The sequence below is a fragment of the Pseudomonas sp. TWP3-1 genome (assembly GCF_049896625.1).
GTDB lineage: Bacteria > Pseudomonadota > Gammaproteobacteria > Pseudomonadales > Pseudomonadaceae > Aquipseudomonas.
Genome location: NZ_JAFCUQ010000011.1, coordinates 113,692 through 169,938 on the forward strand (window position 1 = coordinate 113,692; position 56,247 = coordinate 169,938).

Annotated in this window: 51 protein-coding genes (1 of these 51 only partly in view); 14 read left to right on the forward strand and 37 right to left on the reverse strand. The window is 60.0% G+C overall.

Features of this window, described 5'->3' with window-relative positions:
• The 3 genes from ACP7BN_RS16545 to ACP7BN_RS16555 form a co-directional block, all read right to left on the reverse strand.
• Positions 1-623, reverse strand: the 5' portion of a protein-coding gene (locus ACP7BN_RS16545; RefSeq protein WP_426205280.1) for a putative 2-aminoethylphosphonate ABC transporter ATP-binding protein. The gene continues 454 nt to the left of window position 1, outside the view; the window shows 623 of its 1,077 coding nt (coding positions 1-623); its start codon is at positions 621-623; the stop codon falls past the left edge of the window.
• Positions 624-894: 271 nt separating this feature from the next.
• Positions 895-1,758: a LysR family transcriptional regulator gene (locus ACP7BN_RS16550; RefSeq protein WP_426205281.1), complete on the reverse strand. Its 864-nt coding sequence runs from the start codon at positions 1,756-1,758 to the stop codon at positions 895-897.
• Between the two features lie 16 nt (positions 1,759-1,774).
• The gene (locus ACP7BN_RS16555) at positions 1,775-4,030 is read right to left on the reverse strand and encodes a heavy metal translocating P-type ATPase (RefSeq protein WP_426205282.1); all 2,256 of its coding nucleotides are present in this window, start codon (positions 4,028-4,030) and stop codon (positions 1,775-1,777) included.
• Positions 4,031-4,115: 85 nt separating this feature from the next.
• On the opposite strand from ACP7BN_RS16555, the gene cadR reads away from it, so the two are divergent.
• Positions 4,116-4,565 (forward strand): Cd(II)/Pb(II)-responsive transcriptional regulator, encoded by a 450-nt coding sequence (cadR, locus tag ACP7BN_RS16560; protein WP_420647397.1) that lies wholly within the window; start codon positions 4,116-4,118, stop codon positions 4,563-4,565.
• A gap of 124 nt (positions 4,566-4,689) precedes the next feature.
• Here the strand turns inward: cadR and ACP7BN_RS16565 are convergent, their stop codons facing one another.
• From ACP7BN_RS16565 to ACP7BN_RS16575, 3 genes are all read right to left on the reverse strand, one after another.
• A complete protein-coding gene (locus ACP7BN_RS16565) occupies positions 4,690-5,661 on the reverse strand; it encodes a thymidylate synthase (protein WP_420647398.1) in 972 nt (323 codons plus the stop codon).
• Between the two features lie 50 nt (positions 5,662-5,711).
• Positions 5,712-6,527 carry a prolipoprotein diacylglyceryl transferase gene (lgt, locus tag ACP7BN_RS16570; RefSeq protein ID WP_426205283.1) on the reverse strand — a complete coding sequence of 272 codons (816 nt, stop codon included), beginning with the start codon at positions 6,525-6,527 and terminating at the stop codon, positions 5,712-5,714.
• A gap of 79 nt (positions 6,528-6,606) precedes the next feature.
• Positions 6,607-7,389, reverse strand: a complete 783-nt coding sequence (locus ACP7BN_RS16575) for a sulfite exporter TauE/SafE family protein (RefSeq protein ID WP_420647400.1) — start codon at positions 7,387-7,389, stop codon at positions 6,607-6,609.
• A 129-nt stretch (positions 7,390-7,518) separates the two neighbouring features.
• Between ACP7BN_RS16575 and ACP7BN_RS16580 the strand changes: the two genes are divergently transcribed.
• Entirely contained in the window at positions 7,519-8,265 is a 747-nt protein-coding gene (locus ACP7BN_RS16580; protein ID WP_426205284.1) for an NRDE family protein, read from the forward strand.
• Between the two features lie 124 nt (positions 8,266-8,389).
• Here the strand turns inward: ACP7BN_RS16580 and ptsP are convergent, their stop codons facing one another.
• Together ptsP and ACP7BN_RS16590 are read right to left on the reverse strand one after the other, a co-directional pair.
• Positions 8,390-10,669 (reverse strand): phosphoenolpyruvate--protein phosphotransferase, encoded by a 2,280-nt coding sequence (gene ptsP / locus ACP7BN_RS16585; RefSeq protein WP_426205285.1) that lies wholly within the window; start codon positions 10,667-10,669, stop codon positions 8,390-8,392.
• Positions 10,670-10,691: 22 nt separating this feature from the next.
• Complete coding sequence (locus ACP7BN_RS16590) at positions 10,692-11,171, reverse strand: RNA pyrophosphohydrolase (protein WP_060543982.1); 480 nt, start codon at positions 11,169-11,171, stop codon at positions 10,692-10,694.
• Between the two features lie 143 nt (positions 11,172-11,314).
• On the opposite strand from ACP7BN_RS16590, the gene ACP7BN_RS16595 reads away from it, so the two are divergent.
• Complete coding sequence (locus ACP7BN_RS16595; protein WP_426205286.1) at positions 11,315-11,971, forward strand: HAD family hydrolase; 657 nt, start codon at positions 11,315-11,317, stop codon at positions 11,969-11,971.
• 111 nt (positions 11,972-12,082) lie between these two features.
• Here the strand turns inward: ACP7BN_RS16595 and ACP7BN_RS16600 are convergent, their stop codons facing one another.
• Together ACP7BN_RS16600 and ilvA are read right to left on the reverse strand one after the other, a co-directional pair.
• Complete coding sequence (locus tag ACP7BN_RS16600) at positions 12,083-12,508, reverse strand: DUF2269 domain-containing protein (RefSeq protein WP_426205287.1); 426 nt, start codon at positions 12,506-12,508, stop codon at positions 12,083-12,085.
• A gap of 39 nt (positions 12,509-12,547) precedes the next feature.
• On the reverse strand, positions 12,548-14,062 hold the full coding sequence (gene ilvA / locus ACP7BN_RS16605) for a threonine ammonia-lyase, biosynthetic (protein ID WP_420647405.1): 1,515 nt from the start codon (positions 14,060-14,062) through the stop codon (positions 12,548-12,550).
• A 148-nt stretch (positions 14,063-14,210) separates the two neighbouring features.
• Here ilvA and rpiA point away from each other — a divergent pair, with 148 nt between their 5' ends.
• Positions 14,211-14,885, forward strand: a complete 675-nt coding sequence (gene rpiA / locus ACP7BN_RS16610) for a ribose-5-phosphate isomerase RpiA (protein WP_426205288.1) — start codon at positions 14,211-14,213, stop codon at positions 14,883-14,885.
• 145 nt (positions 14,886-15,030) lie between these two features.
• Here the strand turns inward: rpiA and ACP7BN_RS16615 are convergent, their stop codons facing one another.
• The 4 genes from ACP7BN_RS16615 to ACP7BN_RS16630 all read right to left on the reverse strand — a co-directional run bounded on the left by ACP7BN_RS16615 (position 15,031) and on the right by ACP7BN_RS16630 (position 19,378).
• A complete protein-coding gene (locus ACP7BN_RS16615; protein ID WP_426205289.1) occupies positions 15,031-15,948 on the reverse strand; it encodes an SdiA-regulated domain-containing protein in 918 nt (305 codons plus the stop codon).
• A gap of 105 nt (positions 15,949-16,053) precedes the next feature.
• The gene (locus ACP7BN_RS16620) at positions 16,054-16,983 is read right to left on the reverse strand and encodes an SdiA-regulated domain-containing protein (protein ID WP_426205290.1); all 930 of its coding nucleotides are present in this window, start codon (positions 16,981-16,983) and stop codon (positions 16,054-16,056) included.
• Positions 16,984-17,280: 297 nt separating this feature from the next.
• Positions 17,281-17,946: a fumarylacetoacetate hydrolase family protein gene (locus ACP7BN_RS16625; protein ID WP_426205291.1), complete on the reverse strand. Its 666-nt coding sequence runs from the start codon at positions 17,944-17,946 to the stop codon at positions 17,281-17,283.
• A gap of 37 nt (positions 17,947-17,983) precedes the next feature.
• A complete protein-coding gene (locus tag ACP7BN_RS16630) occupies positions 17,984-19,378 on the reverse strand; it encodes an FAD-binding oxidoreductase (protein ID WP_426205292.1) in 1,395 nt (464 codons plus the stop codon).
• A gap of 204 nt (positions 19,379-19,582) precedes the next feature.
• Between ACP7BN_RS16630 and serA the strand changes: the two genes are divergently transcribed.
• Positions 19,583-20,812: a phosphoglycerate dehydrogenase gene (gene serA / locus ACP7BN_RS16635; protein WP_150602030.1), complete on the forward strand. Its 1,230-nt coding sequence runs from the start codon at positions 19,583-19,585 to the stop codon at positions 20,810-20,812.
• 62 nt (positions 20,813-20,874) lie between these two features.
• Here the strand turns inward: serA and ACP7BN_RS16640 are convergent, their stop codons facing one another.
• Entirely contained in the window at positions 20,875-21,300 is a 426-nt protein-coding gene (locus ACP7BN_RS16640; protein ID WP_420647411.1) for a DUF4399 domain-containing protein, read from the reverse strand.
• Between the two features lie 135 nt (positions 21,301-21,435).
• Here ACP7BN_RS16640 and ACP7BN_RS16645 point away from each other — a divergent pair, with 135 nt between their 5' ends.
• A complete protein-coding gene (locus ACP7BN_RS16645) occupies positions 21,436-22,020 on the forward strand; it encodes a transporter substrate-binding domain-containing protein (protein ID WP_426205293.1) in 585 nt (194 codons plus the stop codon).
• 118 nt (positions 22,021-22,138) lie between these two features.
• On the opposite strand, the gene ACP7BN_RS16650 is transcribed toward ACP7BN_RS16645, so the two are convergent.
• Positions 22,139-22,624, reverse strand: a complete 486-nt coding sequence (locus tag ACP7BN_RS16650; RefSeq protein ID WP_426205294.1) for a DUF523 domain-containing protein — start codon at positions 22,622-22,624, stop codon at positions 22,139-22,141.
• A gap of 1 nt (position 22,625) precedes the next feature.
• Complete coding sequence (locus ACP7BN_RS16655; protein ID WP_426205295.1) at positions 22,626-23,258, reverse strand: 2OG-Fe(II) oxygenase; 633 nt, start codon at positions 23,256-23,258, stop codon at positions 22,626-22,628.
• A gap of 108 nt (positions 23,259-23,366) precedes the next feature.
• Here ACP7BN_RS16655 and ACP7BN_RS16660 point away from each other — a divergent pair, with 108 nt between their 5' ends.
• Entirely contained in the window at positions 23,367-24,119 is a 753-nt protein-coding gene (locus tag ACP7BN_RS16660) for a hypothetical protein (protein ID WP_426205296.1), read from the forward strand.
• 564 nt (positions 24,120-24,683) lie between these two features.
• Here the strand turns inward: ACP7BN_RS16660 and ACP7BN_RS16665 are convergent.
• Positions 24,684-25,634 carry an alpha/beta hydrolase gene (locus ACP7BN_RS16665; RefSeq protein ID WP_426205297.1) on the reverse strand — a complete coding sequence of 317 codons (951 nt, stop codon included), beginning with the start codon at positions 25,632-25,634 and terminating at the stop codon, positions 24,684-24,686.
• 100 nt (positions 25,635-25,734) lie between these two features.
• Here ACP7BN_RS16665 and ACP7BN_RS16670 point away from each other — a divergent pair, with 100 nt between their 5' ends.
• Both ACP7BN_RS16670 and ACP7BN_RS16675 read left to right on the forward strand, forming a co-directional pair.
• A complete protein-coding gene (locus ACP7BN_RS16670; RefSeq protein ID WP_426205298.1) occupies positions 25,735-26,313 on the forward strand; it encodes a DUF6436 domain-containing protein in 579 nt (192 codons plus the stop codon).
• 103 nt (positions 26,314-26,416) lie between these two features.
• Positions 26,417-28,822, forward strand: a complete 2,406-nt coding sequence (locus ACP7BN_RS16675) for a penicillin acylase family protein (RefSeq protein WP_426205299.1) — start codon at positions 26,417-26,419, stop codon at positions 28,820-28,822.
• Between the two features lie 209 nt (positions 28,823-29,031).
• On the opposite strand, the gene ACP7BN_RS16680 is transcribed toward ACP7BN_RS16675, so the two are convergent.
• Positions 29,032-29,997: a GlxA family transcriptional regulator gene (locus tag ACP7BN_RS16680; RefSeq protein ID WP_426205300.1), complete on the reverse strand. Its 966-nt coding sequence runs from the start codon at positions 29,995-29,997 to the stop codon at positions 29,032-29,034.
• A 170-nt stretch (positions 29,998-30,167) separates the two neighbouring features.
• Here ACP7BN_RS16680 and ACP7BN_RS16685 point away from each other — a divergent pair, with 170 nt between their 5' ends.
• The gene (locus ACP7BN_RS16685) at positions 30,168-30,809 is read left to right on the forward strand and encodes an HD domain-containing protein (RefSeq protein WP_426205301.1); all 642 of its coding nucleotides are present in this window, start codon (positions 30,168-30,170) and stop codon (positions 30,807-30,809) included.
• Between the two features lie 147 nt (positions 30,810-30,956).
• Here ACP7BN_RS16685 and ACP7BN_RS16690 read toward each other — a convergent pair whose 3' ends face one another.
• The 7 genes from ACP7BN_RS16690 to ACP7BN_RS16720 all read right to left on the reverse strand — a co-directional run bounded on the left by ACP7BN_RS16690 (position 30,957) and on the right by ACP7BN_RS16720 (position 39,321).
• Entirely contained in the window at positions 30,957-31,847 is an 891-nt protein-coding gene (locus ACP7BN_RS16690; RefSeq protein WP_426205302.1) for an ABC transporter permease subunit, read from the reverse strand.
• Positions 31,844-32,725, reverse strand: coding sequence for an ABC transporter permease subunit (locus ACP7BN_RS16695; protein ID WP_420647527.1), 882 nt, complete (start codon positions 32,723-32,725; stop codon positions 31,844-31,846). The genes ACP7BN_RS16690 and ACP7BN_RS16695 overlap by 4 nt, the downstream gene beginning before the upstream one ends.
• A gap of 35 nt (positions 32,726-32,760) precedes the next feature.
• A complete protein-coding gene (locus tag ACP7BN_RS16700) occupies positions 32,761-33,903 on the reverse strand; it encodes an ABC transporter ATP-binding protein (protein ID WP_420647420.1) in 1,143 nt (380 codons plus the stop codon).
• 66 nt (positions 33,904-33,969) lie between these two features.
• Positions 33,970-35,067 (reverse strand): polyamine ABC transporter substrate-binding protein, encoded by a 1,098-nt coding sequence (locus ACP7BN_RS16705; RefSeq protein ID WP_420647421.1) that lies wholly within the window; start codon positions 35,065-35,067, stop codon positions 33,970-33,972.
• A 187-nt stretch (positions 35,068-35,254) separates the two neighbouring features.
• A complete protein-coding gene (locus ACP7BN_RS16710) occupies positions 35,255-36,367 on the reverse strand; it encodes a polyamine ABC transporter substrate-binding protein (protein ID WP_426205303.1) in 1,113 nt (370 codons plus the stop codon).
• Between the two features lie 173 nt (positions 36,368-36,540).
• Positions 36,541-37,905, reverse strand: coding sequence for an aspartate aminotransferase family protein (locus ACP7BN_RS16715; protein ID WP_426205304.1), 1,365 nt, complete (start codon positions 37,903-37,905; stop codon positions 36,541-36,543).
• 57 nt (positions 37,906-37,962) lie between these two features.
• A complete protein-coding gene (locus tag ACP7BN_RS16720; RefSeq protein ID WP_420647424.1) occupies positions 37,963-39,321 on the reverse strand; it encodes a glutamine synthetase family protein in 1,359 nt (452 codons plus the stop codon).
• A 727-nt stretch (positions 39,322-40,048) separates the two neighbouring features.
• Here ACP7BN_RS16720 and ACP7BN_RS16725 point away from each other — a divergent pair.
• Together ACP7BN_RS16725 and ACP7BN_RS16730 are read left to right on the forward strand one after the other, a co-directional pair.
• Positions 40,049-41,425, forward strand: a complete 1,377-nt coding sequence (locus ACP7BN_RS16725) for a glutamine synthetase family protein (RefSeq protein WP_426205305.1) — start codon at positions 40,049-40,051, stop codon at positions 41,423-41,425.
• Between the two features lie 228 nt (positions 41,426-41,653).
• Positions 41,654-42,295: a TetR/AcrR family transcriptional regulator gene (locus ACP7BN_RS16730; RefSeq protein ID WP_426205306.1), complete on the forward strand. Its 642-nt coding sequence runs from the start codon at positions 41,654-41,656 to the stop codon at positions 42,293-42,295.
• A gap of 3 nt (positions 42,296-42,298) precedes the next feature.
• On the opposite strand, the gene coaA is transcribed toward ACP7BN_RS16730, so the two are convergent.
• The 9 genes from coaA to ACP7BN_RS16775 form a co-directional block, all read right to left on the reverse strand.
• Positions 42,299-43,252, reverse strand: coding sequence for a type I pantothenate kinase (gene coaA / locus ACP7BN_RS16735; protein ID WP_426205307.1), 954 nt, complete (start codon positions 43,250-43,252; stop codon positions 42,299-42,301).
• A 112-nt stretch (positions 43,253-43,364) separates the two neighbouring features.
• Entirely contained in the window at positions 43,365-43,580 is a 216-nt protein-coding gene (locus ACP7BN_RS16740; RefSeq protein ID WP_003229256.1) for a TOBE domain-containing protein, read from the reverse strand.
• Between the two features lie 27 nt (positions 43,581-43,607).
• Complete coding sequence (ssuB, locus tag ACP7BN_RS16745) at positions 43,608-44,414, reverse strand: aliphatic sulfonates ABC transporter ATP-binding protein (RefSeq protein ID WP_426205308.1); 807 nt, start codon at positions 44,412-44,414, stop codon at positions 43,608-43,610.
• The gene (ssuC, locus tag ACP7BN_RS16750; RefSeq protein ID WP_426205309.1) at positions 44,411-45,193 is read right to left on the reverse strand and encodes an aliphatic sulfonate ABC transporter permease SsuC; all 783 of its coding nucleotides are present in this window, start codon (positions 45,191-45,193) and stop codon (positions 44,411-44,413) included. The genes ssuB and ssuC overlap by 4 nt, the downstream gene beginning before the upstream one ends.
• A gap of 9 nt (positions 45,194-45,202) precedes the next feature.
• Positions 45,203-46,351, reverse strand: coding sequence for an FMNH2-dependent alkanesulfonate monooxygenase (gene ssuD / locus ACP7BN_RS16755; RefSeq protein ID WP_426205310.1), 1,149 nt, complete (start codon positions 46,349-46,351; stop codon positions 45,203-45,205).
• Between the two features lie 25 nt (positions 46,352-46,376).
• Positions 46,377-47,342: a sulfonate ABC transporter substrate-binding protein gene (locus ACP7BN_RS16760; protein WP_426205311.1), complete on the reverse strand. Its 966-nt coding sequence runs from the start codon at positions 47,340-47,342 to the stop codon at positions 46,377-46,379.
• Positions 47,343-47,433: 91 nt separating this feature from the next.
• Positions 47,434-48,027 (reverse strand): NADPH-dependent FMN reductase, encoded by a 594-nt coding sequence (ssuE, locus tag ACP7BN_RS16765; RefSeq protein WP_420647433.1) that lies wholly within the window; start codon positions 48,025-48,027, stop codon positions 47,434-47,436.
• A 213-nt stretch (positions 48,028-48,240) separates the two neighbouring features.
• Positions 48,241-48,879: a peroxiredoxin gene (locus ACP7BN_RS16770; protein WP_426205312.1), complete on the reverse strand. Its 639-nt coding sequence runs from the start codon at positions 48,877-48,879 to the stop codon at positions 48,241-48,243.
• A gap of 294 nt (positions 48,880-49,173) precedes the next feature.
• Complete coding sequence (locus tag ACP7BN_RS16775; RefSeq protein ID WP_426205313.1) at positions 49,174-50,535, reverse strand: OprD family porin; 1,362 nt, start codon at positions 50,533-50,535, stop codon at positions 49,174-49,176.
• Positions 50,536-50,903: 368 nt separating this feature from the next.
• Between ACP7BN_RS16775 and tauA the strand changes: the two genes are divergently transcribed.
• Positions 50,904-51,890 carry a taurine ABC transporter substrate-binding protein gene (gene tauA, locus ACP7BN_RS16780; protein ID WP_426205341.1) on the forward strand — a complete coding sequence of 329 codons (987 nt, stop codon included), beginning with the start codon at positions 50,904-50,906 and terminating at the stop codon, positions 51,888-51,890.
• Positions 51,891-52,024: 134 nt separating this feature from the next.
• On the opposite strand, the gene argA is transcribed toward tauA, so the two are convergent.
• A complete protein-coding gene (gene argA / locus ACP7BN_RS16785; protein WP_420647436.1) occupies positions 52,025-53,323 on the reverse strand; it encodes an amino-acid N-acetyltransferase in 1,299 nt (432 codons plus the stop codon).
• 135 nt (positions 53,324-53,458) lie between these two features.
• Positions 53,459-54,616, reverse strand: coding sequence for an acetylornithine deacetylase (gene argE, locus ACP7BN_RS16790; protein ID WP_426205314.1), 1,158 nt, complete (start codon positions 54,614-54,616; stop codon positions 53,459-53,461).
• Between the two features lie 156 nt (positions 54,617-54,772).
• Here argE and ACP7BN_RS16795 point away from each other — a divergent pair, with 156 nt between their 5' ends.
• Positions 54,773-56,143 (forward strand): inorganic triphosphatase, encoded by a 1,371-nt coding sequence (locus ACP7BN_RS16795; RefSeq protein ID WP_426205315.1) that lies wholly within the window; start codon positions 54,773-54,775, stop codon positions 56,141-56,143.
• The last annotated feature ends 104 nt before the right edge of the window (positions 56,144-56,247 follow it).

The window sequence follows — 56,247 nt, forward strand, 5'->3', positions numbered from 1 at the left end:
ATCGCTTCATCCTGATTGTGCGTGACCATCAGGGTGGTGATGCCGAGGTTGCGTTGCAGTTGGCGCAGCTCGGTACACAGATGTTCGCGTACCCGGGCATCGAGGGCCGACATCGGCTCGTCGAGCAACAGCAGCGAAGGGGCCGGGGCCAAGGCGCGGGCCAGTGCGACCCGTTGTTGCTGGCCGCCGGACAATTGGCCCGGGTACTTTTTCTCACTGCCGATCAGCCCCACCAGTTCCAGCATCTGACCGACGCGATGGCGCACTTCGTCGCGACCGCTGCCGGCGAGGCCGTAGGCAATGTTCGCTTCAACAGTCAGATTGGGGAACAGCGCGTAGGACTGGAACAGAATTCCGTAGTCACGGGCCTGTGGTGCGAGATGGGAAACGTCGCGTTCGCCGAGGTACAACTCGCCGCTGTCCTGTTTTTCCAGACCGGCGATACAGCGCAGTAATGTGGTCTTGCCGCAACCCGACGGGCCGAGCAGACACACCAGCTCACCGGCCGCCACGTCGAGCGAGACGTTATCCAGTGCGGTAAAAGCGCCAAAACGCTTTTGCACATTGCGCACCTTCATCGGCGCACCGGGGTTGGTCAGGGCAGTAGCGATTGCAGGGTTCATGGACAGACCTCATCGAGCAGATGAAGGTCATCCTAGAGTTGTAATGCGTCCGTCATATGGCAGTGAGGCAAAAACGGCTGATAGTGGTATTCAGGGATTTTGGTTCACAAGATTCAGGGTGTGGTGCTTGATCGGGCCTCATCGCTGGCAAGCCAGCTCCCACAGGGATCTCCAGTGAGCGCAGATTTTGTGAACACCATTGAAACCTGTGGGAGCTGCGGTGCGACGATTCGACTTGCCAGCGATGAGGCCAATAAGGGCAATGAAGAGGTCAGGCCGGGGACATTTCCTGTGCCAGGCCGAGAAACGCCGCCGGCAGCCGGGCACCTTTCCTTTCCTTGAGGCAGTAAAGGTATTCAGGAATCTGCGGCGCATTTTCCAGCGTCAGCACGCGTAACTGCGGATCGTGCGGCACTTCCTGACGGGCAATGATGCTGATGCCTATATTGCGCAGCACCGCCTCACGAATCGATTCACGACTGCCAATCTCCAGCAACGGCCCGAAATTCACCCCGGCGCCGGCCAGCAACTCTTCGGTCAGGCGCCGAGTGGTCGAGCCGCACTCGCGCATCAACAAGGTATGCCCGGCCAAGGCACTCAGCGGCACATGCTCATGCACCGCCAGCGGATGATTGCGGTGCACCGCCAGCACCAGCGGATCAGTCCCGAGCACTCGGCGAATCAGCCGAGGATCTTCAAGCAACTGCGACGACGCTGCCACATCCACCCGGTAATCCTCCAGCGCTTCGAGCACTTGCTGCGAGTTGCCGATCTCTACCGAGACTTCCACTTGCGGCAGGCGCTCGCGGAAGGTCTTCACCAGATCGAGAATGTAATACGGCGCGGTGGCGGCGATGCGCAATGTGCCCTGAACCTGGCCGCTGTTGCGCAGGAAAAACTCGATGTCGGCCTCCTGCTGCAACAGCGCCTTGACCATCGGCAGCAGCCGCGCGCCTTCGTCACTGACACTCAGACGCCGGCCGCCACGGTAGAACAGCTCGACCGAATACTGACTTTCCAGATTACGAATCTGTGTGGTCACGGTCGGTTGGCTGAGGCCGAGTTTCTTCGCTGCCAGCGTGATGCTGCCCAGGCGGGCCACCATGTAAAACGCTTTCAGCTCGGCACTCAGCACAACCCTTCCTCATCGTCTATTTGCGCAGCAGGCGCAAACCGTTGAACACCACCAACAAGCTAACGCCCATGTCGGCGAATACCGCCATCCACATGGTGGCGAGTCCGGCGAAGGTTACCGCAAGAAAGATAGCCTTGATCACCAGCGCCAGCGCGATGTTCTGTTTCAGGATGCTGGCGGTGTTGCGCGACAGGCTGATGAATGCCGGGATCTTGCGCAGATCATCGTCCATCAGGGCGACATCGGCGGTTTCAATTGCCGTGTCGGTTCCCGCAGCGGCCATCGCAAAACCAATCTCGGCCCGGGCCAGTGCCGGCGCATCGTTGATGCCGTCGCCGACCATGCCGACCCGATGCCCCTGTTTGTAGAGGTCTTCGATGGCTTGCAGTTTGTCGGTCGGCAGCAAGTCGCCCCGCGCCTGATCGATGCCGACCTGCTGAGCAATCGCCTGCGCGGTGTGCACGTTGTCGCCAGTCAGCATCAGGGTTTTCACCCCCAGTGCGTGGAGCTGCCGGATCGCCTCGCGGCTGGTTTCCTTGACCGTGTCGGCCACAGCGAACAGCGCCAGCGGGCCGGAGTTGTCGAGCAGCAACACCACGGACTTGCCCTGTTTCTCCAGCGCAAAGAGTTTTTCCTCCAGCGCCGACGAGCACAGGCCCAGTTCTTCCACCAGTCGATGGTTGCCCAAGTGGTAGGTCTGACCGTTGATTTCGCCTTTTACCCCACGCCCGCCCAATGCTTCGAAGTTATCCACAGTCAACGGCGCGAAGTTTTTATCCACAGCGGCTTTGGCGATGGCCAGCGACACCGGGTGATCAGAACGCCCGGCCAATGCAGCGGCGATGGCCGGCGCTGTGGCATCGGCGGTCGGATCGAGGGACAGGTAATCGGTCTGCACCGGTTTGCCGTGGGTAATCGTCCCGGTCTTGTCCAGCGCCAGATAGTCGAGCTTGAAACCGCCCTCCAGATACACGCCGCCCTTGACCAGAATGCCTTTGCGCGCCGCTGCCGCGAGGCCGCTGACGATGGTCACCGGGGTGGAAATCACCAGCGCACATGGGCACGCGACCACCAGCAACACCAGCGCACGGTAGATCCAGTCGAACCACACCGCGCCCATGAACAGCGGCGGAATCACCGCCACCGCGATGGCGAACAGGAACACCACCGGGGTGTAGATTTTCGAGAATTGATCGACGAAACGCTGGGTCGGTGCGCGCGCGCCTTGTGCCTGTTCGACAGCGTGGATGATCCGCGCCAGCGTCGAGTTATTCGCCGCAGCGGTGACCGCGTATTCCAGCGAACCGGCCTGATTGATGGTGCCGGCGAACACTTTGTCGCCTACGGTTTTTTCCACCGGCAGGCTTTCACCGGTGATCGGCGCCTGATCGATGGTCGAGTTGCCGCTGAGCACTTCACCGTCCAGCGCAATGCGCTCGCCCGGTTTGACCCGCACGCGGGCGCCGAGATCGATGCTTTTCACCTCCAGTTCGAGCCAGGTGCCGTCAGCCTGCAACACGGTCGCCTTCTCGGGCGTCATCTGCATCAGGCCGCTGATCGCGTTGCGCGCACGATCAAGCGAGCGTGCTTCGATCAACTCGGCGACGGTGAACAGGAACATCACCATCGCCGCTTCCGGCCACTGCCCGATCAGGATCGCGCCAGTCACGGCGATGCTCATCAGTGCATTGATGTTGAGGTTGAAGTTCTTCAGGGCGATCCAGCCCTTTTTGTAAGTAGTCAGGCCGCCGCTGAGGATCGACACCAGCGCGATGATCGCCACTACCCAGTTCGGCGCCGCGCTGGTGAAGTGGATAACTTCAGCGGCCAGCGCGCCGACACCGGACAGCGCCAATGGCCACCAGTGTTTTTTCACCGCAGCAGGCGCCGGGGTTTCGACACCCGCCTCCAGCGGCTCGGCCTGCATGCCGATGGATTTGATTGCGTCGATGATCGGCGTGGTGTCCGCCAGCGTGTGGGTCACGCCGAGCACGCGGTTGATCAGGTTGAATTCCAGCGTCTGAATCCCGGTGAGTTTGCCGAGCTTGTTCTGGATCAGCGTCTGCTCGGTCGGGCAGTCCATCGCCTCGATGCGGAAACTGCTCAAACGCGCGTCGGCGCTCGGCGCATCGCTCAGTTGCACCAGCGATGGCGCGGCGGCTTTCGACGCGCAGCAAGAATCGCCGCCGTGGGAGTGCTTATGCACAGGCTGCAATTTATGACTGTGATCGTGCCCGTCGCCGGGCTTGTGGCTGTGCTGGGAATCGCTCATTGGTCGCGTCCATGAAGGTGCCTGTTGCCAAGTAAAGACCCTGTAGCCACTATAGGGTCAAGCACCCTTTTTGGAGATCGCCGTCATGAAGATCGGAGAACTGGCGAAACTCACCGATTGCGCCGTGGAAACCATCCGTTACTACGAGCGCGAAAACCTGCTGCCGGAGCCGGCCCGCAGCGACGGCAACTACCGCGTCTACACCCAGGCCCACGCCGAACGCCTGACTTTCATCCGCAACTGCCGCACCCTTGACATGACCCTCGAAGAAATCCGCAGCCTGCTCGCCTTGCGCGACAGCCCGCAGGATCAATGCGAAAGCGTCAATGCGCTGATCGACGAACACATCCAGCACGTCAAGGCGCGGATTGATGGGTTATTGGCCTTGCAGACACAACTGTTCGACCTGCGCCAACGCTGTGGCGAAGGGCCGGGGGCGGATCAATGCGGGATTTTGCAGCGGCTGGAAGTGAGTGGCGGGGTTGTCGCAACCGAGGTTGAGCATTCGCATGTGGGCCGTAGCCACGGCCATTGAATACACCACAAAACACTGTGGGAGCTAGCCTGCTAGCGATAGGGCCGTCAGATTCAACAGTAATGTTGACTGACAGTCCGCCATCGCTAGCAGGCTAGCTCCCACAGGGGTATTGCGTTGTTGCTTAGACCGCCATCGGCGCGGTCATTGGGGCATGGTGTTCATAGCCTTCCAGCGAGAAGTCGCTTGGCTCAACCAGCTCCAGCCATTCCGGCTGATAAACACCCGTCTTGGCAAACTCCGGCACCCGATCCGAAATCTTCAGCTTGGGCATGGCGAACGGCTCGCGTTTGAGCTGTTCGTTGAGCATGTCCAGGTGGTTTTCGTAGACGTGCGCATCGCCGATGAAATAGGTGAACCAGCGCGGCGTGTAGCCGGTCAGGCGACCGATCAGGCTCAGCAGCGCGGCGCCTTCGGTGAGGTTGAATGGCGTGCCCAGCCCCAGATCGTTGGAACGGATGTAGAGGGTCAGAGAAATCTCTTTGGTCTCGACGTTCGGGTGGAACTGATACAGCAGATGGCACGGCGGCAAGGCCATTTCATCGAGCTGGGCGCAGTTCCAGCCGTGGAACAGAATACGGCGGCTGCCTGGATCATTGATGATCGTGTCGACGCACTGACGCACCTGATCGATGGCTTTGTACAGCACCACGTAGGCCTGTCCGTCTTCTTCGCCCTGAGCGATCTGCTTGTAGCCGTTGCTCAAGGTTTGCTCGATGGCGGCAGTGTTGCTCAGCGGGATCTGCTTGTACGCCGGCCATTTGCGCCATTGCACGCCGTAGATTTCGCCGAGGTCGTCATCGCCCTGGCGGAACGGGTTGGCCAGCCACTGCGCGTTTTCGTTGGCGTTCTGATCCCAGACCTTGCAGCCCAGCGCGCGGAATTCGGCAGCGTTGTTCACGCCACGCAAAAAGCCGCACATCTCGCCGATGGCCGATTTGAAAGCCATCTTGCGCGTGGTGATCGCCGGAAAACCTTCCTGCAAATCAAAGCGCAGCATGGCGCCCGGAAAGCTGATGGTGTTCACGCCGGTACGGTTGGCTTGCTTGGTGCCGTTGTTGATGACGTGCGACACCAGATCGAGATATTGCTTCATGAGTTACCTGTGTCCTTGAGCCCCGGCATCACGTGCCGGGGTTCGAATATTTAAGCTGTCGGTGCAACCGGGGTCGCCGGGGCGCGGCGGTAGGCCAGCCAGATCAGGAACAGCCCGCCGAGGATCATCGGTACGCAGAGTACCTGACCCATGGTCAGCCAGTTCCAGGCCAGATAGCCGAGTTGCGCGTCGGGTACGCGGACGAATTCGACGATGAAACGGAAGATCCCGTAGAACAGCGCGAACATGCCGGAGACGGCCATGGTCGGACGCGGCTTGCGCGAGAAAATCCACAGGATCAGGAACAGCGCCACGCCTTCGAGCGCGAACTGATACAGCTGCGACGGGTGACGCGGCAGTTGCGCCGGATCGCTGAACGGCGGGAACACCATGGCCCACGGCACGTCGGTCGCCTTGCCCCACAACTCGGCGTTGATGAAGTTGCCAATGCGTCCGGCACCCAGACCGATCGGCACCATCGGCGCAACGAAGTCCATCAACTGGAAAAACGACTTGCCGTTACGCTTGCCGAACCACAACGCCGCGAGCATCACGCCGATGAAGCCGCCATGGAACGACATGCCGCCCTTCCACACTTCGAAAATCAGCATCGGGTTGGCGATGTAAGCGCTCAGATCGTAGAACAGCACATAGCCCAGACGTCCGCCGACAATCACGCCCATCGACAGCCAGAAGATCAGATCGGAGAGTTTCTCCTTGCTCCAGGTCGGGTCGAACCGGTTGAGCCGGCGCGACGCCAGCAGCCACGCACCGCCGATACCGACGAGGTACATCAGACCGTACCAGTGGATTTTCAGCGGACCGATGGCCAGAGCCACCGGGTCGATCTGCGGGTAAGGCAGCATTGCGACTCCTCGTTAGAGTTGAAACCAGAATTCCCGGGCGACGCTGCCACCACAGGATTAAGCCAGTATTGCGACGCGGTTAAAGCAAAAAGCTCAGACCGACGCAGAACAGCAAAGCGGCGAACAGCCGTTTCAGCAACCTGGCCGACAGCTTGTGCGCCAGCTTTGCGCCGATGCGGGCGAACACCATGCTGGTCAGGGCAATCCCCAGCAGCGCCGGCAAGTAGATAAAACCGAGACTATGGGCCGGCAGCAACGGATCGTGCCAGCCCAGAATCATGAAACTTAAAGCACTGGCTAGCGCGATCGGCAAGCCACAGGCCGACGAGGTCGCCACTGCCTGCTGCATCGGCACGCTGCGCCAGGTCAGAAACGGCACGGTCAGCGACCCGCCGCCAATTCCGAAAATCGCCGAGGCCCAGCCAATCACGCTACCTGCAGCCGCCAGACCGAGCTTGCCCGGCACGGTTCGGCTGGCCTTGGGTTTGAAGTCCAGCGCCAACTGCACAGCAATCACCAAGGCAAACACACCGATGATCTTTTGCAGGTTCGGACCGGAAATCGCCTCAGCCGTCAGCGCACCAAAACCGGCGCCGACCAGAATCCCCACCGCCATCCACACGAATATCGGCCAGCGTACCGCGCCTCGTCGATGATGCTCACGCACGGCGTTGACCGAGGTGAAGATGATCGTCGCCAGCGAAGTGCCGACCGCCAGATGCGTGAGGATCGACTGATCGAAACCCTGCAAGGTGAAACTGAACACCAGCACCGGGACGATGATGATCCCGCCACCCACCCCGAACAGCCCGGCCAACACGCCAGCACAGGCGCCCAGCGCCAGATAGAGCAGAAATTCCATGACCGTCTCCCAGACGCATCCCTAAACCGGAGCGGCATGGTAACGGATGCATGGCCCGACGAGGAACTGTCGATGGATGCACGGGCGATGTCTGCGTAAAGTGAGCAAAAAACACACAAGGACTGCCTTATGTGCCTGATCGTTTTTGCCTGGCGGCCGGGGCATGCCCAACCGCTGATCGTCGCGGCCAACCGTGACGAATTCTACGCCCGGCCGAGCCTGCCGCTGGCGCAATGGCCGGAGTCGCCGCACGTGCATGCCGGGCGTGATCTGGAGGCTGGTGGTACCTGGCTGGGGATCGGCGCCAATGGGCGCTTTGCGGCGCTGACCAACATTCGCGATCCGCACCAGCCGCCGGCGCGTAAATCGCGGGGGGAGCTGGTGGCCGGGTTTCTCACCGGGGAGCAGTCGCTTGAGGAGTATCTGGCCGGGGTTGTCAGCCGTTCATCTGACTACGCCGGATTCAATCTGCTGCTGGGCAATGCCCATGAGCTGTGGCATTTCAATGCGCGGTCCTCTGAGCCGGTGATGTTGCAGCCGGGGGTGTATGGGTTGTCCAACGCCGGGCTGGATACGCCGTGGCCCAAGTTGCTCAAGGCCAGGGCGGCGTTGAGCGCGGTGCTGGATGATCCGCAGCCGCAGCGTTTGCTGGAGATTTTGGCTGATGCACAGACCGCGCCGCATGCCGAGTTGCCGGATACCGGTGTGGGGTTGGCAACTGAGGCGCTTTTATCGAGTGTGTTTATTGCCAGCCAGAGTTACGGGACGCGGGCGAGTACGGCGCTGGTTGTGCGGGCGGATGGGGGGCGGTGGATGGTGGAGCGGAGTTTTGGGCCGTTTGGTGGGCGTTTGGGCGAGGTGGAGATCATCATTTAGCGGTGATTTCACTGACGCCATCGCTGGCAAGCCAGCTCCCACAATGATCTCCAGTAAACACAGAGTTGGTGAATACCCGAGAAACCTGTGGGAGCTGGCTTGCCAGCGATGAGTCCGGCAGCGTTTAGGAGACCTTGGCCGCAGTCGGACTAACCATCTTCGCCAACCCCAGATTCTTCAGCGCCAGTTGCAGCGAGCTGTGAATCACCTGCGGATTATCAATCGTCATCAACTCCGCCAGCAGCTCCTTGGCCATCCCCAGATTGACCTGACGCAGCATCCACTTCACCTTCGGCAAGTTGGTGGCGTTCATCGACAGGCTGTCGAAGCCCATCGCCATCAACAGCACTGCCGCCGCCGGATCACCGGCCATTTCGCCGCAGATACTCACCGGTTTGCCTTCGGCATGTGCATCGCGCACCACGTTTTGCAGGGCTTGCAGCACGGCCGGGTGCAGATAGTCGTAGAGATCCGCCACGCGCGGGTTGTTGCGATCCACGGCCAGCAGGTACTGCGTCAGGTCGTTGGAGCCGACCGACAGGAAGTCCACCTGCCGCGCCAGTTCCTTGGTCTGATACACCGCTGCCGGGATTTCGATCATCACGCCAATCGGCGGCATCGGCACGTCGGTGCCTTCGTCGCGCACTTCGCCCCACGCACGGTGGATCAGGTGCAGCGCTTCTTCGAGTTCGTGGGTGCCGGAGATCATCGGCAGCAGAATGCGCAGGTTGTTCAGACCTTCGCTGGCCTTGAGCATTGCACGGGTCTGCACCAGGAAGATTTCCGGGTGGTCGAGGGTCACGCGAATGCCGCGCCAGCCGAGGAACGGGTTGTCTTCCTTGATCGGGAAGTACGACAGCGACTTGTCACCGCCGATGTCCAGGCTGCGCATGGTCACCGGTTGCGGATGGAACGCGGCGAGCTGCTCGCGGTAGATCGCCAGTTGTTCCTTTTCGCTCGGGAAGCGCTGGTTGATCATGAACGGCACTTCGGTGCGGTACAGACCGACGCCTTCGGCACCGCGCTTCTGCGCACGCGCCACGTCCGCCAGCAGGCCGGTGTTGACCCACAGCGGCATGCGGTGCCCATCGAGGGTGATGCACGGCAGATCGCGCAGGGTATCGAGACCCAGCGCCAGTTGTTTCTCTTCTTCGACCACTTCGGCGAATTGCTTGATCAGCACCTCGCTCGGGTTGGTGTAGATCTCGCCCTTGGTGCCGTCGACAATCAACGGAATGCCATCGACTTTGGCGTAAGGCAGGTCGACCACACCCATTACCGTCGGTATGCCCATGGCGCGCGCCAGGATCGCGACGTGCGAGTTACCCGAACCGAGTACCGAAACCAGACCGACCAGCGTGCCTTCCGGCACCTCGCCGAGCATCGCCGGCGTCAGCTCTTCGCTGACCAGAATGGTTTTTTCCGGGTAGACCAGATTCTGCTGACGCTCTTCTTGCAGGTAAGCCAGCAGGCGTCGGCCGAGGTCCTTGACGTCCGACGCGCGCTCACGCAGGTAGGCGTCGTCCATCAGTTCGAAACGGTTGACGTGATCGGTCACGACCTGACGCAGCGCGCCTTGAGCCCACTGACCGGTCTTGATCACAGTGGTGACTTCGCTACCCAGCGCCTCGTCGGCGAGCATCATCAGGTAGACGTCAAACAGCGCACGCTCTTCGGGGCGCAACTGAGTGGCAAGCTTGGCCGACAACGCACGCATGTCGGCGCGTACGCCTTCGATGGCGGTCTTGAACAGGCCGAGTTCAGCCTCAATGTCGCGCACGGTTTTGTCCGGCACTACATCGAGATCAGCCGGCGGCAGCATGACTACCGCAGTACCGACTGCCGCACCCGGCGAACCCGGTACGCCGACGAACTTGGCTTCCTGAATGCCTTTGCCCTGCCGGCCCAGACCGCGGATCGAACCGGTGGCCTCGGCGTGGGCGATAACACCGGCGAGCTGCGCGCTCATGGTCACGAGGAAGGCTTCTTCACCTTCATCGAACTGGCGGCGTTCTTTCTGTTGGATGACCAGCACGCCGACGACGCGGCGGTGGTGAATGATCGGTGCGCCAAGGAACGAGGCGTAGCGCTCTTCTCCGGTTTCGGCGAAGTAGCGATAGCGCGGGTGATCCGCAGCGTTTTCGAGGTTCAGGGGTTCTTCACGCGTGCCGACCAGGCCAACCAGACCTTCGTTGGGCGCCATGCTGACCTTGCCGATCGAGCGCTTGTTCAAGCCCTCGGTGGCCATCAGCACGAAGCGGTTGGTTTCGGGGTCGAGCAGGTAGACCGAGCAGACCTGGCTGCCCATGGCCTCTTTGACGCGCAACACAATAATCCCCAACGCCGCCTTGAGATCCTTGGCGGAGTTAACTTCCTGGACGATCTTGCGCAGCGTATTGAGCATGGCTCGGGGTCGAACTCCGTCGTCAGTCGCGCGTTAAAAGGCGCGGGGCAAGCTCTTTGAGAGCGCGGCGATACACCTCGCGCTTGAATGTCACCACCTGGCCCAACGGATACCAATAGCTGACCCAGCGCCAGCCATCGAACTCCGGTTTACCGGTCAAATCCATCCGCACCCGCTGCTCGTTGGAGATCAGGCGCAGGAGAAACCACTTCTGTTTCTGGCCGATGCACAGCGGTTGGCTATGGGTACGCACCAGACGTTGCGGCAAACGATAGCGCAACCAGCCCCGGGTACAGGCGAGTATTTCAACATCTTCACGTTCCAGGCCAACTTCTTCGTTCAGCTCGCGATACAAGGCGTCTTCCGGCGTCTCTTCAGGGTTGATTCCCCCTTGCGGAAACTGCCAGGCATCTTGATTGATACGGCGAGCCCATAGCACCTGGCCGGCGTCATTCGTCAGAATGATCCCGACATTGGGACGGAAACCATCGGGGTCGATCACGGCAACAACCTCGCAAACGCATGTCGCCGCATTGTTCCACAAAGATTGTGAAGGCAGCAATGAAGCTTCCTACCTTATGTGCACTCTTGTGAAAAGACCGTATTCTGGGCGCCTTTTTACTGACTTATCAGCGGGTAACTGCAATGCGCCTGGCTTTATTCGATTTGGACAACACCCTTCTGGGCGGCGACAGCGATCACGCGTGGGGCGATTACCTGTGCGAGCGCGGCTTTCTCGACAAGGTCGCATACAAGGCGCGCAACGACGAGTTCTATCAGGATTACCTGGCGGGCAAACTGGATAACGCTGCCTATCTGAACTTCTGCCTGGAGATTCTCGGCCGCACCGAGATCGCCGTGCTCGATCAATGGCACCGCGATTACATGCGCGATTGCATCGAGCCGATCATTCTGCCCAAGGCCCTCGAACTGCTGCAAAAGCACCGCGACGCCGGCGACAAACTGGTGATCATCACCGCCACCAACCGCTTCGTCACCGCGCCGATTGCCGAGCGTCTGGGCGTCGAAACCCTGATTGCCACCGAGTGCGAGATGGTCGATGGCCGCTACACCGGGCGCAGCACCGACGTGCCGTGCTTCCGTGAAGGCAAGGTGACGCGGCTGAATCGCTGGCTGGAAGAGACCGGTTATTCGCTGGACGACAGCTATTTCTACAGCGACTCGATGAATGACTTGCCGTTGCTGGAGCAAGTGGCGAATCCGGTGGCGGTGGATGCTGATCCGAATTTGCGCGCTGAAGCCGAGAAGCGTGGCTGGCCGGTGATTAGCCTGCGCGGCTAAAGATCAAAAGATCGCAGCCTTCGGCAGCTCCTACAGGGTTTGTGTCAGCCCACAATATCGGGTTCGACACAAACCTGTGTAGGAGCTGCCGCAGGCTGCGAGCTGTTCGCCTTAAACAGGTTTGGCACCCATCAACCCGGCAATCGCCACAAAACACACCAGCCCAAACAACGCCAACCCCAGACTGAACTTGCCAATCCCGCCCGGCGCCTTGCGCAACCGATTCAAGCGCACCAGCAGCCAGAACCACGCCAACGCCGCCACGGTGTAAAGCACGCTCGACGCCAGAATCCACGTCTGTCCCAACGGCCAGCCCACCAGATGCACCATCCACCAGCCGGTGAAGGGCATGCTCAGCAGCGCCAGCACGATCAAAAGCCAGACGAACACCCGTGGTCGCTGCAACGTACGGCTACCGGCTGTTGCATCACCGTTGCGCCGCGCACGCCAGACCCAGATTCCAAGGCCCAACGCGCCGATCAGCAACACCGCAGTGGCGAGCATGTGCGCCGCTTTCAGGGCGGATAACGTTTCCATGGTTCGATTTCCTCAGTCCGTGCAAATCAGCGTAGCCCCTCAGCCAAGAAACAGCTTATAGGCCGGGTTGTCGCTTTCGTCCCAGTACGGGTAACCGATTTCCTCAAGGGCTGCGGGCACCAGATGACGTTCGTCGTGCGGTACTTGCAGGCCGGCGACCACGCGACCGTCCGCTGCGCCGTGGTTGCGGTAGTGGAACATCGAGATGTTCCAGCGCCCGCCGAGCTTATTGAGAAAGTTGAACAGCGCGCCCGGGCGTTCCGGGAACTCGAAGCGCAGCACCACTTCATCGACCACTTGCGCCGCACGCCCGCCGACCATGTGGCGGATGTGCAGTTTGGCCAGCTCGTTATCAGTCAGGTCGAGCACCGGGAAACCCTGCTCGGTCAGGCTCGCCAGCAGTGCGCTGCGCGGATCGGTGTCCGGATGCGTCTGCACGCCGACGAAGATGTGCGCTTCGCTGCCGGTGTTGTAGCGGTAGTTGAATTCGGTGATCTGGCGCTTGCCGATAGCTTCGCAGAAGGCCTTGAAGCTGCCGGCCTGCTCGGGGATGGTCACGGCGATGATCGCCTCGCGGCCTTCACCCAGCTCGGCGCGCTCGGCGACGTGGCGCAGGCGGTCGAAGTTGACGTTGGCCCCCGAGTCGATGGCGACGAAGGTCTGACCGCTGACGCCACGCTGCTCGACGTACTTCTTGATCCCGGCCACGCCCAGCGCACCGGCCGGCTCGGTGATCGAGCGGGTATCGTCGTAGATGTCCTTGATCGCCGCGCAGATCTCGTCGGTGCTGACGGTGATCACTTCGTCGACGTAATCCTTGCAGATGTCGAAGGTGTGCTGGCCGATCTGCGCCACGGCCACGCCGTCGGCGAAAATGCCCACGGTCGGCAGTACCACGCGCTCACCAGCGGCCATCGCCGCTTGCAGGCAATTGGAATCGTCGGGCTCGACGCCGATGACTTTGATGTCCGGGCGCAGGTACTTCACGTACGCCGCGATGCCGGCGATCAGCCCGCCGCCGCCGACCGGCACGAAGATCGCGTCCAGCGGTTGCGGGTGCTGACGCAGAATTTCCATCGCCACGGTGCCCTGCCCGGCAATCGTGTGCGGATCGTCGTACGGGTGGATGTACACGTAGCCTTTTTCATCGACCAGTTTCAGCGAGTAGGCCAGGGCTTCCGGGAACGAATCACCGTGCAGCACCACTTTGCCGCCGCGCGAACGCACGCCTTCGACTTTGATTTCCGGGGTGGTCTTGGGCATGACGATGGTGGCTTTCACGCCCAGGACTTTCGCCGCCAGCGCCAGACCTTGCGCGTGATTGCCCGCCGACGCAGTGACCACGCCGCGCGCACGTTCTTCGTCGCTCAGTTGAGTCAGCTTGTTGTAGGCGCCGCGAATCTTGAACGAGAACACCGGCTGCAAGTCTTCGCGCTTGAGCCAGATATCGTTGCCCAGCCGCTCGGAGAGCTGGCGAGCGTTCTGCAGCGGGGTTTCTACGGCAACGTCATAAACGCGCGAGGTGAGGATCTTTTTGACGTACTGTTCGAGCATCGGAAAGCATCACTGAGCGAGTTGGGCAGGGCCAAGGAGTCTAACCCGGCTTTTGTCCGGGCGACCACACGAATCCAGAGGTTTTAGCCGGTCTTGAGGCTATAATGCCGGCCTTTCCGTTTTCCCTCTGCCCGCTTCCGGAGCCCGCATGACCCAGGATCAACTCAAACAGGCCGTGGCCCAGGCTGCCGTCGACTTCATCCTGCCGAAACTCGACGACAAGAGCATCGTCGGCGTCGGCACCGGCTCCACCGCCAACTGCTTTATCGACGCACTGGCCAAGCACAAGGGCGCGTTCGATGGCGCGGTCGCCAGCTCCGAAGCCACCGCCGCGCGCCTCAAGGGCCACGGGATTCCGGTGTACGAGCTGAATACGGTCAGCGACCTGGAGTTCTACGTCGACGGCGCCGATGAAAGCGATGCGCACCTGAACCTGATCAAGGGCGGTGGCGCAGCCCTGACCCGCGAGAAGATCGTCGCGGCCGTGGCCAAGACCTTCATTTGCATCGCCGACGGCAGCAAACTGGTGTCGGTACTTGGTGAATTCCCGCTGCCGGTCGAAGTGATCCCGATGGCCCGCAGCCATGTGGCCCGCGAGCTGGTGAAGCTCGGTGGCGACCCGGTTTACCGTGAAGGCGTGCTGACCGACAACGGCAACATCATCCTCGACGTGTTCAACATGCAGATCACCAACCCGGTTGAGCTGGAAGCGCAGATCAATGCGATTGTCGGCGTGGTCACCAATGGCCTGTTCGCGGCGCGTCCGGCGGATTTGCTGTTGCTGGGGACTAGTGAAGGTGTGAAAACCCTGAAGGCTGAGTAAACCCAGATTGCCCACTATTTATGGGCAGACAAAAAACCTGTGGGAGCGAGCTTGCTCGCGAAAGCGCCAGTTCAGCCACCATCTTCATTGGCTAACCCGACGCCTTCGCGAGCAAGCTCGCTCCCACAGTGTTTTGTGGTGTGAGTTAAGGTTGTGTTGGTTTTTTGAAGACGTAGAACAGGTTCGGCTCGCTCACCAGATACAGCGTGCCGTCGTCGTCCATCGCAATGCCTTCCGCCTGCGGTACGGTTTTTTGCAAGCCTTGCCGGCCTTTGCTCAGCGACATCGTGCTGAGCGGACGCCCGTCCACATCCAGTTCCAGAATCAGCCGCGACTCATCTGACAGCGCCAGTAAATGGCCACTGCGCTCGTCGTATTGCAGGCTCGACAGATCGCGCACGAACATCCCGGCATCGCGCTTGGGGTTGTTGATTACGTGCACCGCGTAGGATTTTTCCGGATTGAAATGCGGGAAGCCGTGCACTTCGTAAATCAGCATCGGGTCGCGCTCCTTGGCCACGAACAGGCGTTTGCCCACCGAGTCGTAGGCCAGACCTTCAAATCCTTTATTGCCGCTCAAGTGCACGCCAAGAGTCATCTGCTCGGCGTCGGCCGCATCGAGGAAAGTCGTGTCTTGTTCCAGATGGATCTTGATCAGCCGCTGCTGACTCTCGTCAGTGATCACGTAGGTGTCGGCGCTGATGAACTCCACCGCCTCTGGATCGCCGAAGCCGATCAGCGCGATGCGGCGCAGGAGCTTGCCGTCCAGCGACAGCTCGATCAGTTCGGAGTCCTTGTTGGTGACGGTGAACAGGCTTTTGCGCACCGGATCGTAAGTCAGCGCCGAGACATCGTCATTCAGGCCTTCGATGACCTGTGACTCGATCTCCACCCGATATTGATCGAGGGCGATGGATTCAACGCTGTGCGGTTGCCAAAGGGTATGCAGATTGAACCAGGCACGCTCGAACAGACGCATGTATTGGCCGAGCGCAATTAATGCGATCAGGGCAATCATCGACAGGATCAGAATCAGTGGTTTGGGACGGGCAAGTCGACGCATGCGGGCGGGCTCGGAATCAAAACAGGCGGATGAAATATCACGCGCGTCTGAACTGAAGCTTAATGGCCACTTGCCTGCGACCACAAGCAAACCCCGTGGCTGCGGTTATTTTTGCTTTTCGAAGCGATAAAACAGATTTGGCTCGCTGACCATGTACAGCGTGCCGCTGTCGTCCATGGTCACGCCTTCAGCGCGCGGGATGGTGCTTTTCAGGCCGTTGAAACCGCCGAGCAGAGTCATGAAGCTGACCTGCTCGCCCTTCTCGTCCAGTTCCAGTAGCAAGTGCGAGTCAGCGGACAGCACCAGTGTGTGGCCGGTGCGCGAGTCGATGGCCAGAGCCGAGAGGTTACGGATGTCCAGTTCATCGCTGAACAGCTTCTGCTTGTCGCCCTTGAGGATCTGGCTGCCATCGCTTTTCCAGGTGAACAGCGCCGGCGGCCGTTCTTCGCCGAGCAACAGCTGCTCGTTGCGTGGGTCCCAGGCGATGGCTTCAAAGGCTTTGTTCTGGTCTTTCGACGGGCCGAGGTCGTATTTCGGGTAGTCGTCGCGCTTCAATTCGCGGGTATCGGCGTCGATTTTGATGATCGACAGCAGGTGCTCGCGCTCATCGACGATGGCCAGCAGGCCGTTTTCCATCACCGTCAGGCCTTCGGGATTGCTCCAGCCCACCAGCGGCATCTTGCGCAGCACATCACCTTGCAGACTCAGCTCAACCAGGAACGGGTTTTTGCCCATCACCGAAAACAGGGTTTTGGTCTGTGGGTTATAGGACAGGTCGGACGCCTCGTCCTTCTCCATCCCGGGCAGCTGTTTAGCGTCGATCACCACCCGGTAATCCGGCAGCCAGACACTTTCCTTTTTCTCGGTCGGACTCTCGAAACGCTCCAATACCCAGAGCACGCCGCGGTCGTCCCAATGCATGACGAACGCCAGACCATAGACGGCCGCAGCCACCAGCAATAGCCAGGAATACCAGCGCATCGCGAAGCGTGAGCGGCGGACAGTTTTCAGCTTGGGCAGCGGTTGAGAGGCCATCAAGGGACGCGTTCCAGAAATTCAGGCTAAAGGTAATAGCACAACAGGGGTGGCTCAGACGCCAGAATCCGCGGAATTATCCAGAGAGGATGTGAAAAAAACGGCAAATGGCGCGATTGCCTTATGGGTTTGCAGGAGCGATCACAGATCTAAATGTGCAATGGCACCTGTGGCGAGGGAGCTTGCTCCCGCTGGGGCGCGAAGCGGCCCTGCTTTTCACTGCAAAAAGCAGGGGGCCTGCTGCGCAGTCCAGCGGGAGCAAGCTCCCTCACCACAGTTCGGTGTCATCCCTGAAAGTTAGCGCACGGAGCTGGTAAAGCTGCTCGCGCCCGGCAGTTCCAGCACGATTTCGTCGCCGACATTCAGCGGGCCGACGCCCACCGGCGTGCCGGTCAGAATCACGTCACCGGCCTGCAGCGAGAAGCAGCCAGCCATGTGCTGGATCATTGGCACGATCGGGTTGAGCATCGCGCTGCTGTTACCGTCCTGGCGCACTTCGCCATTGATGGTCAGGCGGATGCCGATGTCGGTCAGGTCAGCGAAAGTGCTGCCGACCACAAATGGCGCGATCACGGCCGCTCCATCAAACGACTTGGCGATTTCCCACGGCAGACCTTTGGCTTTCAGCTCGCCCTGCTTGTCGCGCAGGGTCAGGTCCAGCGCCGGGGCGAAACCGGAGATCGCGTCCAGCACTTCTTCGCGGCTCGGCTTGGTCGACAACGGTTTGCCGATCAACACGGCAATCTCGGCTTCGTAATGCACCGAGCCACGCTCGGTCGGAATACTGAAACCGCCTTCCAGCGGCACTACGCAACTGCCCGGCTTGATGAACAGCAACGGTTCGGTTGGCACCGGATTGTCCAGTTCCTTGGCGTGTTCGGCGTAATTGCGTCCGATGCACACCACTTTCCCCAGCGGAAAATGGATACGCGTGCCGTCGACATACTGGTGCTGATAGCTCATTGACCGACTCCTGGTTCATAGCTGTTAAATGCGAAAGTCAAACAGCGAAGATCTTGCCCGGATTCATGATGCCATTCGGGTCGAACACCGCTTTTACCGCTTTCATGTACTCGATCTCAACCGGCGAACGGCTGTAGGTCAAGTAATCGCGTTTGGTCATGCCCACGCCGTGCTCGGCGGAGATCGATCCGTTGTACTTCTCGACGGTCTCGAACACCCACTTGTTGACGGTGGCGCACTTGGCGAAAAATTCGTCCTTGCTCAGATTGTCCGGCTTGAGGATGTTCAGGTGCAGGTTGCCGTCGCCGATGTGGCCGAACCAGACGATTTCGAAGTCCGGGTAGTATTCGCCGACAATCGCGTCGATTTCCTTCAGGAACGCCGGCACTTTCGAGACGGTGACCGAGATGTCGTTCTTGTACGGCGTCCAGTGCGAGATGGTTTCGGAGATGTACTCGCGCAGTTTCCACAGGTTTTGCAGCTGGGTTTCGCTCTGGCTCATCACGCCGTCCAGCACCCAGCCCTGCTCGACGCAATGTTCGAAGGTTTCCAGAGCGCTGTTGGCCACTTCTTCAGTGGTCGCTTCAAATTCCAGCAGCGCGTAGAACGGGCAGTCGGTGTCGAACGGCGCAGGGACGTCGCCACGAGCCATGACTTTGGCCAGCGCCTTGTCGGAGAAGAATTCGAAGGCAGTCAGGTCGAGCTTGCCCTGGAAGGCGTGCAGCACCGGCATGATCGAGTCGAAATCAGCGGTGCCGAGCACCATCGCCGTGAGGTTTTTCGGCGCGCGATCCAGACGCATGGTCGCTTCGACCACAAAACCCAAAGTGCCTTCAGCGCCGATGAACAATTGGCGCAGATCGTAGCCGGTGGCGTTCTTGATCAGGTCTTTGTTGAGTTCCAGCACATCGCCCTTGCCGGTGACGACTTTCATCCCCGCGACCCAGTTACGAGTCATGCCGTAGCGAATGACCTTGATCCCGCCGGCATTGGTGCCGATATTGCCGCCAATCTGACTTGAACCGGCGGAGGCGAAATCCACTGGATAGTAGAGGCCGTGTTCTTCGGCGCGGTTCTGCAATTGCTCGGTGACCACGCCGGGCTGACACACGGCAGTGCGATCAGTGAGGTTCACGTCGAGAATCTGGTTCATGTAATCGAACGACACTACTACTTCGCCATTTGCCGCCACGGCTGCGGCCGACAGCCCGGTGCGCCCGCCAGACGGCACCAGCGCAACCTTATGCTCGTTGGCCCAACGCACAATGGCCTGCACCTGTTCGATGGTCTTGGGGAAGACGATGGCGCTGGGTGCCGGGGCGAAGTGTTTGGTCCAATCCTTGCCGTAAGCATTCAGGGAGTCGGCATCGGTCAGGACTTTGCCAGGCTCAACCAGGGTCTTCAGTTCATCAATCAGGGCAGGATTGGTCATCGACAGAACTCTCGAACAATTCATGGTCATCCTGAAGACGCTTCACGTCGCAGGAATGAGTGTTTAGCGGGGTGGCTATGCTAGCATACCGACCCCGCAGGCCAGTGCCCAACGGCCTTTCTGCGGTGACGGCTTTCCTGCCGTCCGGGTCAGCGTCTGCTGGCTATTTCCTGCCATTTTTCTCCGGGATACAGGTTTACGCAGATGAGCAAGACTTCTCTCGATAAGAGCAAGATCAAGTTCCTTCTTCTCGAAGGCGTCCACCAATCGGCTGTCGACGTCCTCAAGGCGGCGGGCTACACCAGCATCGAGTACCTCACAGGTTCTCTGCCGGAAGCCCAGCTCAAGGAAAAGATCGCTGACGCGCACTTCATCGGCATTCGTTCGCGCACGCAACTGACCGAAGAAATCTTCGATCACGCGAAGAAGCTGGTGGCAGTCGGCTGTTTCTGCATCGGCACCAACCAGGTTGACCTCAGTGCAGCCCGCGAACGCGGTATCGCCGTGTTCAACGCGCCGTACTCCAACACCCGCTCCGTAGCCGAGCTGGTGCTGGCCGAAGCGATCCTGCTGCTGCGCGGCATCCCGGAGAAAAATGCTTCCTGCCACCGTGGTGGCTGGATCAAGTCCGCGGCCAACTCCTTCGAGATCCGTGGCAAGAAGCTCGGCATCGTCGGCTACGGCTCGATTGGTACGCAGCTGTCGGTTCTGGCTGAAGGCTTAGGGATGCAGGTGTATTTCTACGACACCGTGACCAAGCTGCCGCTGGGCAACGCGACGCAGGTCAACAACCTGCACGAGCTGCTGGGCATGTCGGACATCGTCACCCTGCACGTTCCAGAAACCGCTGCGACCCAGTGGATGATCGGCGAGAAGGAAATCCGCGCCATCAAGAAGGGCGGCATCCTGATCAACGCTGCTCGCGGCACCGTGGTCGAGCTGGACGCCCTGGCGGACGCGATCAAGGACAAGCACCTGATCGGCGCCGCCATCGACGTGTTCCCGGTCGAGCCGCGCTCCAACGACGAAGAGTTCGAAAGCCCGCTGCGTGGCCTCGACAACGTGATCCTGACCCCGCACATCGGTGGCTCGACTGCCGAAGCGCAAGCCAACATCGGTCTGGAAGTGGCAGAAAAACTGGTCAAGTACAGCGACAACGGTACTTCCGTTTCGTCGGTGAACTTCCCGGAAGTGGCCCTGCCGGCTCACCCTGGCAAGCACCGTCTGCTGCACATCCACGAGAACATTCCGGGTGTGATGATGGAGATCAACAAGGTCTTCGCCGAAAACGGCATCAACATCTCCGGTCAGTTCTTGCAGACCAACGAGAAGGTTGGCTACGTGGTGATCGACGTCGACGCCGAGTACTCGGAGCTGGCGCAAGAGAAGCTGCAACACGTTAACGGCACGATCCGTAGCCGCGTTTTGTTCTAAACGCGATCTACGCTGTAAAAAAAGGGAGCCTACGGGCTCCCTTTTTCATGCACGCGGAAACGTTATTCGACGTTGACGGTGATTTTCTTCGAAACGATCGGCGGATCGAACGGCATGTGACCGCTGTCGCCCAGTTCCAGCTGCAAGGTGTGCTTGCCCGGGGCCAGTTTGATCGTGGCTTCAGTCTGCGCCTTGCCGAAATGCATGTGGTTAGCATCGTTGGGAATCGGCGCACCGGCGGCCGGCAATTTGTCGACGTCGATCAGCAAATGATGGTGACCGGTGTTCTTGGTGACGTCACCGGCCGGCGCCAGCGCGACGTCCTTGGTGCCGAACTTGACCTTGAACTCCTGGGAAACCGTGGCCCCGTCCTCGGGAGAAACGATGAACACTTCGGCGCCCTTGGGGGCCGGGGTGGCCGCACTGGCCAGTACCGAAACACCCATCAGCACACCAGCCAACGCTGCACGTGACATAAAGCTTTTCATTTTCTTCTCCAGTTTTTCCGTAAAATCCGCACGGTCATGACAACTTCATGACCATTCGTTGTCGAAGGAACTCGACAACCATAGCAAAGCGAGCCTGAATCAGAGCATCGCGATAATGATTTCAAAGGAGTGACCATGCGTTTTCTGCCTGGCCTGATCTGCCTGCTACCCCTTCTGAGCCCTCTGGCTCACGCCGAACTGATTGATGACGTCAACGACCGTGGCGAGTTGCGCATCGCCATTGAGGCTAATACACCGCCCTTCAATTTCAAGGAAGGCGACACCCTCGCAGGATTCGAGGTCGAGCTTGGGCAACTGCTGGCCAACGAGCTGGATGTGCGCGCCGACTTCATCGTCACCGATGAAAGCGACATGCTCCAGGGCGTTGAAAGCGGCAAGTACGACGTTGCGCTCAACCACATAGCACTGACCCCGGAACTCAAGGATCGTTTCGACTTCAGCGAACCTTACGGCAAGGTGGATGGGCAGTTGCTGGCAAAAAAAGATGAGCAGCCACGGTCGATGTTGCTGGTACAGACGCTGACCGAGGAAAAGCCCAAAGTCGCGCCGCCGGTGGAATTGGCGATTCCGTTTCAGAAGGGCAATCCGGCGTTTCAAGCGAGCCTTGAGGGTGCGCTGGGGCGGATCAAGGCGGATGGGCGGTTGGAGGCGCTGTCGAAGAAGTGGCTTAGGGCGCAGGCCACCGAAAACCTTAAGTGAACTCCGAACCTGTGGGAGCTAGCCTGCTAGCGATAGCGGTGGATCAGTCAGGACTGATGGTGACTGACCCAATGCAATCGCTAGCAGGCTAGCTCCCACAGTGATTTGTGGCGCATGACTAGTCGAGTTGTGTCAGGGCTTTTGCAGCTTGTGGCAGTTCCAGCTCGCTGAAGACTTGCACACCATGGCGTTTGAGCAGCGCGGCGGTTACACCTTCGCCACTGACTTTTACCCCACTGAACGTCCCGTCATACGTCAGCAGATTCCCGCACGACGGACTGTTGGCCTTAAGCACCGCAACCCGAATCCTATGCTTTCGCACCAGCTCCAGCGCCTGCTGCGCGCCGTCGAGAAACTGCGCACTGACGTCCTCACCTTCAGTTGTGATAACTGACGCCAGTCCATCCAGAACCTCTGCCCCCTGCCCGCCCGGAATCTCCGCTGCCGCCCGTGGCGTTGGCAGCCCGCCAGCAACCTCGGGACACAACGGCACTACCCGGCCTTCGCTGATCCACTGTTCCAGCAGATCAAACGGCCCGCTCGCCCCACCGTCGTAACGCACGCGATGGCCCAACAGACAGCGGCTGACCAGAATCTTGTGCATATCAGAACGGCTCGTTGCCACGGCGACGGAACCAGCCCGTCAGCGACAAGCGCTCGCGATTGGCAGGCAACACTTCATGCGGCACTTCACCCGAAAGAAACACCACCAGACAACCGCCGGTAGGCTGTACGTCATGGACGCGGTCGTTTTTGAGATACATGCGCAACTGCCCGCCATCCTCCGGCAGCCAGCCGTCATTGAGGTAGATCACTGCCGAAACCATGCGCCGGTCATCATCGCGAAACCGGTCGACATGCTTGCGATAGAACGCGCCCGGCGGATACAGGGCGAAATGGCATTCGAAGTCCTCCAGCCCGAGGAACAGACCACGATTGAGCGCCTCGCGCAGGCTGTCCATCAATCCGAGGTAACGGTCGCTGGACTCGGCCTCACCCGGTTCGATCCACTGAATATGATCACCACGAATGCCCTCGCGAACCTCCGAAAACGGCCCGCGCCCGACGCCCGCCGGTGCCAGTTCGCCCTCGGCCTCACGTTTACGGCACTCAGCCGCCAGCGCGCGGGTCAGATCTGCGGGCAGGAAAATGTTCTGCTGCGACCAGCCATGTTCGGCCAGGTCGTCGACGATGCGTAACAGCAGCGGGTGTTCAGAGGATATTTGCATGGCGCGCATAGTATGCCTGCGGCGAAAAATCCGACAGAGCCACGCGGCGGCTCGCTACGAATTCTCGACAAGTACTGGCACCGCACGGAGAATAGTCCGCTGCTGACAGGAGTCCCTATGCGCCGTTTGCTTTTTTCACTGTTGATGTTCTGCGTGTTGCCCGCCTGGGCGGACGGCTACGACCAGCTCTACAAGGTCGCCGGCTGGCCAGAACAACGCGCGCATTTCAACGATGCCCTGAGCGCCGCGCAGCAGCGTTACCAGAACAGCCTGCCACCGGCGGTGTTTCAGGCGCTGGTAAACAACAGCAACCAGCGCTTCGCGCCGCAGCCGATGGATCAACGCGCCGAGGCGCAACTGCGCAAGAACCTCGCCGACCCGAAACCGGCGCTGGGGTTTTTCCAGTCGGTGCTGGGCAAGAAAGTCGTCGCTGCCGAGTTGCTGGCGACCCGGCGCGATCAACTGGCGAAAAATGCCAAAGGCCTGCCGAAGATGCCGGCCAGCGACAGCCGCCTGCTGATCATCGGCCACCTCGCCCAAGCGCTGCCGGCGCGTGAGGCTGGTGCTGAAGTCAGTCTGGCGATTGCCGGTGTGGCGGCGGACAGTTTGAGTTCGATGATTCCTGGCTTGCTTGGCGGCGGTCAGGCGCAAAACATGTTGAATGGTCAGCGCCAGCGTTTGATGGATCAGATTGGCGCCGATCTGAACAACACGCTGCTGTATGTCTATCGCGACCTGTCGGATGAAGAACTGGAAGAATTTGCGACCTTTGCCGAGTCGACCGAAGGCAAGGCTTATTACCAGGCAGCGCTGGCAGCGATTCGCGCGGGATTGGCGGTTGGACAAAGCACCTCTAACCTCAGCCAGTAGATCTCTGTTGCCTGCTAGGCCGCCATCGCTGGCAAGCCAGCTCCCACAGGGTTTCGGGCACATCCGCAATAGCACCAGCGCCCGAGAGATAGCCATCGCCAGCAAGCTAGCTCCCACAGTTGGAACTGGGTACATCTGCTAGAGATCGGTCGGCTGTCAGGCCGCCATCGCTGGCAAGTCGAATCGTCGCACCGCAGCCCCCACAGGTTTTGATCTACACACCGCATGCGGCGCAGCCGCCCCACTCAACGATGAGCGTTAGCTCGAGTAAAGCTCTTGATCTCGAGCGCCCGTCGGCAGGCTGAGTGGAGGGATTGATCCGGGGGTGGGAGCGCAGCGACCGTTTGGCGCAGCCAAACACATCGAGAGGAGGTGCAGCGCAGCAAACCGGAGGCGATGCCCCCGGAACAATCCCGGAGCGAAGGAACCCGAGCCTAAGCGAGGGCCGAACGTCAGGGCAAAAGACCTTTGGTTACTTTGGGGCGTTTGCCAAAGTGACCCGCCGTCAGGGCGGAACCCTAAGCAGCCATCACCGCAGCATCGGATATGCACCCAGCCAGAGCATCACTGCGAATTCCGCCCCTTGATCCGCCTGCTCAAGAACTCGAAATACTCCTCGCGCATCTCCGCCGTCTCGTTCACCAGATGATGCCGCCCCTCAGGCAGCAGCAATATCTGCGGCCGGTCAAACTTCCACTTCAGCACTTGCAGGTTATGCGGCCAGTCCACAGTCATGTCGGCCTGACCTTGAATGATCAACGGCCGACGCGGACTTTTCTTGGCGTACTCGACGCGACTGATCCAGCGCGACAACGCCCCCACCCACGCCGTCGGCAGACGCAGTGGCTGTAACGGATCGGCCTGCAGAAACGGCAGGAAATCCGGATCATTGGAGTTCTCGCTGAATCGCCGTGGCAGCCCTCGAACAAAGGGCCGCAGCAGGTAATAACTCAACTGCGACCAGCCCCAGGCGCGCGGACGCACCAGCGGCGCGAGCAGAATCAATTGCCCCTGCGCCGGACTGTCTTCGCCATGATTGAGCACATGGTCAACCACGATTGCTGCGCCAGTGCTCTGCCCGCACAAGTGCCACGGCTGCGGCAGCGCAATCGAACGCGCCTCGGCGAACAGAGCTTGAAGAGCATCCTGATATTCAGAGAAATCGCGGATGTTGGCCCGCGCGCCACTCGACAGTCCATGCCCCGGCAAGTCGCAGGCGATCACCGCAAAATCCTGATCCAGCGCCCACTCGATCAGATGCCGGTACAGCCCGGTGTGATCGTAATAACCGTGCAGCAAAAACAGCGTGGCTTTGGCCTTCTCCGGCCACCAGCAATGGCTGACCAGTTCATAACCGCTGACCTCGAAGCGGCCCATGCCGCGCCATACATCGCGATCCGGGAAATCGGTCTGGTAGAAGCGTTGATAAGCCTTGGCCTCATCCGACAACGGCTGCCACTCGGCCAAAGGCTTGAGGCTGGCGCGTAAATGATCGAGATCGAAAGTGGCAGGCATCAGGCAAATTCCAAAACGGTAAACGGACTTTATCGGCCTGCGATATTCATCTGTCGGAGCAAGCATGGCAAGCTAGCCGATCTCTCAAGGATCGAAAACCATGCGTTCGCCGTACCGCACCGCACTGTTTGCCAGCCTGATCGCACTAGTCTGCGGCGGGGTATTGTGGGCGGCGTATGACTGGTTTCAGTGGCGTTACCTGCGGGCGTTCAGCGAGCACACGGCGGTGTTTTCCGGTGATCCGCTGCGCCTGCCGGATGATCTGGCTGGCCCCGGCAATATTCGTCTGGTGCATTTCTGGGACCCGGCCTGCCCGTGCAACGTCGGCAATCAACAGCACCTGACGGAAATGGTCGAGCAGTTCAGCGCCAAAGGCGTGGAGTTTTTTGCCGTGCAGCGGCCCGGCAGCCACGGCCAGTTGCCCGCCACCCTCAGCAGCCTGAAAAGCATCGCGGTGCTGCCCGGTGCCGAGCAGATTCCCGCCAGCCCGGCCGTGGCGATCTGGGACCGTAGCGGCAAACTCGCGTACTTCGGCCCCTATAGCGAAGGCCTGACCTGCAACTCCAGCAACAGTTTTATTGAACCGATCCTGCAAGCTCTGAGCGATGATCGCCCGGTGAATGCCACGCACACGCTGGCGGTTGGTTGCTATTGCCCGTGGCCGGCCGAAACCAGGTAAGGCATTCCGGACTTTTCGAGGACGGCGATGCGCAGCAGCCAGGGTCTGTGCTAATTGTTGCCAGCCCGCACGGATGACCATCCGCATCGCACAAGGAGTCACCATGAAACGCGTCTTCACCGTTCTTGGCTTGCTGATCGTCGCGCTGCTCGTCGCGGTGGGCGGGTATGTGTACAGCAAGCAACCGACGCGTCAGGGCCAGGTAGAGCTGCGCAACCTGCAAGGTTCGGTCACCGTGCGTTACGACGAGCGCGGCGTGCCGCACATCCGTGCCGACAACGAAACCGATCTGTATCGCGCCCTCGGCTATGTGCATGCGCAGGATCGGCTGTTCCAGATGGAGTCTATGCGCCGCCTCGCCCGTGGCGAACTGGCCGAAGTGCTCGGGCCGAAACTGCTCGACACCGACAAACTGTTCCGCAGCCTGCGCATTCGCGAGCGCGCTGCCACTTACGTCGCCAACCTCGATAAGCAGTCGCCGGCCTGGAAGGCCCTGCAAGCCTATCTGGACGGCGTCAACCAATATCAGGACAGCCACGCCGCGCCGGTCGAGTTCGACGTGCTGGGCATCCCCAAGCGGCCGTTCACCGCCGAAGACAGCATCAGCGTCGCCGGCTACATGGCCTACAGCTTCGCCGCGGCGTTTCGCACCGAGCCGCTGATGACCTATGTGCGCGATCAACTCGGCGCCGATTACCTGAATGTCTTCGACCTCGAATGGCAGTCCAAAGGTGTGCTGGTCAAACAGCGCACGCCGGCGCCGTCGCTGAACGTCGCGGACTGGCAGAACCTCACCGCTCTCGCCCGCGTCAGCGAGCAGGCATTGATCGACAATGGCTTGCCGCAGTTCGAGGGCAGCAACGCCTGGGTCATCTCCGGAAGTCGCAGCAAGAGTGCCAAGCCATTACTGGCCGGCGATCCGCATATTCGCTTCTCGGTGCCTTCGGTCTGGTACGAGGCGCAATTGTCGGCGCCGGGCTTTGATCTGTACGGGCATCATCAAGCGCTGGTGCCGTTCGCGTTCCTCGGGCACAACATGGATTTCGGCTGGAGCCTGACCATGTTCCAAAACGACGATCTCGATCTGATCGCCGAGAAGGTCAATCCTGAAAACCCGAATCAGGTCTGGTATCGCGGCCAGTGGACCGACATGGTCAGCACCCAACAGCAGATCGCGGTGAAGGGCCAGGCGCCGGTGACCATCACTCTGCGCCAATCGCCGCACGGCCCGATCGTCAACGACGCACTCGGCACTGCCGCCGGCAAAACCCCGATTGCCATGTGGTGGGCGTTCCTCGAAACGCCAAACCCGATCCTTGAAGGCTTCTACCAGCTCAACCGCGCCGATACCTTGGCCAAGGCCCGCGCCGCAGCCGCCAAGGTGCAGGCGCCGGGGCTGAACATCGTCTACGCCAACGCCAAGGGTGACATCGCCTGGTGGGCCTCGGCGTTGCTGCCCAAGCGTCCGGCCGGGGTGAAGCCGGGTTTCATTCTCGACGGCAGCAGTAATCAAGCGGACAAGGACGGCTACTACCCGTTCAGTGCCAACCCGCAGGAAGAAAACCCGACGCGCGGCTATATCGTCTCGGCCAACTTCCAGCCCGTTTCGCCGACCGGGATGGAGATTCCCGGTTACTACAACCTCGCCGACCGTGGCCAGCAACTCAATCGCCAACTCAGCGACAAGAGCGTGAGGTGGGACAACGAGGCCAATCAGCAATTGCAACTGGGCACCGCCACCGGTTACGGCCAGCGTTTGTTGGCGCCGTTACTGCCAGTGCTGCGCGAAGTGGTGAGCATTCCGGCCGAGCTGAAACTGGTCGAGAATTTGGCGCAGTGGCAAGGCGACTATCCGCTGGATTCGGTCAACGCAACGCTGTTCAACCAGTTCCTCTATGACCTGACGGATGCGGCGATGCGTGATGAGCTGGGCAATGATTTCTTCGAGACATTGCTGTCGACGCGGGTGATTGATTCGGCGCTGCCACGGCTGGCAGCGAATGCCGATTCAGCGTGGTGGGACAAGCGCAACACGCCGACGAAAGAGACCCGCGCCGACACCGTGCGCGCCGCATGGCAGGCGAGCATGGCGCATCTGAAATCGACTTTGGGTGATGACGCATCGGGCTGGCAGTGGGGCAAGGCGCATACCCTGACCCATGGTCATCCGTTGGGTCAGCAGAAGCCGCTGGAGCGGATCTTCAATGTCGGCCCGTTCGCGGCGCCCGGCTCCCATGAAGTGCCGAACAACCTGTCCGCCAAGATCGGCCCCGCGCCGTGGCCGGTCACTTACGGGCCTTCGACGCGGCGGCTGGTGGACTTTGCTGACCCGGCGCACAGTTTGACGATTAATCCGGTTGGCCAGAGTGGCGTGCCGTTTGACCGTCACTATGAGGATCAGGCTGAGGCGTATGTCGACGGGATGTATGTGCAGGCGCATTTCAGTGATGAAGAGGTGACGGCGAATACGCGGAGTACGTTGAAACTGCTTCCTGCACGGGCGCAGTAAAAGCGCCCTCACCCCAACCCTCTCCCGGAGGGAGAGGGAGCCGACCGAGGTGTCTTGCGTCATACATCGACCTGAATGATTGGAGTCGATTATGGATTCAGCCGAGCTCGTTCAGGTCGGCGTATCCCTCCAATATCCCCCAATCGGCCCCCTCTCCCTCTGGGAGAGGGCTGGGGTGAGGGCAGGCAATCTCAAGCCTGCCCTCACCCTCAAACCACCAGCGAAAAATTCATCCGAAACTGCTGCGGTGTAACCCCCAGCCGCCGGTTGAACACCGCGCGCATATGCTGGGCATCACGAAACCCGCACTGATACGCCACAGTCTTCAACGCCGCCGCAGTGCTCTCCAGCATCACCCGCGCCGCATCCACCCGCGCCCGTTCGACGAACTCCGCCGGTGTAACTTTCGCCTCCCGCGCAAACACCCGCGAGAAATTGCGCGCACTCATGTTCGCCGCATTCGCCAGATCGGCAATCGTCAGATCCCCGGTCAGATTGGCCAATACATACAACTGCACCATCGCCACCGCCGAGGTCGGCTCGGCATGCGGTGTGAGAAACGGGCTGAACTGCGACTGCCCGCCCGTGCGCTGGGTGAATACCACCAGCCGCTTGGCCACGCTCAATGCCACCTCAGCGCCGTGATCGCGCGCCAGCAAGTACAGCGACAGATCAATCCCCGCCGTGACCCCCGCCGAGGTGTAGAGCTGCCCGTCCTCGACGTACAGCCGATCCGCTTCCACCCGCGTTGTGGGGCACAACTGCGCCAAGGCCTCAGCATCGTTCCAGTGGGTGGTGACGGTGCGTCCTTCGAGCAACCCGGCGCGAGCGAGCATGAATGCACCGTTGCAGATCGAGCCGAAGCGCTGCGCCCGCGCACTCGCATCACGCAACCAGGCATCAAACGTCTTGCCGAAATCCATGAATGGCAACTGCGGTCCGCCGGCCACCAGCAGTAAATCGTAGTCCTGCACAGCCTCGCTGAAATGCTGATGAGCGCTCAGGGTCAAGCCGTTGGAACAGGCCATCGGCCCGTGCTCGACGCCGATCACTTCCAGTCGGTAATGATCTTCGGACGGCAGAAAGCGATTGGCCTCGGCGAACACATCCATGGGCCCGCTGACATCCAGCGACTGCACGCCGGGGAACACCACGATGGCGATGGTTTTGCTCATATTCCTTGAAGCCTCCTGAGAGTCCCTGTGGCCTGCCCATTGGGTGAGTTGGCACGATTTGCCGGTTGATTGGCAAGGATCGCAGCCATGCGTCGATTGTTCGCGCTGTAACGCAAGCACAGACTTTGCCCATCAGCGCCGCCCCGGCGTTTGCGATGAGGACAAACCCCATGAGCACGACCATTGCCGGCATCCAGATCCCCGACAGCGCCCTCGCCCGGGCCACCACCGAGTACATCCGCGACATCGAATCCGATTTGCTTTACCACCATTCGCGCCGGGTATTCCTGTTCGGCGCGCTGAGCGGTGAGCGTCAGCAACTGGCCTACGATCCGCAGTTGTTGTACGTCGGCGCGATGTTCCACGATCTCGGGCTGGTCAAAGGTCATCGCAGTGACGATGAGCGTTTTGAAGTGGACGGCGCCAATGCGGCAGCGGCGTTTCTCAAGCCTTACGGACTGAGCGATGACGACATTGAACAGGTGTGGCTGTCGATTGCCCTGCACACCACGCCGGGCGTGCCCAAGCATCTGCGCCCGACCGTGGCGCTGTTGACAGCGGGTGTGGAGATGGATGTGTTGGGCATGGATTACGCGGCGTTCAGCAGCATGCAACGTGAGGCGGTGGTGCATGCGCATCCACGCGGAGAGGGTTTCAAGGAGTGCATCATCTGCGCGTTTGCCGATGGCTTGCGGCATCGCCCGCAGACCACGTTCGGCAACGTGAAGACCGATGTGCTGAAGGATCAGGAGCCGGGGTTCAAGCCGATGAACTTCGTTGAAGTCATCCGCAAATCCCCGTGGGTGAACTGACCGCAGATAAACCTGTGGGAGCTGGCTTGCCAGCGATGACGTCGTCACATCCGACATCAATGTTGAATCGAACGCCGCTATCGCGGGCAAGCCCGCTCCCACAGGGAATGGGGCTGATCACACATTTGTGATCAGCCCCATGACTGCTTACGCCGCTCCCGGCGCCGGTGCCCGGCGCACGTCCGGTTGTTTCCACGAGTCGGCGGCGCTTTCGTCGATGGCTTGCTGGATGGCTTTCTTGCGTGCTTCTTCGGCGCGGCGGCTGAAGAACCAGACCATGAAGGTCACGATCGACACCGCCAGCAGAATCAGACTGGCAACGGCGTTGATCTCAGGTTTCACGCCCAGACGCACCGCCGAGAATACTTCCATCGGCAGCGTCGTCGAACCCGGTCCGGAGACGAAGCTCGCCAGCACCAGGTCATCCAGCGACAAGGCGAAGGACATCATGCCGCCCGCTGCCAGCGATGGCGCAATCATCGGGATGGTGATCAGGAAGAACACCTTCCACGGCCGCGCCCCCAGGTCCATCGCCGCTTCTTCAATCGACAGGTCCAGCTCACGCAGACGCGCCGACACCACCACCGCCACATACGCCGCACAGAACGTCGTATGGGCGATCCAGATGGTGACGATGCCACGTTCCTGCGGCCAGCCGATCATCTGCGCCATGGCCACGAACAGCAGCAACAGCGACAGACCGGTGATCACTTCCGGCATCACCAACGGTGCAGTCACCAGACCGCCAAACAGCGTACGACCCTTGAAGTGCGTGATGCGCGTCAGCACGAACGCCGCCAACGTACCCAGCGCCACCGCTGCCACCGCCGTGTAGCAGGCGATTTCCAGCGAGCGCAGCACCGAGCCCATCAGTTGCGAGTTATCGAGCAGGCCGACGTACCACTTGATCGACCAGCCGCCCCACACCGTCACCAGTTTCGAGGCGTTGAACGAGTAGATCACCAGGATCAGCATCGGCAGATAGATGAACAACAGGCCGAGCACCAGCATCAGGCTGGAGAAACGGATGCGCTTCATTCTTTACCCTCCATTTCCTTGGCCTGACTGCGGTTGAACAGGATGATCGGCACAATCAGGATCGCCAGCATCACCACCGCCAGCGCGGACGCTACCGGCCAGTCACGGTTGTTGAAGAACTCTTGCCAGAGCACTTTACCGATCATCAGGGTTTCCGGACCGCCGAGCAGTTCCGGGATCACGAACTCGCCCACGACCGGGATGAACACCAGCATGCAGCCGGCGATGATGCCGTTCTTCGACAGTGGAATAGTGATCTTCCAGAAGCTGTTGAAGGTGCTCGAACCCAGATCGGACGCGGCTTCCAGCAAGCTGTTGTCGTGCTTCACCAGATTCGCGTAGAGCGGCAGGATCATGAACGGCAGGTACGAATAGACCACGCCGATATACACAGCGAGGTTGGTGTTGAGGATCTGCAATGGCTCATCGATAAAGCCCATGCTCATCAGGAAACCGTTGAGCAGACCGTTGTTGCTGAGGATGCCCATCCACGCATACACGCGGATCAGGATCGCGGTCCAGGTCGGCATCATGATCAGCAGCACCAGCACCGTTTGCATCTCTTTGCGCGCGCTGGCGATGGCATAGGCCATCGGGTAGCCGATCAGCAAGCAGAGGACGGTGCTGATCAGCGCCATCTTCAGCGAACCGAGGTAGGCGGCGATGTACAACTCGTCGTCGCCGAGCATCGCGTAGTTACCGAGGTTCAGCAGCAGTTGCAGCTTCTGCTCGGCAAAGGTGTAGATCTCGGTGTACGGCGGAATCGCCACGTCGGCTTCGGCGAAGCTGATCTTCAGGACGATGAAGAACGGCAGCATGAAGAACAGGAACAGCCAGATGAACGGAACCCCGATGACCAGCTGACGGCCATTTGGAATTATTCGATTAATGCGCCGTTTGAACTTCCGCATGTTCATGAGCGCAGTACCACGCCGCTGTCGTCTTCCCAGTACACGAAAACCTGATCGCCCCAGGTCGGACGTGCGCCGCGACGTTCGGCGTTGGCCACGAACGACTGCACCAGTTTGCCGCTCGGCAATTCGACGTAGAACACCGAGTGGCCGCCGAGGTAGGCAATGTCATGCACTTTGCCGCTCGACCAGTTGTACTCGCAGGTCGGCATTTCGGCGGTGACCAGCAGTTTCTCCGGACGGATCGCGTAGGTCACGGATTTGTCCTGCACCGAGGTGCTGATGCCGTGGCCGACGTAGATCTGCCGGTCGAGATCCTTGCAGGTGATGGTCGCGTAGCCTTCGGCGTCGTCGATCACTTCGCCTTCGAAGATGTTCACGTTGCCGATGAATTCGCAGACCAGGCGGCTGGTCGGGGTTTCGTAGATGTCGATCGGGCTGCCGATCTGCGCGATCCAGCCGAGATGCATGATCGCAATGCGCTCGGCCATGGTCATGGCCTCTTCCTGGTCGTGGGTCACCATCACGCAGGTCACACCCACGCGTTCGATGATTTCCACCAGTTCCAGCTGCATCTGCGAGCGCAGTTTTTTATCCAGCGCGCCCATCGGCTCGTCGAGCAGCAACAGCTTCGGCCGCTTGGCCAGCGAACGTGCCAACGCCACACGCTGCCGCTGACCGCCAGACAGTTGGTGCGGCTTGCGCTTGGCGTACTGACTCATCTGCACCAGCTTGAGCATCTCGGCCACGCGGGCTTCGACCTCGGCCTTGGGAATCTTGTCCTGCTGCAGACCGAAGGCGATGTTCTGCGCCACAGTCATGTGCGGGAACAACGCGTAGGACTGGAACATCATGTTGATCGGACGTTCGTACGGCGGCATGTCGGTGATGTCCACGCCGTCGAGAAAAATGCGCCCCTCCGTGGGCCGTTCAAACCCTGCGAGCATGCGCAGCAGGGTGGATTTGCCCGATCCCGAACCGCCGAGCAGGGCGAAAATCTCGCCTTTCTTGATTTCCAGGGACACGTCGTCCACGGCAATCGTCTCGTCGAACTTCTTCGTGACCCGGTCGATTTTGACCAACACCTGTTTCGGTGTCTGGTCGCCCTCGAGGGCTTTCTTATAGGCGCCGGAGGCAACTGCCATTTACAAAACTCCCAGAAAAAAACAGTGCAGTTCGCCCAAGCGGACGAACCCAGGATAGTTTGTGCCTTACATGCCCGACTTGACCTTGGTCCAGCTGCGGGTCATCAGACGCTGAATGTTCGGTGGCAACTCGGTCGACACATAAGCCTTGTCGATCACGGCCTGCGGTGGATAAACCGATTCATCGGTGCGGATCGATTGCTCCATCAACTTGTCCGAACCCGGATTCGGGTTGGCGTAACCGACGTAGTCACTGACCTGGGCGATCACCTCAGGTTTCAGCAGATAATTGATGAAGGCGTGGGCTTGTTTCACGTTCGACGAATCCTTGGGAATCGCCAGCATGTCGAACCACAATGCGCCACCCTCTTTCGGCACCGCGTAGGCGATGTTGACGCCCTTCTTGGCTTCTGCGGCACGGTTCTTCGCCTGGAAGATATCGCCGGAGAAACCGATGGCCACGCAGATGTCGCCGTTGGCCAGATCGCCGATGTATTTCGAAGAATGGAAGTAGGTCACGTAGGGGCGCACGGCGAGCAATTTGTCGGTGGCTTTCTCGTAATCCTTGGGATTGGTGCTGTTGGCATCCAGGCCCAGATAGTTGAGCACGGTCGGCATCATTTCATCGGCCGAATCAAGGAACGCCACGCCACAGCTTTGCAGCTTCTTGATGTTCTCCGGCTCGAACAGCACGCCCCAGGAATCGATCTTGTCGACGCCAAGCACCGCCTTCACTTTATCGACGTTGTAACCGATGCCGTTGGTGCCCCACAGGTACGGCACGGCGTACAGGTTGCCCGGATCGTTCTGCTCAAGACGCTTGAGCAGCATCGGGTCGAGGTTGGCGTAATTAGGCAGCTGCGCCTTGTCGAGTTTCTGGAACGCGCCCGCCTTGATCTGCTTGCCGAGGAAGTGGTTCGACGGTACGACCACGTCGTAACCGGTACGCCCGGCGAGCAGCTTGCCTTCCAGGGTTTCGTTGGAATCGAACACGTCGTAGACCGGTTTGATCCCGGTGGCCTTCTGGAAGTCGGCCAGCGTCGATTCGCCGATGTAATCCGACCAGTTATAAATATGCACCGTACCGGCAGCCTGGGCGCCGACAGCGATTGTCAGGCCGGCAGTGACCAGCAGGGCATTGCGCAAAGAAGAAAAAACAGGCACGTGGAGGTCCTCTAAATTAGTTGGGCCCAAGTTGCCCCGCGCTGCATGACAGCCATGGCTGCCCGACAACAAAACCGGCGCGCAACTTACCCTCGAAAAACCGATCCAGCAAAACTTTCCGTCATTTAATTATTCCGCTGGCCGCCATCGCGCAGACGACGGCCAGCGGGTGCTGCTTCAAACCGGATTACTTACCGGATTTGATCTTGGTCCAGCTGCGTGTGATCAGACGCAAAGTAGCCGCGTCCAGATCGCTGATCGCGTAGAGCTGTTTCTTCACTTCAGCCGATGGATAGATGCTCGCATCGCTGGTGATGTCTTTGTCCACTAGCGGTGTAGCGGCCTTGTTGCCGTTCGGGAAACGCACGGCGTTGGTAATCTCGGCCATCACTTCCGGCTGCAGCAGGTAGTTCATGAACTTGTAGGCGGCTTCAACGTTGGTGGCGTCCTTCGGAATCGCAACCATGTCGTAGAAGGTACCGGCGCCTTCTTTCGGAATGGTGTAGGCCAGTTTGACCTTGTCACCGGCTTCCTTGGCGCGGGTTTTCGACTGCTCGAGGTCACCCGAGTAACCCACGGCCACGCAGATGTTGCCGTTGGCCAGGTCGGAGATGTACTTGGAGGAATGGAAGTAACCAACCGAAGGGCGGATCTTCAGGAACAGATCTTCCGCGGCTTTCAGGTCAGCCTTGTCTTTGCTGTTGGTCGGCTTGCCCAGATAGTGCAGCGCCGCCGGGATCATTTCGGTCGGCGCGTCGAGGAAGCTTACGCCGCAGCTTTTGAGCTTCTCGATGTTCTCAGGCTTGAACACCACGTCCCAGGAATCGATTTTGTCGATGCCCAGCGCAGCCTTGACCTTCTCCGGGTTGTAGCCGATGCCGATCGAACCCCACATGTACGGGAAGGCGTGCTTGTTGCCCGGATCGCTGGCGTCGCCAACAGCCTTGAGCAGGTCTTCGTCGAGGTTCTTCCAGTTCGGCAACCTGGACTTGTCCAGTTCCTGATACACGCCAGCCTTGATCTGCTTGGCGAGGAAGTTGTTGGAAGGCACCACGATGTCGTAACCGGACTTGCCGGCAAGCAACTTGGCTTCGAGGGTTTCGTTACTGTCGAAAACGTCATAGACGACTTTGATGCCCGTCTCTTTCTCGAACTTGGCAACCGTGTCCGGTGCGATGTAGTCGGACCAGTTGTAAACGTGCAACACCTTGTCGTCCGCTTGAACCGCACCCGCCATCACGCCCATCAGGGACATGGCGAGCAGAGTCTTGCCAGCGAGCTTTTTGCCTAATGCCTTCATGCGTTGATGCTCCAAATTTTTCTTTTTTGAACCACATTGTTCAGCGGCCGAACCCGGACAACTGGAACCGCGGCTAGTCTGGCAAGATCCAAGGCGGTCTTTCAAGAAAAGACCAGCCTTTATGACAGCCTTGAGCGAAGTTGCAGCGCAGCCTTCGCTCAGAAGCCTAGCACTTAGCCCTGCAACGCACTCAGGGTCAGATCCAGACACTTGCGTGCCTTGGTCACCAGTTCATCGATCTCCGCTTTGCTGATCACCAGCGGCGGCGCGATGATCATGGTGTCGCCCACCGCGCGCATGATCAGCCCGTTGTCGAAGCAGAACTGCCGGCAGATCATGCCCGCCCCACGCCCTTCGTAACGCTTGCGCGTGGCCTTGTCCTGCACCAGTTCGATGGCACCCAGCAGACCGACGCCACGCACTTCACCCACCAACGGGTGATCGTTGAGTTCCCGCAGACGTTTCTGCAAATACGGTGCCGTTTCGTCGTGGGCGTTCTGGATAATTTTTTCGTCGCGCAGGATGCGGATGTTTTCCAGCCCCACCGCCGCCGCCACCGGGTGCCCGGAGTAGGTGAAGCCGTGGTTGAAATCGCCGCCCTCGTTGAGCACCGCGACCACTTCGTCTCGCACGATCAGGCCACCCATCGGGATGTAGCCGGAGGTCAGGCCTTTGGCGATGGTCATCATGTCCGGTTTGAGGTCGTAGAAATCGCTACCGAACCACTCACCGGTACGGCCGAACCCGCAGATCACTTCATCCGCCACGAACAGGATGTCGTACTTGGCGAGGATTTCCTTCACGCGCGGCCAGTAGCTGTCTGGCGGAATGATCACGCCGCCCGCGCCCTGAATCGGCTCGGCAATGAACGCGCCAACGTTGTCCACGCCGACTTCGAGAATTTTCTCTTCGAGCTGATTGGCCGCCCAGGTGCCGAACTCTTCCGGCGACATGTCGCCGCCTTCGGCGAACCAGTACGGCTGGGCGATGTGCACGATGCCCGGGATCGGCAAGTCGCCCTGCTCATGCATATAAGTCATGCCACCGAGGCTCGCGCCGGCCACGGTCGAACCGTGATAACCGTTCTTGCGGCTGATGATGACTTTCTTGTTCGGCTGGCCTTTGATCGCCCAGTAGTGGCGAACCATCCGCAGCATGGTGTCGTTGCCTTCGGAGCCGGAACCGGTGAAGAACACGTGGTTCATGCCTTCTGGCGCGATGTCGGCAATCGCCTTGGCCAATTCCAGCGCCGGCGGGTGGGCGGTCTGGAAAAACAGGTTGTAATACGGCAGCTCGCGCATCTGTTTGCTGGCGGCATCGGCCAGTTCATCGCGACCGTAACCGATCGCCACACACCAAAGGCCGGCCATGCCGTCGAGAATCTTGTTGCCTTCGCTATCCCAGAGGTACACGCCCTTGGCGCTGGTGATGATCCGCGGGCCTTTCTCTTTCAGCTGTTTGAAGTCGCTGAACGGCGCCAGGTGATGATCGTTGCTGAGGGCTTGCCACTCACGGGTTTGCGGGTTGTTGCTGGTCATGCCAATTCTCCTTGTGATCGGTGAAGGCGCGGCGTTTTGGGCGCCGCGCCGGGCGCATCAGACGGCGAACAACAGGTATTCGCGTTCCCACGAACTGATCACGCGCTTGAAGTTTTCATGCTCGGCCCGCTTGACCGCGACGTAGCCGGTGATGAAGGTCTTGCCGAGGTATTTCTCGACGGTCGAGCTGTTTTCCATACGCTCCAGCGCGTCTTCGATGGTCAGCGGCAGGCGCAGGTTTCTGCGTTCATAACCACGGCCCACCACCGGCGCGCTCGGGTTGAGGCCTTCGACCATGCCGATGTAACCGCAGAGCAGGCTCGCGGCAATCGCCAGGTACGGGTTGGCGTCGGCGCCCGGCAGGCGGTTTTCCACCCGACGGTTCTGCGGGCCGGCATCCGGCACACGCAGGCCGACGGTGCGGTTCTCTTCGCCCCACTCCACGTTCACCGGCGCCGAGGTGTCCGGCAGGAAGCGGCGGAACGAGTTGACGTTCGGCGCGAACAGCGGCAGCAATTCCGGGATCAGTTTCTGCAAGCCACCGATGTGGTGCAGGAACAACTGACTCATGCTCCCGTCTTCATTGGAGAAGACGTTCTTGCCGGTCTCGATGTCGATGATGCTCTGGTGCAGGTGCATCGCGCTGCCCGGCTCGCCGGTCATTGGCTTGGCCATGAAGGTCGCCGCCACGTTGTGCTTGAGCGCGGCCTCGCGCATGGTGCGTTTGAACACCAGAATCTGGTCGGCCAGCGACAGTGCGTCGCCGTGACGGAAGTTGATTTCCATCTGCGCCGTGCCGTCTTCGTGGATCAGCGTGTCGAGGTCCAGCTCCTGCAATTCGCACCAGTCGTAGACGTCTTCGAACAGCGGATCGAATTCGTTCGCCGCTTCGATGGAGAACGACTGACGACCGATTTCCGGACGCCCGGAACGGCCGACCGGCGGCTGCAACGGATAGTCGGGGTCGTCGCTGCGTTTGGTCAGGTAGAACTCCATTTCCGGCGCCACGATTGGCTGCCAGCCCTTGTCGGAATAGAGCTTCAGAACCTTCTTCAGCACGTTGCGCGGCGACAGCTCGATCGGGTTGCCTTGCTTGTCGTAGGTGTCGTGGATTACCTGCGCGGTCGGCTCGATGGCCCACGGCACGACGAAAACGGCGTTCTGGTCGGGACGGCAGATCATGTCGATGTCGGCCGGGTCGAGCAGTTCGTAATAGATGTCGTCTTCGACGTAATCGCCGGTCACGGTCTGCAACAGAACACTTTCTGGCAGGCGCATGCCCTTTTCGGCGATGAATTTGTTGGTCGGCGAAATCTTGCCCCGGGTGATCCCGGTCAAGTCGGCGATCATGCATTCGACTTCTGTGATCTTGTGGTCTTTCAACCAATCGGTGAGCTGGTCGAGGTTGTTACTCATAAATGCCTCTGGGCTGAGTCTCCTGACGCGTGTCAGGCAAAGTTTGACGCACGGGGCGTCGCGTGTAGGGCTTGCTTGCGCGCAGTGTCGGCTTACGCCGGGCACCGCGCCAAGACAATGAAAGAGGAGCTTACCTGCCCTTTACGCTGGCGTTGCATTTCCTGTGCACATCCGGCGCGTGCAGAATCACGAGCACGGCCAGAGGCACCGCGCAGGCCGCAGATGTGAAACAGATCTATATTGAAGGGAGAAGCGCTAAAGAGGATGCTTGGCCGTGCGTCCACAATAGAGGACGTTGCCGCGCGACCTGCCTTGGGCAGAGAATTCGCTGACCCGCTGCGAGCCTTGCTGGCTGCGCTGTGGACGGACGTATCGCCACTGATGTGATGAGCATGCAGACCGTACTGCAATGAGCAGTCGGTGACGCCGATTATCGGCAGGCGAGACATGAAGCACCCCGGTATTATTGCTGTTATGGGTTTGATCGGAGCTTAGCCTTGTTCATTTTTTTACACAACACCCCCGTAAAAAATACAACACGGCCCGCTCAAGCCTGCGGATGGCGCAGCGTTCAAAGGTAAAAAAACGCCCAAAACTGCCCCATAAATGCCCTCGCGGCGCTTTTTTAGGGCAAAAAAGGCCTCGCTTGACTTCGGCAGGCCGTTCGGGTTGACTGAAACCAGAAAAGATCAATGATTGATATTTTTAACAACAAAGGTGTTGCATCATGTCGGTACCCCCGCGTGCCGTTCAGCTCAACGAAGCGAACGCGTTCCTTAAGGAACATCCTGAGGTTCTGTACGTCGACCTTCTGATTGCGGATATGAATGGTGTGGTGCGCGGCAAGCGCATCGAACGCACCAGCCTCCACAAGGTTTACGAGAAAGGCATCAACCTGCCGGCCTCTCTATTTGCTCTGGATATCAATGGTTCAACGGTGGAAAGCACCGGCCTGGGCCTGGACATCGGCGACGCCGATCGTATCTGCTATCCAATCCCCGATACCCTGTGCAACGAGCCATGGCAGAAGCGCCCTACCGCGCAACTGTTGATGACCATGCACGAGCTCGAAGGCCAGCCATTCTTCGCCGACCCGCGTGAAGTGCTGGCCAACGTGGTGCGCAAGTTCGACGAAATGGGCCTGACCATCTGCGCCGCGTTCGAACTCGAGTTCTACCTGATCGATCAGGAGAACGTGAACGGTCGTCCGCAGCCGCCACGCTCGCCGGTTTCCGGTAAGCGCCCGCACTCGACTCAGGTCTACCTGATCGACGACCTCGACGAATACGTCGACTGCCTCCAGGACATTCTGGAAGGTGCCAAAGAGCAAGGCATCCCGGCCGACGCCATCGTCAAGGAAAGTGCCCCGGCGCAGTTCGAAGTGAACCTGCACCACGTCGCCGACCCGATCAAGGCCTGCGATTACGCGGTACTGCTCAAGCGTCTGATCAAGAACATCGCCTACGACCATGAAATGGACACCACCTTCATGGCCAAGCCGTATCCGGGCCAGGCGGGCAATGGTCTGCACGTACACATTTCGATTCTGGACAAAGAAGGCAAAAACATTTTTGCCAGCGAGGATCCCGAGCAGAACGCCGCGCTGCGTCACGCGATCGGCGGTGTGCTCGAGACCCTGCCCGCGCAGATGGCTTTCCTCTGCCCGAACGTCAACTCCTACCGTCGTTTCGGCGCACAGTTCTACGTGCCGAACTCGCCGTGCTGGGGCCTGGACAACCGCACCGTAGCGATACGCGTGCCGACCGGTGCAGCCGATTCGGTGCGCATCGAACACCGGGTTGCCGGTGCTGATGCCAACCCGTACCTGTTGATGGCTTCGGTTCTGGCTGGCGTGCACCACGGTCTGACCAACAAGATCGAACCGGGCGCTCCGGTCGAAGGCAACAGCTACGAGCAGAACGAGCAAAGCCTGCCGAACAACTTGCGCGATGCCTTGCGTGAGCTGGACGACAGCGAGGTGATGGCCAAGTACATCGATCCGAAGTACATCGATATCTTCGTCGCCTGCAAGGAAAGTGAGCTGGAGGAGTTCGAACACTCCATCTCCGACCTTGAGTACAACTGGTACCTGCATACCGTTTAAGCGGATTGCAGCTGCAAAAAAACGCCGTGGGTTAACTTAAGCCCACGGCGTTTTTTTATGGCCGCCTGCGGCGGATCGCTGGCAAGCCAGCTCCCACAGGGATCTGGGGCGGACACAGATTTTGAGTACAACACAAAACCTGTGGGAGCTGGCTTGCCAGCGATGGCGTCGTGGCAGACAACACACAAACCGGCTCGTACAATGCCCGCTGCCCCGCAGGAGACTTTCATGACGCGCCCCGCCACCGTCCGCAAACCCCGTGCCCGTAGCCAGGCGCGGATCGATTCGATTCTCGATGCCGCGCGCACGCTGCTCGCCACCGAGGGCGTGGCCAGCCTGTCGATTTACAGCGTTGCCGAGCGCGCGCAGATTCCGCCCTCCTCGGTCTACCACTTCTTCGCCAGCGTCCCGGCGCTGCTCGAAGCGTTGACCGCCGATGTGCACGCGGCATTTCGCGCCTGCCTGCAAGCACCCATCGACCACGCCGCCCTGCGCGACTGGCGTGACCTGTCGCGCCTGGTCGAACAACGCATGCTGGAAATCTATGGCGAAGACGCCGCCGCCCGCCAACTGATTCTGGCGCAGCACGGTTTGACTGAAGTCACCCAGGCCGACCGTCAGCACGATCTCGAACTGGGCGACCTGATGCACAAACTGTTCGATCATCACTTCGAACTGCCAAGGCTGCCGGACGACGTCGATGTGTTTGCGCTGGCGATGGAGTTGGGTGATCGCGTCTACGCACGCTCGGTGCAGCAGCACGGGCAGATCACCCCGCGCATGGCCGAGGAAGGCATGCGCGTGTTTGATGCTTATATCGGTTTGTACCTGCCGCCGTATCTGCCCAAACGCCCGGCCCCGGCGGGCTGAACGTCAATGAGCGCGCAGTAGCACTTTGTCCACGGAATGATCTGACGACTTGTTGATGATCAGCGTCGCGCTGTCACGGGTCGGCAGAATATTCTCGACCAGATTCTTCAGGTTGACCCGATCCCAGGTATCGGAAGCCATCGACAGCGCGTCTTCATCAGACAGATGTTTGTACTTGTTGAAATAGGACTCGGACGACTGGAAAGCCGTGTTCTTCAAGTACACAAACCGTTGCAGATACCACTTGCGGATATCATCGGTCGTCGCATCGAGATAGATCGAGAAGTCGATGAAGTCCAGAACACTCAAACCGCGGTACTTGTCTTCCTGCAGGACATTCAAGCCCTCAAGGACAATGATGTCCGGCGCCTCGATCCGCTGGGTTTCATTCGGCAGAATGTCATAGCGCACGTGCGAATAAATCGGCAGGTCGACCGGTTTGCCCTCGTTGCGCACCGAGCTCAAAAAATCCAGCAGCAGTGATTTGTCGTAGGACTCGGGGAAGCCTTTTCGATGCAACAGCTTCTTCTGTTCCAGCGTCGCCAGCGGGAACAGAAACGAATCCGTGGTCACCAGTTGCACATTCGGTGAGTCGGGCCAGGAGGCCAGCAGCGCTGCCAACACTCGGGCGAAACTGCTTTTACCTACCGCGACACTGCCGGAAACACCGATGATGAATGGCGCCTTGAACTCGGGCTCGCCGATGAAGGCCGCTTGCACCTGGCCGAACGACTGCGCAGACGCACAGTGCAGATGCAGCAAGCGCGACAGCGGAAGCAAGACATCCACGACCTCCTCCGTGGCCATCGGCTGGGCAGGACTGATCAGCGCACTCATCTGCTCGGGCGAAAGGCTCATCTCCACCTCCTCGCGAAAGGACGCCCACTGCTCGCGGCTGAACTCCCGATAGCCGAGCCCGGCGTGGAATTGCGCTGCTGCATCCCGGTTGATCGTCATACGCGTCCTGTATCTGCTGTCGCAAAAGCACGGAACATATCAGATCTCGAAAGACACGCATAAAAAACCCCGAAGGGCTGACACCCTCCGGGGCTGGTTTTTGCTCACCGGCTTACAACTTGGCGATGGAAACCTCGGTGGATTTCACAAAGGCAATCACTTCGCTGCCGACCACCAGTTCCAGCTCTTTCACCGAGCGTGTGGTGATTACCGAAGTGACGATGCCGGAAGCGGTCTGCACGTCGATTTCCGACAGCACGTCGCCGAGCACGATTTCCTTGATCGAGCCTTTGAACTGGTTGCGTACGTTGATGGCTTTGATAGTCATGGCAATGATTCCTGTCGTTTGCTTGAGTTATTGAGCCCAACGCAATTGCGTAGGCAAGGGTGAAACGGGTTCCGGTGCCGGCGGTTCGCCGGGCAGGGACAACACTCGGTTGAGGACTTCGGTTTCCAGCGCCGCCAGCCGGTGCGAACCGCGCACCCGCGGGCGCGGCAGTTCGATGTGCAGGTCGAGGCCGACTTCGCCGTCCTCGATCAGAATCACCCGGTCGGCGATCGCCACCGCTTCGCTGACGTCGTGGGTTACCAGCAACACCGTGAAACCGTGCTGCTGCCACAAGCGTTCGATCAGTTGCTGCATCTCGATCCGGGTCAGAGCATCCAGCGCGCCCAGCGGTTCGTCGAGCAACAGCAGGCGCGGTTGATGGATCAATGCACGCGCCAGTGCGACTCGCTGCTTCTGCCCACCGGACAAGGCTGCCGGCCATTCATTGGCGCGATCCGCCAGTCCCACCGATTCCAGCGCCTGCAAGGCTTGCGGACGCCAGTTGCCTTTGAGGCCGAGACCGACGTTGTCGATGATCTTTTTCCACGGCAGGAGGCGCGCTTCCTGGAACATCAAACGCGTGTCGTCGCGCGCATCGCTGAGCGGTGCGGAGCCGGCGAGCAAATCGCCGCCAGTCGGCAGATCAAGTCCAGCAAGCAAGCGCAGCAAGGTGCTTTTGCCGCAGCCGCTGCGCCCGACCACGGCGACGAATTGCCCGGCCGGAATGTGCAGATCAACGTTGCGCAGCACTTGCCGCGCGCCGAAAGTCTTTTGCAGGTTGCGCACCGCCAGCGGAATCCCGCGCAGCAGGCGTGGAGGTTGTTGAGCAGTCATGCCGCACCTCCTTTCGCCACTTGATACGCCGGATGCCAGCGCAGCCACACACGCTCAAGTCCGCGGGCCGCGAGGTCGGCGAGTTTGCCGAGCACCGCGTACAACAGAATCGCCAGCACCACCACGTCGGTCTGCAAGAACTCACGCGCATTCATCGCCAGATAGCCGATGCCGGAGCTGGCGGAAATGGTTTCCGCGACAATCAGCGTCAGCCACATGAAGCCCAGCGCAAAGCGCACGCCGACCAGAATCGAAGGCAACGCACCCGGCAGAATCACCTGGCAGAACAGGCTGAAACCGGACAGGCCATAACTGCGGGCCATTTCCACCAGCGCCGGGTCGACGTTGCGGATGCCGTGATAAGTGTTGAGATAGATCGGGAATAAGGTGCCCAACGCCACCAGAAAAATCTTCGCCGACTCGTCGATGCCGAACCACAGGATCACCAGCGGAATCAGCGCCAGATGCGGCACGTTGCGGATCATCTGCACCGAGCTGTCGAGCAGGCGTTCGCCCCACTTCGACAGGCCGGTGATGAAGCCCAGCAGCAGACCGATGCTGCCGCCGATGGTGAAGCCCAGCGCCGCGCGCCAGCCGCTGATTGCCAGGTGCGTCCAGATTTCGCCGCTGCGCACCAGGCTCACGCCGGCCTCGATCACCGCCACCGGCGCCGGCAGAATCCGCGTCGACAACCAACCGGCCGACACCGACAACTGCCACACCGCCAGCAACAACACCGGCAACGCCCAGGGCGCGAGGCTGTGGATAATTCTCTTCATGGCTGCGCCTCAGCTCTGCGACGCGGCTTTGGGCAGAATGTCGTTGGCCACCATCTCGCCGAACGGGCTGACGTAACCCGCGCCTTTCGGCAGTTCCGGACGTTCGATGTCCAGATGCGGGAACAGCAGTTCCGCGACGCGATAGGATTCTTCGAGGTGTGGATAACCGGAGAAAATGAAGGTGTCGATGCCCAGATCCGCGTATTCCTTGACGCGCGCCGCCACGGTCGGACCATCGCCGACCAGTGCGGTACCGGCACCGCCGCGCACCAGACCGACGCCGGCCCACAGGTTTGGACTGACTTCGAGGTTGTCGCGACTGCCGCCGTGCAACGCGGCCATGCGTTGCTGGCCGACCGAATCGAAGCGCGCCAGGGACGCCTGAGCGCGGGCAATGGTGTCGTCGTCCAGATGCGAGATCAGCCGATCCGCCGCTTGCCAGGCCTCGGCGTTGGTCTCACGCACAATCACATGCAGACGAATGCCGAAACGCACGGTGCGCCCGAGCTTGGCCGCTTTGACGCGTACTTGTTCGATCTTCTCGGCGACGGCTGCCGGCGGCTCGCCCCAGGTCAGAACCATCTCGACTTGTTCTGCAGCCAGATCCTGCGCTGCTTCCGAAGACCCACCGAAGTACAGCGCCGGACGTGGTTGCTGGATCGGCGGGTAGAGCAATTTCGCGCCCTTCACGCTGATGTGCTGGCCGTCGTAATCGACGGTTTCGCCTTCCAGCACGCGGCGCCAGATGCGGGTGAATTCCACCGAGGCCTGGTAGCGTTCTTCGTGACTGAGGAACAGACCGTCGCCGGCCAATTCTTCCGGATCGCCACCGGTCACCAGGTTGAACAGCGCGCGGCCGCCGGAGAGTCGATCCAGAGTCGCAGCCTGACGCGCTGCCACCGTCGGAGAAATGATCCCGGGGCGCAGGGCGACGAGGAACTTCAGACGCTGGGTCACCGGGATCAGCGACGCTGCCACCAGCCACGAATCTTCGCAGGAGCGGCCGGTGGGGATCAGCACTCCGCCGAAACCCAGACGATCCGCCGCTTGCGCGACCTGTTGCAGATAGCCGTGATCAACGGCGCGGGCGCCTTCGGCGGTGCCAAGGTAATGGCCATCGCCGTGGGTAGGCAGGAACCAGAAAATATTGAGGCTCATGGAGTGGTCTCCTTGGGGATTCGAATTACTGCGCTTTGGCCACAGCGGCCGGAGGGGTCCAGATCACGTCCTTGATGCTCAACGGCTTGGGAATCAGCTTGAGCCCGAAGAAGGTGTCGGCGATTTTCTGTTGCGCGGCGATCACTTCCGGGGTCAGGAACAGCGCGCCGTAACCCTGGCGCTTCACTGAAGTCAGGGTGATGTCTGCCGGCAGGCCGAGCAGTGGCGCGACCTGTTGCGTTACGTCTTCAGGATTGGCTTTGGACCACTCGCCGACTGCGCGCACTTCTTCGACGAGGGTCTTGATCACCTCGGGATTTTTCTGCGCATAAGGCTTGGTCGCCAGATAGAACTGGTGGTTGTCGACGATGCCTTTGCCGTCACGCAGGGTGTGCGCTTGCAGTTGTTTCTCGGCGGCGGCCTGGTACGGATCCCAGATCACCCAGGCATCCACGCTGCCACGTTCGAACGCGGCGCGGGCATCGGCCGGCGGCAGGAATACCGTTTGGATGTCGGTGTATTTGAGGCCGGCGTCTTCCAGTGCGCGCACCAGCAGGTAGTGCACGTTGGAGCCTTTGTTCAGGGCGACTTTCTTGCCCTTGAGATCGACGACCGATTTGATCGGCGAGTCTTTCGGCACGAGGATCGCTTCGCTGTTTGGCGCTGGCGGTTCGTAGGCGACGTAGAGCAGATCGGCGCCGGCTGCTTGCGCGAAGACTGGCGGGGTTTCGCCGGTGACGCCGAAGTCGATCGAGCCGACGTTCAAGCCTTCCAGCAGCTGTGGGCCGCCGGGAAACTCAGTCCATTGCACGTCGACGCCTTGGGCCGCGAGGCGTTTTTCCAGCGTGCCCTTGGCCTTCAGCAGCACTAGCGTGCCGTACTTCTGATAGCCGATTCTCAGCGTCTCGGCCTGGGCTTGAGTGATGGCGCCGAACGTCACAGCCGCAGCAAACAGAGCGACCAGACCGCGACGCAAAAATACAGTGCGCATAGCGCTCTCCTGATTTGCAGTGGGGTTTTGGCTGCACCTGCTTGCCCGTTAGCGGACCAGTAAGGTGAGTACTTCAAATGCGGGTGAAGCTTCAAATGCTCCAGCGAGCACTCAACAAACGTTCGTTCAACAGGCCCGGTTCCAGCGGCTTCGGCCGGCGGGCCATGGCGCCAATGAACTGGTCCAGCGCTTCATGCAGACGCTGCTCCAGCGCCGGTGCCAACTGCGCCTGGGCACTGCCTTCGCCGTAAGCGATCTGGCTGTCCTCGGCAAAAATCCCTTGCAGCATTTCCTGGGCTTTCAGTGCCGACAACACTGGCTTGAGGGCGTAATCGACCACCAACATATGGGCGATGCTGCCGCCGGTAGCCATCGGCAACACCACCTTGTGGTTGAGTGCGCGCTCCGGCAGCAGGTCGAGCACGGTTTTCAGTGCGCCGGAAAACGAAGCTTTGTAAACCGGTGTAGCGATCAGCAGGCCGTCGGCGTTTTCGATCTGTTGCAGCAGGTCGAGCACCTTCGGGCTGTCGAAGCGCGCGTGGAGCAGGTCTTCGGCCGGGAAGTCCCGCACCTGATAACTCACCACTTCCACCCCTTGCTGTTGCAACCAGCGTTGCGAGCGTTCCAGCAACACCCCGGAACGGGAGCGCAGGCTTGGACTGCCACCGAGTGAGACGACCAGCATTCAGACGATTCCTTACGCGTTACAGGCGATTCGCAGGTTGCGATCTCGCTTCGATGTGAGTGACCTTATCAGCTGATTTATATATCCATAAATCATATTTATTCATTTGGTTATGCGATTTGGAGATATGCGAAAAGCTTTCTACCGGGCAAAAAAACAGGCCGTGAAAACGGCCTGAAACCCTGCGTTACGGATGCTGCAAATTCTCGAAAATTACTTGTTCGGCTGCGGAGTCAGGCGCAGGTATGGCTTCACCGCGCGATAGCCTTTCGGAAAGCGTTTTTTGATTTCGTCTTCGTCCTTGAGCGACGGCACGATCACCACTTCGTCGCCGTCCTGCCAGTTGGCCGGGGTGGCCACTTTGTAGTTGTCGGTGAGTTGCAACGAGTCGATCACGCGCAGGATTTCGTGGAAATTACGCCCGGTACTCGCCGGGTAAGTAATGGTCAGGCGAATCTTTTTGTTCGGATCGATCACGAATAACGAGCGCACCGTCAGGGTGTCGCTGGCGTTCGGGTGGATCAGATCGTACAGATCGGAGACCTTGCGATCGGCATCGGCCAGGATCGGAAAGTTGACGATGGTGTTCTGGGTTTCGTTGATGTCTTCGATCCACTTGTGGTGCGAATCCACCGGGTCGACCGACAGCGCGATGGCTTTGACGCCGCGCTTGGAAAATTCATCCTTGAGCTTGGCGGTGAAGCCCAGCTCGGTGGTGCACACCGGGGTGAAATCCGCCGGATGGGAGAACAGCACGCCCCAGCTATCACTTAGCCATTCGTGAAAACGAATCTTGCCGGCGCTGGAATCCTGTTCGAAATCGGGGGCGATGTCGCCAAGTCTGAGGCTCATGGTGCGGCTCCTTATGAGTTGTTGGAGACCTCAACTGTAGCCCGGCTTTTATGCTTCTGAAAAAGAATAAATAACTAGATATCTATACCTTTAAAGAATATTAAACATCTGTTCACTGGACGCACGATGGTATCGCGACGAACATCGGTCGCAAGGTTCGAGAAGGCCTTGAGTTGCTGCAAAGAGGGAAATTCGCGTCAGGCTTACGGGGGTGAGCCTGCCGCGAAAACGCAAAAGCCCCGTCCGGCGCGATGCCGGACGGGGCTTTTTTACATCAGTAGCTTGAGCGCGCTATTACAACAGCGGGATCGAGTAGCTGACGATCAGGCGGTTTTCGTCCTGGTCGCGTTGACCCGGGATGTCGTTGCGCCAGGTAGCGTTTTTCCACATCAGGCCCAGGTTCTTCAACGGGCCTTCAGGTACTACGTAACCAACAGTCAGGTCACGTTCCCACTCGGAGCGGCCATTGCCGTTCTCGCGGCCGTTGCTAGCGACGGTATCGATGTTATCGCCACGCAGGTAAACCATACCGGCGGTCAGGCCTGGCAGGCCGACTTTGGCGAAGTCATACGAGTAGCGTGCTTGCCAGGTGCGTTCGCCGGCACGGCCGAACTTCTGGATTTGCATGTCGGTGATGGTGTAGTTCGACGAACCGTCGCCCTGGTTCAGCCAAGGGAAGTCGCTGCTACCGTTGGACACCTGATAGCCACCACCAAAGGTGTGACCAGCAACGGTGTACAGGAACAGGCCGCTGTACAGGTTGTTGTCGACTTTGCCGCGACCACTGGCGGTACCGGTGTAGTTACCGCTGCTGTAGTAAGCAGGGGTGTTACCGTTAGCGCCGTCATCGGAGCTGTTGAAGTAACGGAAGTCGGACTTCAGCACGCCCGGACCGATTGCCCAGTTGTGAACCAGACCCAGGAAGTGTTGCTTGTAGAAGTCTTCCAGATTGCCGTAGTAGTACTGGGCGGTCAGGTCTTTGGTGATTTTGTAGTCACCACCGGCGTAGATAAACTTGTTGCTGTCGCGGCCGGTAACGGTAGGGCTGTTGGCACCACCGATGGACAGTTGCTCATTGTTGCTCGAGTTACGGCCTTTCACGGCTTCGATCTGACCGCCGACCAAGGTCAGGTCCTTGATCTCGCCGGAAGTGATCTGGCCACCCTGCCAGGTTTGTGGCAACAGACGACCGTCGTTGGTCACGATTACCGGGTTTTTCGGCTGCAAGGTACCCAGCTTCAGCTCAGTCTGGGAGACCTTGGCTTTAGCAGTCAGACCCAGGCTGGAGAAGTTGTCCACTGCTTCGCCGTTGGACTTGCTCGGGAACACAGTGCCACCGTAGGAAGTCGAGGTCGCGCCGTTGGTGCCGCCGCCCGAATCCAGACGCACGCCCAGCAGGCCGATAGCGTCGATACCGAAGCCAACAGTGCCTTGGGTGTAACCGGAGATGAAGCGCAGATCGAAGCCTTGGCCCCATTCTTCGTTCTTGTTCTGCACGCCAGAAGCGGTTTTGGCAGCGCTGTCGCGGTTGTCAGTGTTGATGTAGAAGTTACGCAGCCCCAAGGTGGCCTTGCTGTCTTCGATGAAACCGGCGGCGCCTGCCTGCTGCGCCATAACCCCTACGGCCACGGCCAGGGCCAAGGTGGACTTGTTCATGTTTCGCTCCTCTCGTTTCTAATTCTTGTGTTCCTGGTCCGGAGTCTGATGCCCCTGGATCCTAAGATGCGCGATTAGCGCCAGACCGTGACTGACAAGTCAATCGTAACCTTGTGTGTCTACGACCAAGGTCTAATCGCAGTTATTTGGTCCCTGCAGGGTAACGACTTCCTGATAAAGCCAAAAAGAATTTATTCATCCTTTTTAATACCATTCAGGAATATGGCCGTGTAGTGGCCATCATCACCGGGATACAGCGTATCGGCGACTAAGCTCATTCCTAAATGGTGTTTGTTAGCCTTTTTTTAGATCGATTAGCTTTGGCGCAACCCCGAATCGTCAAACCCTATCGAAAAGGCGACGCCATGATGGCCAAACGCGCACTATCTAGTCAATTTGTTACAGTTTGTGTGTCAGCACTGATTTCTTTTTCTGCCCAGGCAGCCAACCTCACGGTGGGTTATCAAACCGGCATTGATCCGAGCAAAGTGCCGCAGGCCGATGGGGTCTACGAGAAGACCATCGGCGAGAAAATCGACTGGCGCCGCTTCAACAGCGGCCCGGAAGTTGTGACAGCCATTGCTTCAGGGGATGTGCAGATCGGCAACCTCGGTTCCAGCCCTTTGGCTGCCGCCGCCTCGCGTAACTTGCCGATTGTGGCTTTCATCGTTTCGGCACAGATCAATGCCGCTGAAGCCTTGGTGGTGCGTAACGGCAGCGGCATCAACAAGCCTGAAGACCTGGTCGGCAAGACCATCGCCACGCCTTTCGTTTCTACTTCGCACTACAGCCTGCTCGGCGCACTCAAGCACTGGGGCCTGGACGCCTCGAAAGTCAAAGTGGTGAACCTGCAACCGGCGGAAATCGCAGCAGCGTGGAAACGCGGCGACATCGATGGCGCGTTTGTCTGGTCTCCGGCACTGGGTGAAATCCGCAAAACCGGCAAGACCCTGACCGATGCGGCACAAGTCGGCCAATGGGGCGCACCGACCTTCGAAGTGTGGGTCGCGCGCAAGGACTTCGCCGAGAAGCATCCGGACGTCGTGGCCAAGTTCGCCAAGGTCACGCTGGATTCGTTTGCCGATTACGCCAGCCATAAAGACAGCTGGACGGCGGACTCGGTGCCGGTGCAGAAAATCGCCAAACTGACCGGAGCCAATGCTGCTGACGTACCGGAATTACTCGCCGGTTCGGCTTTCCCGGATGCCAAGGCACAGCAATCCAGCGCGCTGCTGGAGGGCGGCACGGCCAAGGCAATTGCCGAAACGGCGAAGTTTTTGCAGGAACAGGGCAAGGTTGAAACGGTGCTGGCGGATTATTCGCCGTATGTGAGCGCGAAGTTTGTAACTGACTGAGCGCAGGACTCTGTGGCGAGGGAGCTTGCTCCCGCTGGAGGCCGAAGGACTCCCGATCACGGCAAACGCCAATCTCGAGGCCGCTTCGCGACCCAGCGGGAGCAAGCTCCCTCGCCACAGGTGAGCCCACTGAGTCAGAGGGCTTTTTCGAAGATTTTCGAGTTGCGCTGATAGTTGTACAGCGAGGCGCGTGCCGCTGGCAGGCGTTCGACGCTGCTTGGCTCGAAGCCGCGCTCACGGAACCAGTGGGCGGTGCGGGTGGTGAGGACGAACAAAGTCTTCAAGCCCTGCGCCCGGGCGCGGGTTTCGATGCGCTCCAGCAACTCATCGCCGCGCCGGCCGTGGCGATACTCGGGATTCACCGCCAGACACGCCAGTTCACCCGCATCCGAATCGGCGATCTGATACAGCGCCGCACAGGCGATGATCATGCCTTCACGCTCGACCACGCTGAACTGCTCGATCTCGCGCTCCAGCACTTCGCGCGAACGCCGCACCAGAATCCCCTGCTCTTCCAGCGGGCTGATCAAGTCGAGCAAACCGCCGACGTCTTCAATCGCGGCCTCGCGCACCAGCTCGAATTGCTCCTGCGCCACCAGCGTACCGCCACCGTCACGGGTGAACAGCTCGGTCAGCAGCGCGCCGTCCTCGGCATAACTGACGATATGGCTGCGCGCCACGCCACCACGGCAGGCTTCGGCGGCGGCATCCAGCAGTTCGCCCTGGTAATTGCTGCCCAGGCGCTGCAAATGCGCCGGGACTTGTTGAGGGCGCAACTCGCGTACCAACTTGCCGTTCTCGTCGATCAGACCGAGGTCAGCGCCAAACAGCAGCAGCTTGTCAGCCCCGAGATCGATGGCGGCGCGCGTAGCGACGTCTTCGCAGGCAAGATTGAAGATTTCACCGGTCGGCGAGTAGCCCAACGGCGACAACAGCACGATCGAGCGCTCATCGAGCAGGCGATTGATACCCTTGCGGTCGACCCGGCGCACCTCGCCGGTGTGGTGATAATCAACGCCTTCGAGCACGCCGATGGGCCGCGCGGTGACCAGATTGCCGCTGGCCACGCGCAGACGCGAGCCCTGCATTGGCGATGAAGCCATGTCCATCGACAGCCGCGCTTCAATCGCAATGCGCAGCTGACCGACCGCATCGATCACACACTCCAGCGTTGCCGCATCGGTGATGCGCATGCCGTGGTGGTAATGCGGAGTCAGGCCGCGTGCGGCGAGGCGGGTTTCAATCTGCGGGCGCGAACCGTGCACCAACACCAGTCGCACACCCAAGCTGTGCAGCAGCACAAGGTCGTGAACGATGTTGCCAAAGTTCGGATGCTCCACACCGTCGCCGGGCAGCATGACGACGAACGTGCAGTCGCGGTGGGCATTGATGTAAGGGGACGCGTGACGAAGCCAATTGACGTATTCGGGCATGAACCTGGGCCTGTAATAAATAGCAGCCGGAAGAAGGGTAAAACGGGAAACGCACAGCGGGCTGATGGTTATCGTCGGGACAGGCTTGGCGACACGCGCGCTCTCCTCATGAATACGGGTTGAATTGCTGGCAATTTATACAAGTTTGTCCGGGGTCAGGCAGTAATGTTCAATCAACTGCCGCAATAGCTGCACAGTAGGCTGCAAACGTGACATTTCAAGGTACTCGCCCGGTTGGTGCGCGCAGGCAATGTCGCCGGGGCCAAGGACAATGGTTTCGCAGCCAAGGCGCTGAAGATAAGGCGCTTCGGTGCCGAACGCCACCGCTTCGGCCGCATGGCCGGTGAGTTTTTCGGCGATCCGCACCAGTTCACAGTCTTCGGACTGCTCGAATGGCGGCACTTCCGGGAACAGCGGCGCGTAGTCGATCTTCACTTGATGCCGCTCGGCCACCGGATTGAGTTTGCGCAGAATCTCCGCGCGCAGGATTTTCGGGTCCATGCCAGGCAGCGGCCGCAAGTCGAACTCCAGCGAACACTGGCCGCAGATGCGGTTTGGGTTGTCACCGCCGTGGATGCAGCCGAAGTTCATGGTTGGCTGCGGCACACTGAACTGCGGATTACGGAATTCGCGCTGCCACAACAGGCGCAGGCCACGCAGTTCGCCGATGGCATCGTGCATCGCTTCCAGAGCACTGTGCCCCAAGCGCGGATCCGACGAATGGCCGCTCTGCCCGAGGATGTCGATGCGCTCCATCATGATGCCTTTATGCATGCGGATCGGCTTGAGCCCGGTCGGCTCGCCGATCACCGCAGCCCGGCCCAGAGGCTTGCCCGCCTCGGCCAGCGCGCGGGCGCCGGACATCGAGCTTTCTTCATCGCAGGTGGCGAGGATCAGCAGCGGTTGCTTGAACGGTTGGTCAAGCAGCGGTTGCACGGCGTCGATGATCAGGGCGAAAAAACCCTTCATGTCACAACTGCCGAGTCCTACCCAGCGACCTTCGACTTCAGTCAGCTTCAACGGATCGGTCTGCCATAGCGCATCGTCATACGGCACGGTGTCGCTGTGCCCGGCCAGCACCAATCCGCCAGGGCCGCTGCCGAAACTGGCGAGCAGGTTGAATTTGCCCGGGCTGACCTGCTGGATATCGCAGGCGAAACCCAGATCGCCGAGCCAACCTGCGAGCAAATCGATCACCGCCCGGTTGGACTGATCCAGGCTCGGTTGGGTGCAGCTGACCGAGGGTGCGGCGATCAACGCAGCGAACTGGTCTTGCATGGACGGCAAAGGCATCGCTGACTCCAACTCCCGATTTGAAGTCCATCATAGAGCCATCCGGCGCCAGGAATAAACCGCCACAAAGCGTAGGAAGTTTGAGTCCTGTACACTGCCCGGCCTTGGCAGCCACATATTCCCCCGGCTGCGCTCCCGATCCTGGATTTTCCGGCCATGCAAAAAGAAACCGAAATCAAACTCCGCGTCAGCCGCGAAACTCTCGCTGCACTGCGCGAGCACCCGCTACTGAAAAAACGCAACAAAAGTGGCTGGGAACGCCGTGAGTTGATGAACCAGTACTTCGATACCCCGGAGCGCGATCTGGCCCAGGCCAAAGTCGCCCTGCGTCTGCGCAAGGATGGCGAAGAGGTGATTCAGACCCTCAAGACCCGCGGCCAGAGCGTTGCCGGCCTGTCAGAGCGTAACGAATACGACTGGATCCTGCCCAAAGCCAAGCTCGACGTGAAAAAACTCGACGGCGAATGCTGGCCCGAGTCGCTGGCCGAGCTGGACAAGAAAACCCTGAAGCCGATCTTCACCACCGATTTCGTCCGCGAACGCGCCGAAATTGCCTGGGGTCGTGGCAAGACCAAAGTGGTCATCGAGGCCGCGCTGGACCTCGGCCACGTAGTGGTTGGTAAACAGAAAGAAGAAATCTGCGAGCTGGAACTGGAACTGCGCGAAGGCGAGCCTGCCGCGCTGCTGGAACTGGCTGCTGAACTGGCCGCCACCCTGGCGCTGATGCCATGCGATATCAGCAAGGCTGAGCGTGGTTATCGTTTGTTCGATGCCAACAGCTATTCGCTGAGCCTGCCGGCGCCGGCGATCACCGTCGAAACGCCGCTGGACGATGCTTTCGCCGCGCTGGGCTGGCATTTGCTGGCGAGCAGTCAGCGTCTGGCCGAGCAATATCGTTTCAACGGCCACTGGCGTCTGCTGCTGGACTGGGTCGAGAATCTTGCTGAACTGCGCGCTCTGCTCAGCAGTCTGGGCCAGGCTGCACCGCGTCAGTCGACCCACGATCTGCGCGTTGCGCTGGACGCATTGCTTGAAGACTGGCGTCCACTGGTTCAGGCCGGTGTGGAAGACGAAGACGTGCGCAAAGCCGCACCAGAGCAGTTCCTCGAAGAACTCGAAGACCCACGCTGGGGCCAGTTCTCGCTGAACACTTCACGCTGGTTGCTGGCTCGCACCTGGACTGCCGACCGCAACACCCGTGGCAATCGTCAGGGCGCCGCGCAACTCGGTAGCTGGCTGCCACGTCTGCTGGGTGAGGAAGCGACTTCCCTGCAATTGCAGCGTTATCAGCAGCAGCCGGAAGATCTGGCCGAACAACTGCCGCGCATCGAGCGTATTCAGGTCTGGCTGCACCACGCGCGTAACGTGCTGGATGTGCCGGAGATGGATCGTCTGTACGGCGAGCTGAACAAACTGGCGCAACTGGCCAACGAACCGACGATCACTGACGAACTGCTCGATGCGCGCAAGCATCAGGCGATTGCCGTGTATCAAAACCGTGCCTGGAAAATGCTCCTGCGTATGTAAAACCCCTGTGGCGAGGGAGCTTGCTCCCGCTGGGCTGCGAAGCGGCCCCAAAACTGGTGTTCGCCGGGATTGGGAGTCCTCCGGCCTCCAGCGGGAGCAAGCTC

What these genes read in the sequence shown, in the direction of transcription:
- ACP7BN_RS16555 (WP_426205282.1), bottom strand. Translation starts at nt 4,030, where the DNA reads ATGAGCGATTCCCAGCACAGCCACAAGCCCGGCGACGGGCACGATCAC.
- cadR (WP_420647397.1), top strand. Translation starts at nt 4,116, where the DNA reads ATGAAGATCGGAGAACTGGCGAAACTCACCGATTGCGCCGTGGAAACC.
- ACP7BN_RS16565 (WP_420647398.1), bottom strand. Translation starts at nt 5,661, where the DNA reads ATGAAGCAATATCTCGATCTGGTGTCGCACGTCATCAACAACGGCACC.
- lgt (WP_426205283.1), bottom strand. Translation starts at nt 6,527, where the DNA reads ATGCTGCCTTACCCGCAGATCGACCCGGTGGCTCTGGCCATCGGTCCG.
- ACP7BN_RS16575 (WP_420647400.1), bottom strand. Translation starts at nt 7,389, where the DNA reads ATGGAATTTCTGCTCTATCTGGCGCTGGGCGCCTGTGCTGGCGTGTTG.
- ACP7BN_RS16580 (WP_426205284.1), top strand. Translation starts at nt 7,519, where the DNA reads ATGTGCCTGATCGTTTTTGCCTGGCGGCCGGGGCATGCCCAACCGCTG.
- ptsP (WP_426205285.1), bottom strand. Translation starts at nt 10,669, where the DNA reads ATGCTCAATACGCTGCGCAAGATCGTCCAGGAAGTTAACTCCGCCAAG.
- ACP7BN_RS16595 (WP_426205286.1), top strand. Translation starts at nt 11,315, where the DNA reads ATGCGCCTGGCTTTATTCGATTTGGACAACACCCTTCTGGGCGGCGAC.
- ACP7BN_RS16600 (WP_426205287.1), bottom strand. Translation starts at nt 12,508, where the DNA reads ATGGAAACGTTATCCGCCCTGAAAGCGGCGCACATGCTCGCCACTGCG.
- ilvA (WP_420647405.1), bottom strand. Translation starts at nt 14,062, where the DNA reads ATGCTCGAACAGTACGTCAAAAAGATCCTCACCTCGCGCGTTTATGAC.
- rpiA (WP_426205288.1), top strand. Translation starts at nt 14,211, where the DNA reads ATGACCCAGGATCAACTCAAACAGGCCGTGGCCCAGGCTGCCGTCGAC.
- ACP7BN_RS16615 (WP_426205289.1), bottom strand. Translation starts at nt 15,948, where the DNA reads ATGCGTCGACTTGCCCGTCCCAAACCACTGATTCTGATCCTGTCGATG.
- ACP7BN_RS16620 (WP_426205290.1), bottom strand. Translation starts at nt 16,983, where the DNA reads ATGGCCTCTCAACCGCTGCCCAAGCTGAAAACTGTCCGCCGCTCACGC.
- ACP7BN_RS16625 (WP_426205291.1), bottom strand. Translation starts at nt 17,946, where the DNA reads ATGAGCTATCAGCACCAGTATGTCGACGGCACGCGTATCCATTTTCCG.
- ACP7BN_RS16630 (WP_426205292.1), bottom strand. Translation starts at nt 19,378, where the DNA reads ATGACCAATCCTGCCCTGATTGATGAACTGAAGACCCTGGTTGAGCCT.
- serA (WP_150602030.1), top strand. Translation starts at nt 19,583, where the DNA reads ATGAGCAAGACTTCTCTCGATAAGAGCAAGATCAAGTTCCTTCTTCTC.
- ACP7BN_RS16640 (WP_420647411.1), bottom strand. Translation starts at nt 21,300, where the DNA reads ATGAAAAGCTTTATGTCACGTGCAGCGTTGGCTGGTGTGCTGATGGGT.
- ACP7BN_RS16645 (WP_426205293.1), top strand. Translation starts at nt 21,436, where the DNA reads ATGCGTTTTCTGCCTGGCCTGATCTGCCTGCTACCCCTTCTGAGCCCT.
- ACP7BN_RS16650 (WP_426205294.1), bottom strand. Translation starts at nt 22,624, where the DNA reads ATGCACAAGATTCTGGTCAGCCGCTGTCTGTTGGGCCATCGCGTGCGT.
- ACP7BN_RS16655 (WP_426205295.1), bottom strand. Translation starts at nt 23,258, where the DNA reads ATGCGCGCCATGCAAATATCCTCTGAACACCCGCTGCTGTTACGCATC.
- ACP7BN_RS16660 (WP_426205296.1), top strand. Translation starts at nt 23,367, where the DNA reads ATGCGCCGTTTGCTTTTTTCACTGTTGATGTTCTGCGTGTTGCCCGCC.
- ACP7BN_RS16665 (WP_426205297.1), bottom strand. Translation starts at nt 25,634, where the DNA reads ATGCCTGCCACTTTCGATCTCGATCATTTACGCGCCAGCCTCAAGCCT.
- ACP7BN_RS16670 (WP_426205298.1), top strand. Translation starts at nt 25,735, where the DNA reads ATGCGTTCGCCGTACCGCACCGCACTGTTTGCCAGCCTGATCGCACTA.
- ACP7BN_RS16675 (WP_426205299.1), top strand. Translation starts at nt 26,417, where the DNA reads ATGAAACGCGTCTTCACCGTTCTTGGCTTGCTGATCGTCGCGCTGCTC.
- ACP7BN_RS16680 (WP_426205300.1), bottom strand. Translation starts at nt 29,997, where the DNA reads ATGAGCAAAACCATCGCCATCGTGGTGTTCCCCGGCGTGCAGTCGCTG.
- ACP7BN_RS16685 (WP_426205301.1), top strand. Translation starts at nt 30,168, where the DNA reads ATGAGCACGACCATTGCCGGCATCCAGATCCCCGACAGCGCCCTCGCC.
- ACP7BN_RS16690 (WP_426205302.1), bottom strand. Translation starts at nt 31,847, where the DNA reads ATGAAGCGCATCCGTTTCTCCAGCCTGATGCTGGTGCTCGGCCTGTTG.
- ACP7BN_RS16700 (WP_420647420.1), bottom strand. Translation starts at nt 33,903, where the DNA reads ATGGCAGTTGCCTCCGGCGCCTATAAGAAAGCCCTCGAGGGCGACCAG.
- ACP7BN_RS16710 (WP_426205303.1), bottom strand. Translation starts at nt 36,367, where the DNA reads ATGAAGGCATTAGGCAAAAAGCTCGCTGGCAAGACTCTGCTCGCCATG.
- ACP7BN_RS16715 (WP_426205304.1), bottom strand. Translation starts at nt 37,905, where the DNA reads ATGACCAGCAACAACCCGCAAACCCGTGAGTGGCAAGCCCTCAGCAAC.
- ACP7BN_RS16720 (WP_420647424.1), bottom strand. Translation starts at nt 39,321, where the DNA reads ATGAGTAACAACCTCGACCAGCTCACCGATTGGTTGAAAGACCACAAG.
- ACP7BN_RS16725 (WP_426205305.1), top strand. Translation starts at nt 40,049, where the DNA reads ATGTCGGTACCCCCGCGTGCCGTTCAGCTCAACGAAGCGAACGCGTTC.
- ACP7BN_RS16730 (WP_426205306.1), top strand. Translation starts at nt 41,654, where the DNA reads ATGACGCGCCCCGCCACCGTCCGCAAACCCCGTGCCCGTAGCCAGGCG.
- coaA (WP_426205307.1), bottom strand. Translation starts at nt 43,252, where the DNA reads ATGACGATCAACCGGGATGCAGCAGCGCAATTCCACGCCGGGCTCGGC.
- ACP7BN_RS16740 (WP_003229256.1), bottom strand. Translation starts at nt 43,580, where the DNA reads ATGACTATCAAAGCCATCAACGTACGCAACCAGTTCAAAGGCTCGATC.
- ssuB (WP_426205308.1), bottom strand. Translation starts at nt 44,414, where the DNA reads ATGACTGCTCAACAACCTCCACGCCTGCTGCGCGGGATTCCGCTGGCG.
- ssuC (WP_426205309.1), bottom strand. Translation starts at nt 45,193, where the DNA reads ATGAAGAGAATTATCCACAGCCTCGCGCCCTGGGCGTTGCCGGTGTTG.
- ssuD (WP_426205310.1), bottom strand. Translation starts at nt 46,351, where the DNA reads ATGAGCCTCAATATTTTCTGGTTCCTGCCTACCCACGGCGATGGCCAT.
- ACP7BN_RS16760 (WP_426205311.1), bottom strand. Translation starts at nt 47,342, where the DNA reads ATGCGCACTGTATTTTTGCGTCGCGGTCTGGTCGCTCTGTTTGCTGCG.
- ssuE (WP_420647433.1), bottom strand. Translation starts at nt 48,027, where the DNA reads ATGCTGGTCGTCTCACTCGGTGGCAGTCCAAGCCTGCGCTCCCGTTCC.
- ACP7BN_RS16770 (WP_426205312.1), bottom strand. Translation starts at nt 48,879, where the DNA reads ATGAGCCTCAGACTTGGCGACATCGCCCCCGATTTCGAACAGGATTCC.
- ACP7BN_RS16775 (WP_426205313.1), bottom strand. Translation starts at nt 50,535, where the DNA reads ATGAACAAGTCCACCTTGGCCCTGGCCGTGGCCGTAGGGGTTATGGCG.
- tauA (WP_426205341.1), top strand. Translation starts at nt 50,904, where the DNA reads ATGGCCAAACGCGCACTATCTAGTCAATTTGTTACAGTTTGTGTGTCA.
- argA (WP_420647436.1), bottom strand. Translation starts at nt 53,323, where the DNA reads ATGCCCGAATACGTCAATTGGCTTCGTCACGCGTCCCCTTACATCAAT.
- argE (WP_426205314.1), bottom strand. Translation starts at nt 54,616, where the DNA reads ATGCCTTTGCCGTCCATGCAAGACCAGTTCGCTGCGTTGATCGCCGCA.
- ACP7BN_RS16795 (WP_426205315.1), top strand. Translation starts at nt 54,773, where the DNA reads ATGCAAAAAGAAACCGAAATCAAACTCCGCGTCAGCCGCGAAACTCTC.